This is a genomic window from Corallococcus sp. Z5C101001 (assembly GCF_007352635.1).
GTDB classification, from domain to species: domain Bacteria; phylum Myxococcota; class Myxococcia; order Myxococcales; family Myxococcaceae; genus Corallococcus; species Corallococcus silvisoli.
In genome coordinates this window covers 575,041-626,328 of the sequence record NZ_VKLU01000003.1, presented here as the reverse complement: position 1 = coordinate 626,328, position 51,288 = coordinate 575,041, and the positions used below count along the sequence as shown (strand labels likewise).

The 51,288-nt window shown below is 70.9% G+C and carries 43 protein-coding genes; 27 read left to right on the top strand and 16 right to left on the bottom strand.

The genetic code is table 11. The features are described 5' to 3' along the window. Positions 1-35 precede the first annotated feature (35 nt). Complete coding sequence (locus tag FOF48_RS08575) at positions 36-5,873, top strand: Ig-like domain-containing protein (RefSeq protein WP_255442010.1); 5,838 nt, start codon at positions 36-38, stop codon at positions 5,871-5,873. Positions 5,874-6,214: 341 nt separating this feature from the next. Then, complete coding sequence (gene ftsZ / locus FOF48_RS08570; protein WP_143899757.1) at positions 6,215-7,450, top strand: cell division protein FtsZ; 1,236 nt, start codon at positions 6,215-6,217, stop codon at positions 7,448-7,450. Positions 7,451-7,462: 12 nt separating this feature from the next. Here the strand turns inward: ftsZ and FOF48_RS08565 are convergent, their stop codons facing one another. After that, a complete protein-coding gene (locus FOF48_RS08565) occupies positions 7,463-7,807 on the bottom strand; it encodes a hypothetical protein (protein WP_255442009.1) in 345 nt (114 codons plus the stop codon). A 173-nt stretch (positions 7,808-7,980) separates the two neighbouring features. Between FOF48_RS08565 and FOF48_RS08560 the strand changes: the two genes are divergently transcribed. The 3 genes from FOF48_RS08560 to FOF48_RS08550 are packed head-to-tail and all read left to right on the top strand — an operon-like array spanning position 7,981 to position 10,395. Beyond that, positions 7,981-9,330 (top strand): acetyl/propionyl/methylcrotonyl-CoA carboxylase subunit alpha, encoded by a 1,350-nt coding sequence (locus FOF48_RS08560; RefSeq protein ID WP_143899753.1) that lies wholly within the window; start codon positions 7,981-7,983, stop codon positions 9,328-9,330. A gap of 50 nt (positions 9,331-9,380) precedes the next feature. After that, on the top strand, positions 9,381-9,593 hold the full coding sequence (locus FOF48_RS08555; RefSeq protein ID WP_143899751.1) for a biotin/lipoyl-binding carrier protein: 213 nt from the start codon (positions 9,381-9,383) through the stop codon (positions 9,591-9,593). 37 nt (positions 9,594-9,630) lie between these two features. Continuing rightward, the gene (locus tag FOF48_RS08550) at positions 9,631-10,395 is read left to right on the top strand and encodes an enoyl-CoA hydratase/isomerase family protein (protein WP_143899748.1); all 765 of its coding nucleotides are present in this window, start codon (positions 9,631-9,633) and stop codon (positions 10,393-10,395) included. On the opposite strand, the gene FOF48_RS08545 is transcribed toward FOF48_RS08550, so the two are convergent. Continuing rightward, the gene (locus FOF48_RS08545) at positions 10,392-10,985 is read right to left on the bottom strand and encodes a response regulator (protein WP_014398871.1); all 594 of its coding nucleotides are present in this window, start codon (positions 10,983-10,985) and stop codon (positions 10,392-10,394) included. The genes FOF48_RS08550 and FOF48_RS08545 overlap by 4 nt on opposite strands. Before the next feature lie 42 nt (positions 10,986-11,027). Further along, positions 11,028-12,836, bottom strand: coding sequence for an FHA domain-containing protein (locus tag FOF48_RS08540; RefSeq protein WP_143899746.1), 1,809 nt, complete (start codon positions 12,834-12,836; stop codon positions 11,028-11,030). 228 nt (positions 12,837-13,064) lie between these two features. Here FOF48_RS08540 and FOF48_RS08535 point away from each other — a divergent pair, with 228 nt between their 5' ends. After that, the gene (locus FOF48_RS08535; protein ID WP_304503203.1) at positions 13,065-14,498 is read left to right on the top strand and encodes a rhomboid family intramembrane serine protease; all 1,434 of its coding nucleotides are present in this window, start codon (positions 13,065-13,067) and stop codon (positions 14,496-14,498) included. Between the two features lie 47 nt (positions 14,499-14,545). Here FOF48_RS08535 and FOF48_RS08530 read toward each other — a convergent pair whose 3' ends face one another. Continuing rightward, the gene (locus FOF48_RS08530; RefSeq protein ID WP_143899742.1) at positions 14,546-15,409 is read right to left on the bottom strand and encodes a hypothetical protein; all 864 of its coding nucleotides are present in this window, start codon (positions 15,407-15,409) and stop codon (positions 14,546-14,548) included. Positions 15,410-15,416: 7 nt separating this feature from the next. Further along, positions 15,417-16,763, bottom strand: coding sequence for a hypothetical protein (locus FOF48_RS08525; RefSeq protein ID WP_143899740.1), 1,347 nt, complete (start codon positions 16,761-16,763; stop codon positions 15,417-15,419). Positions 16,764-17,050: 287 nt separating this feature from the next. Between FOF48_RS08525 and FOF48_RS08520 the strand changes: the two genes are divergently transcribed. The 4 genes from FOF48_RS08520 to FOF48_RS08505 all read left to right on the top strand — a co-directional run bounded on the left by FOF48_RS08520 (position 17,051) and on the right by FOF48_RS08505 (position 22,363). Then, entirely contained in the window at positions 17,051-19,363 is a 2,313-nt protein-coding gene (locus tag FOF48_RS08520; RefSeq protein ID WP_143899738.1) for a glycosyltransferase family 39 protein, read from the top strand. 14 nt (positions 19,364-19,377) lie between these two features. Beyond that, positions 19,378-20,319, top strand: coding sequence for an ABC transporter ATP-binding protein (locus FOF48_RS08515; protein ID WP_143899834.1), 942 nt, complete (start codon positions 19,378-19,380; stop codon positions 20,317-20,319). A gap of 2 nt (positions 20,320-20,321) precedes the next feature. Continuing rightward, positions 20,322-21,122: an ABC transporter permease subunit gene (locus FOF48_RS08510; RefSeq protein WP_143899736.1), complete on the top strand. Its 801-nt coding sequence runs from the start codon at positions 20,322-20,324 to the stop codon at positions 21,120-21,122. 197 nt (positions 21,123-21,319) lie between these two features. Continuing rightward, positions 21,320-22,363 (top strand): SPFH domain-containing protein, encoded by a 1,044-nt coding sequence (locus FOF48_RS08505; RefSeq protein WP_143899735.1) that lies wholly within the window; start codon positions 21,320-21,322, stop codon positions 22,361-22,363. Between the two features lie 65 nt (positions 22,364-22,428). Here FOF48_RS08505 and FOF48_RS08500 read toward each other — a convergent pair whose 3' ends face one another. Together FOF48_RS08500 and FOF48_RS08495 are read right to left on the bottom strand one after the other, a co-directional pair. Beyond that, on the bottom strand, positions 22,429-22,968 hold the full coding sequence (locus tag FOF48_RS08500) for an FHA domain-containing protein (protein WP_143899733.1): 540 nt from the start codon (positions 22,966-22,968) through the stop codon (positions 22,429-22,431). 60 nt (positions 22,969-23,028) lie between these two features. Next, positions 23,029-24,768: a chromosome segregation protein SMC gene (locus FOF48_RS08495; RefSeq protein ID WP_143899731.1), complete on the bottom strand. Its 1,740-nt coding sequence runs from the start codon at positions 24,766-24,768 to the stop codon at positions 23,029-23,031. Positions 24,769-24,798: 30 nt separating this feature from the next. On the opposite strand from FOF48_RS08495, the gene epmA reads away from it, so the two are divergent. From epmA to FOF48_RS08480, 3 genes are read left to right on the top strand one after another with little or no spacing between them, the layout of a single operon-like run. Continuing rightward, the gene (gene epmA, locus FOF48_RS08490) at positions 24,799-25,812 is read left to right on the top strand and encodes an EF-P lysine aminoacylase EpmA (protein WP_143899730.1); all 1,014 of its coding nucleotides are present in this window, start codon (positions 24,799-24,801) and stop codon (positions 25,810-25,812) included. Further along, complete coding sequence (locus FOF48_RS08485) at positions 25,812-26,549, top strand: 1-acyl-sn-glycerol-3-phosphate acyltransferase (protein ID WP_235685486.1); 738 nt, start codon at positions 25,812-25,814, stop codon at positions 26,547-26,549. The genes epmA and FOF48_RS08485 overlap by 1 nt, the downstream gene beginning before the upstream one ends. Further along, positions 26,546-27,325 carry an inorganic pyrophosphatase gene (locus FOF48_RS08480; RefSeq protein ID WP_143899726.1) on the top strand — a complete coding sequence of 260 codons (780 nt, stop codon included), beginning with the start codon at positions 26,546-26,548 and terminating at the stop codon, positions 27,323-27,325. Before FOF48_RS08485 ends, FOF48_RS08480 begins: the two co-directional genes overlap by 4 nt. 80 nt (positions 27,326-27,405) lie before the next feature. On the opposite strand, the gene FOF48_RS08475 is transcribed toward FOF48_RS08480, so the two are convergent. Beyond that, positions 27,406-28,059, bottom strand: a complete 654-nt coding sequence (locus FOF48_RS08475) for an MmcQ/YjbR family DNA-binding protein (RefSeq protein WP_143899724.1) — start codon at positions 28,057-28,059, stop codon at positions 27,406-27,408. A 199-nt stretch (positions 28,060-28,258) separates the two neighbouring features. On the opposite strand from FOF48_RS08475, the gene FOF48_RS08470 reads away from it, so the two are divergent. Then, positions 28,259-29,704, top strand: a complete 1,446-nt coding sequence (locus tag FOF48_RS08470) for a nicotinate phosphoribosyltransferase (RefSeq protein ID WP_143899723.1) — start codon at positions 28,259-28,261, stop codon at positions 29,702-29,704. A 53-nt stretch (positions 29,705-29,757) separates the two neighbouring features. Continuing rightward, positions 29,758-30,729: a nicotinamidase gene (locus FOF48_RS08465; RefSeq protein WP_143899721.1), complete on the top strand. Its 972-nt coding sequence runs from the start codon at positions 29,758-29,760 to the stop codon at positions 30,727-30,729. Positions 30,730-30,785: 56 nt separating this feature from the next. On the opposite strand, the gene FOF48_RS08460 is transcribed toward FOF48_RS08465, so the two are convergent. From FOF48_RS08460 to FOF48_RS08450, 3 genes are all read right to left on the bottom strand, one after another. Further along, complete coding sequence (locus tag FOF48_RS08460; protein ID WP_143899719.1) at positions 30,786-31,898, bottom strand: glycerate kinase; 1,113 nt, start codon at positions 31,896-31,898, stop codon at positions 30,786-30,788. Positions 31,899-32,040: 142 nt separating this feature from the next. Beyond that, positions 32,041-32,535 carry a YkgJ family cysteine cluster protein gene (locus tag FOF48_RS08455; protein WP_143899717.1) on the bottom strand — a complete coding sequence of 165 codons (495 nt, stop codon included), beginning with the start codon at positions 32,533-32,535 and terminating at the stop codon, positions 32,041-32,043. Between the two features lie 60 nt (positions 32,536-32,595). Further along, complete coding sequence (locus tag FOF48_RS08450) at positions 32,596-33,885, bottom strand: class I SAM-dependent rRNA methyltransferase (RefSeq protein ID WP_186001832.1); 1,290 nt, start codon at positions 33,883-33,885, stop codon at positions 32,596-32,598. A 60-nt stretch (positions 33,886-33,945) separates the two neighbouring features. Between FOF48_RS08450 and FOF48_RS08445 the strand changes: the two genes are divergently transcribed. Continuing rightward, positions 33,946-34,494 (top strand): hypothetical protein, encoded by a 549-nt coding sequence (locus FOF48_RS08445; protein ID WP_143899715.1) that lies wholly within the window; start codon positions 33,946-33,948, stop codon positions 34,492-34,494. 121 nt (positions 34,495-34,615) lie between these two features. Beyond that, a complete protein-coding gene (locus FOF48_RS08440; protein WP_143899713.1) occupies positions 34,616-35,185 on the top strand; it encodes an FxsA family protein in 570 nt (189 codons plus the stop codon). Here FOF48_RS08440 and FOF48_RS08435 read toward each other — a convergent pair. Both FOF48_RS08435 and FOF48_RS08430 read right to left on the bottom strand, forming a co-directional pair. Further along, positions 35,157-37,112: a FecR domain-containing protein gene (locus FOF48_RS08435; RefSeq protein ID WP_143899711.1), complete on the bottom strand. Its 1,956-nt coding sequence runs from the start codon at positions 37,110-37,112 to the stop codon at positions 35,157-35,159. The two genes, FOF48_RS08440 and FOF48_RS08435, sit on opposite strands and share 29 nt — an antisense overlap. Further along, positions 37,099-37,767: an RNA polymerase sigma factor gene (locus FOF48_RS08430; RefSeq protein ID WP_143899709.1), complete on the bottom strand. Its 669-nt coding sequence runs from the start codon at positions 37,765-37,767 to the stop codon at positions 37,099-37,101. Before FOF48_RS08430 ends, FOF48_RS08435 begins: the two co-directional genes overlap by 14 nt. Positions 37,768-38,002: 235 nt before the next feature. On the opposite strand from FOF48_RS08430, the gene FOF48_RS08425 reads away from it, so the two are divergent. Then, positions 38,003-39,229: a hypothetical protein gene (locus FOF48_RS08425; RefSeq protein ID WP_143899708.1), complete on the top strand. Its 1,227-nt coding sequence runs from the start codon at positions 38,003-38,005 to the stop codon at positions 39,227-39,229. A 20-nt stretch (positions 39,230-39,249) separates the two neighbouring features. On the opposite strand, the gene FOF48_RS08420 is transcribed toward FOF48_RS08425, so the two are convergent. After that, entirely contained in the window at positions 39,250-40,236 is a 987-nt protein-coding gene (locus FOF48_RS08420) for a class I SAM-dependent methyltransferase (protein WP_186001831.1), read from the bottom strand. Between the two features lie 85 nt (positions 40,237-40,321). On the opposite strand from FOF48_RS08420, the gene FOF48_RS08415 reads away from it, so the two are divergent. From FOF48_RS08415 to FOF48_RS08385, 7 genes are all read left to right on the top strand, one after another. Then, positions 40,322-41,083 (top strand): crotonase/enoyl-CoA hydratase family protein, encoded by a 762-nt coding sequence (locus FOF48_RS08415; RefSeq protein WP_143899706.1) that lies wholly within the window; start codon positions 40,322-40,324, stop codon positions 41,081-41,083. Positions 41,084-41,132: 49 nt separating this feature from the next. Continuing rightward, positions 41,133-42,278, top strand: coding sequence for a cystathionine gamma-synthase (locus FOF48_RS08410; protein ID WP_143899704.1), 1,146 nt, complete (start codon positions 41,133-41,135; stop codon positions 42,276-42,278). A gap of 358 nt (positions 42,279-42,636) precedes the next feature. Next, positions 42,637-43,866 (top strand): purple acid phosphatase family protein, encoded by a 1,230-nt coding sequence (locus FOF48_RS08405; RefSeq protein WP_370456555.1) that lies wholly within the window; start codon positions 42,637-42,639, stop codon positions 43,864-43,866. A gap of 93 nt (positions 43,867-43,959) precedes the next feature. Further along, entirely contained in the window at positions 43,960-44,406 is a 447-nt protein-coding gene (locus FOF48_RS08400; protein ID WP_143899702.1) for a MaoC family dehydratase, read from the top strand. A gap of 106 nt (positions 44,407-44,512) precedes the next feature. Beyond that, entirely contained in the window at positions 44,513-44,971 is a 459-nt protein-coding gene (locus tag FOF48_RS08395) for a hypothetical protein (protein WP_143899700.1), read from the top strand. A 152-nt stretch (positions 44,972-45,123) separates the two neighbouring features. After that, positions 45,124-45,522, top strand: coding sequence for a hypothetical protein (locus FOF48_RS08390; protein WP_143899698.1), 399 nt, complete (start codon positions 45,124-45,126; stop codon positions 45,520-45,522). 3 nt (positions 45,523-45,525) lie between these two features. Further along, positions 45,526-45,921 (top strand): hypothetical protein, encoded by a 396-nt coding sequence (locus tag FOF48_RS08385; protein ID WP_143899696.1) that lies wholly within the window; start codon positions 45,526-45,528, stop codon positions 45,919-45,921. Between the two features lie 86 nt (positions 45,922-46,007). On the opposite strand, the gene FOF48_RS08380 is transcribed toward FOF48_RS08385, so the two are convergent. Beyond that, entirely contained in the window at positions 46,008-47,375 is a 1,368-nt protein-coding gene (locus FOF48_RS08380) for a pyridoxal-phosphate dependent enzyme (RefSeq protein ID WP_143899694.1), read from the bottom strand. 302 nt (positions 47,376-47,677) lie between these two features. Between FOF48_RS08380 and FOF48_RS08375 the strand changes: the two genes are divergently transcribed. Together FOF48_RS08375 and FOF48_RS08370 are read left to right on the top strand one after the other, a co-directional pair. Next, positions 47,678-48,718: an aminoglycoside phosphotransferase family protein gene (locus FOF48_RS08375; protein WP_143899692.1), complete on the top strand. Its 1,041-nt coding sequence runs from the start codon at positions 47,678-47,680 to the stop codon at positions 48,716-48,718. A 4-nt stretch (positions 48,719-48,722) separates the two neighbouring features. Continuing rightward, entirely contained in the window at positions 48,723-49,751 is a 1,029-nt protein-coding gene (locus FOF48_RS08370; protein ID WP_143899689.1) for an NDP-sugar synthase, read from the top strand. Between the two features lie 12 nt (positions 49,752-49,763). Here FOF48_RS08370 and FOF48_RS08365 read toward each other — a convergent pair whose 3' ends face one another. Then, on the bottom strand, positions 49,764-51,251 hold the full coding sequence (locus FOF48_RS08365) for a hypothetical protein (protein WP_143899687.1): 1,488 nt from the start codon (positions 51,249-51,251) through the stop codon (positions 49,764-49,766). Between the last annotated feature and the right edge of the window lie 37 nt (positions 51,252-51,288).

Sequence of the window (51,288 nt, the reverse complement as noted above, 5' to 3'; positions counted from 1 at the left end):
CGACCACGAGCACGCAGGCCTCCTCCACCTTCACGGTGGCCGGGCCGACGGTGGCCATCACCACGCCGGCCAACGGCGCGACGGTGACGAACCCGAACGTGACGGTGACGGGCACGGCGACGAACGCGACGAGCGTGACGGTGACGTTCCAGGGCACCAACTACGGCCCCATCACGGTGACGGGCGGCAACTGGAGCCAGGCGCTGCCCGGCCCGCTGGCCAACGGCACGTACACCGTGACGGCGACGTCCACGAACGGCACGACCACGAGCACGCAGGCCTCCTCCACCTTCACGGTGGCCGGGCCGACGGTGGCCATCACCACGCCGGCCAACGGCTCGACGATCAGCACCTCCTCGGTGACGGTGACGGGCACGGCCGCGAACGCGACGAGCGTGACGGTGACGTTCCAGGGGACGAACTACGGCCCCATCACGGTGACGGGTGGCAACTGGACCTACTCGCTGCCGGGCAACCTGACCAATGGCACGTACACCGTGACCGCGGTCTCCTCGAACGGCACCACCAGCAGCACCACGGCCTCCTCCACCTTCACGGTGAACGTGGCGGCGCCGACGGTGGCCATCAGCACCCCGGCCAACGGCTCGCTGCTCAACACCCCCAACGTGACGGTGACGGGTACCTCCACGAACGCGACGTCCGTGACGGTCACCTTCCAGGGGACGAACTACGGCCCCATCACGGTGAATGGCGCGGGTAACTGGAGCCAGGCGCTGCCGGGTCCCCTGGCCGACGGCACGTACACCGTGACCGCCGTGTCCTCCAACAGCGCGGGCACCAACAGTACCCCCGCGAGCACCACCTTCACGGTGGACCAGACGCCTCCGACGGTGGCCATCAGCACGCCGGTCAACGGCTCCACCATCAACACCCCCAATGTGACGGTGACGGGCACCTCCTCCGGCGCGTCGTACGTGACGCTGACCTTCGAGGGCGCCAGCTACGGCCCCATCTCCGTGGATGCCTCCGGCAACTGGAGCTACGCGCTGCCCGGCCCGCTGGCCGAGGGCGACTACACGGTGACCGCGGTGGCGGTGGACGCGGCGGGCAACACCAGCACGCCCGCGACCTCCACCTTCACGGTGGACGTGACGGCGCCGACCGTGGCCATCAGCTCGCCGGCCAACGGCTCCGTCGTTGGCACCAACACGGTGACGGTGACGGGCACCTCCTCCGGCGCGACGTCCGTCACGCTGACCTACAACGGGACGAACTACGGCCCCATCCCGGTGGATGCCTCCGGCAACTGGACCTACGCGCTGCCCGTCACCCTGGCGGAAGGCACGTACACCGTGACCGCGACGGCCACGGATGCGGCGGGCAACATCAGCACGCCCGCGACCACCACCTTCGACGTGGACCTCACGGTCCCCACCGTGGCCATCAGCACGCCGGCCAACGGCACGTCGGTGAACACGAGCACCGTGACGGTCACCGGCACGACCACGAACGCGACGTCCGTGACGCTCACCTTCGATGGCGCCAGCTACGGCCCCATCGCGGTGGATGGCTCCGGCCACTGGAGCTACGCGCTGCCCGGCCCCCTGGCCGAGGGCTCGTACACCGTGACCGCCGTGTCCATGAACGGCGCGGGCACGAACAGCGCCACGGCGAGCTCCACCTTCACGGTGGACCTGACCCCGCCGACGGTGGCCATCACCACGCCGGGTGACGGCTCCACGATTGGCACCGACACGGTGACGATCACGGGTACGTCCACGGGCGCCACGTCCGTGACCGTGACCTACAACGGGACCACCTATGGCCCCATCCCGGTGGATGGCTCCGGCAACTGGAGCTACACGCTGCCGGTGTCCCTGACCGACGGCACGTACACCGTGACCGCGACGGCCACGGACGCGGCGGGCAACACCAGCACCACGGATGACACCACCTTCACCGTGGACCTCACGGATCCGGAGGTCGGCATCACCACGCCGGCCAACGGCGCCACGCTTGGCACCGACACGGTGACCGTCACCGGTACCTCCGTGGGCGCGACGTTCGTCACGCTCACCTTCGAGGGCACCAGCTACGGCCCCATCTCCGTGGATGGCAACGGCCACTGGAGCTACACGCTGCCCGGCCCGCTGGCGGAAGGCTCGTACACGGTGACGGCGGTGGCCACGGACGCGGCGGGCAACACCAGCACGCCCGCGACCTCCACCTTCACGGTGGATCTCACCGCGCCGACGGTGGCCATCACCGCTCCGGCCAACGGCTCCACGGTGCTCACCAACACGGTGACCGTGACGGGCACGTCCACGGGGGCGACGTCCGTGTCGCTCGTCTTCGACGGGACGAGCTACGGCCCCATCTCCGTGGATGGCTCCGGCAACTGGAGCTTCACGCCGCCGGTCACCCTGACCCAGCGCGCGTACACGGTGACGGCGGTGTCCTCGGACGCGGCGGGCAACACCAGCGCGACCGCGACCTCCACCTTCAACGTGAACCTGACCGTGCTGGCGGTGGCCATCAACGCGCCGGCCAACGGCTCCACGGTCACCACCCCCAACGTGACGGTCTCCGGTTCGACCGCGGGCGGCGCCACGTCCGTGACGCTGACCTTCCAGGGCACCAACTACGGCCCCATCGCCGTGGATGGCTCTGGCAACTGGACCTTCGCGCTGCCGGGCCCGCTGGCGGAAGGCGCGTACTCGGTGACGGCGGTGGCCTCCAACGGCACCAGCACCAGCGCTCCTGCCTCCACCAGCTTCACGGTGGACCTGCCGGCGCCCACGGTGGCCATCACCACGCCGGTCAACGGCTCGACGATTGGCACCTCTCCGGTGACGGTGTCCGGTACGTCCACGAACGCCACGTCCGTGACGCTGACGCTCGACGGGACGAACTACGGCCCCATCGCCGTGAATGGCTCCGGCAACTGGAGCTACGTGCTGCCCATCACCCTGACCCAGCGCGCGTACACGGTGACGGCGGTGTCCTCGGATGGCTCGGGCAGCACCAGCGCCCCCGCGAGCACCACCTTCAACTGGACGGCGGCGCTGGACTCGGATGGCGACGGCCTGACGGACGCGGAGGAGCTCGCGCTCGGCACGGATCCGTTCAACCCGGACACCGATGGCGACGGCATCCCCGACGGCATCGAGGTCAAGGTCGGCGGCACTGACCCGCTCAACCCGGACACGGACGGTGACGGTCTGCCCGACGGCATCGAGGACGCCAACCACAACGGCATCCTGGACCCCGGTGAGACGAACCCCCTGGATGACGACTCGGATGACGACGGTCTGCTCGACGGCAACGAGGACGCCAACCACAACGGGGTCGTGGACCCCGGTGAGACCGACCCGCGCAACCCGGACACGGACGGCGACGGCCTGACGGACGGCCTGGAGCTGGGCCTCACCCAGCCGCAGGGCTCGGACACCGACCCGACGAAGTTCGTCGCGGATCAGGACCCGAACACGAAGACGGACCCGACCAAGAAGGACACCGACGGCGGCGGCGTGTTCGACGGCATCGAGGACGCGAACCACAACGGCCGCGTGGACGTGCTGGAGACCGACCCGAACAACCCCGCGGACGACAAGGACGCGGACGGTGACGGCATCGACAACGCCACCGAGCTGGAGCTGGGCCTGGATCCGTTCGACAACGACACCGACGATGACGGCGTGCCGGACGGCCTGGACGGCATCAAGGACACGGACGGCGATGGCATCATCGACGCGCTCGACCCCGACAGCGACAACGACGGCATCCTCGACGGCACCGAGATGGGTGTCACCGCGGAGACCGCGCCGTCCGGGACGGACAAGTCGTCGCCGAACTTCAAGCCGGACGCGGACCCGACGACGAAGACGGATCCGAAGAACCCGGACACGGACGGCGATAGCCTGAAGGATGGCGAGGAAGACGCCAACCACGACGGCCGCCGCGACGCGACCGAGACGGACCCGAACATGCGGGACACCGACCTGGGCGGCATCGACGACGGCACGGAGGTGCGCGGTGGCACCGACCCGCTGGACGCCAACGATGACTTCCTGGTCGTGGGCCACGGCTGCAGCACGGGGGAGGGGACCGGCTCGCTGGCGCCCTTCGCGCTCCTGCTGCTGGCCCTGCCCCTGGTGGGCCGCCGCTTCCGCCGCGCCGGGGCGTTCCTGGCGCGAGCGGGTGGGGCGCTGGCCGTGTTCGTGACCGCGCTGTTCGTGGGCACGGACGCCCGCGCGCAGGCCACCGCGGTGTCGCAGGCCATCGACGTGCAGCAGTACAAGCCGGGCCCGGGCATCTCGGACGTGCTCGCCGTGCAGGGCGCCAAGGTGCAGCGGCACCTGGGGTGGAACGTGGGGATGTCGGTCAACTACGCCGACAAGCCGCTCAACTTCTTCGACCCCCGCTCGGACACGTACGTCACCTCCCTGGTGAAGAGCCAGGTGGGCGTGGACCTGATGGGCGCCGTCGGCCTCTTCGACCGCTTCGAAATCGGCGTCGTGCTGCCCATCACCGTCCAGGGTTCGGAGGCTTCGCCGGCCGTGGACTCCTCCTTCGCCAACGGGGTGAGTGGCGGCGGCATCGGGGACCTGCGGCTCATCCCGAAGGCGCGGCTGCTGGACGGTGACAACTACGGCCTGTCGGTGGCGGTGCCCGTGTCGCTGCCCACGGGCGGCGCCTCGAACTTCCTCGGCGGGTCCGGCGTCTCCGTCAACCCGCGCCTGGTGGCGGAGTACGGCACGCGCTTCCGCGTGCTGGCCAACCTGGGCGTGGACATCCGCAAGGCGCAGCAGCTGCGCAACCTGAACGTCGGCAGCGCGCTGGCGTACGGGCTGGGCGCGGAGCTGCCCTTCAAGGTCGGGGATGTGCCCCTCGCGGCGGAGGCTTCGCTCGTCGGCGCGCTGGGCTTCAAGCAGCAGGACGCGGAGGAGCGTCCGCTGGAGCTGCTCGCGGCGCTGAAGTACCGCGCGCAGAGCGGGCTGGGCGTCCACCTGGGCGCGGGCCCGGGGCTGACGCACGGCTACGGCACGCCCACCTTCCGCGTGCTCGCGGGGCTCGCCTACAGCACCCCCGAGCGCGCCCCGGCGCCGCCCCGGCCGGTGTGCCCGGAGGGCCCGGAGGACTACGACGGGTTCCAGGACGAGGATGGCTGCGCGGACCTGGACAACGACAACGACGGCATCCCCGACACGGCGGACAAGTGCCCCAACGAGCCGGAGACGTTCAACGGCTTCGAGGACACGGACGGCTGCCCGGACACCGCGCCCCCGCCGCCCCCGCCCGCGCCGGTGGACTCCGACGGCGACGGCATCATGGATCCGGACGACAAGTGCCCCAACGCGCCCGAGGACTTCGACGGCTTCGAGGACACCGACGGCTGCCCGGACCCGGACAACGACAAGGACGGCATCCCCGACACGCTGGACAAGTGCCCCAACGAGCCGGAGACCATCAACGGCGTGGATGACGAGGACGGCTGCCCGGACAAGGGCAAGGTCAAGGTGCTCGTCGAGGGCGAGCGCATCCTCATCCTGGAGAAGGTCTACTTCGCCACGAACAAGGACGTCATCCTGCCGCGCTCGTTCCCCATCCTGAAGCAGGTGGCCGCCGTGCTGCGCGCCAACCCGCAGGTGGAGCTGCTGCGCATCGAGGGGCACACGGACAGTCAGGGCAACGACGCCGCCAACCTGGACCTGTCCAAGCGCCGCGCCGCCAACGTGCGCGTGTTCCTCATCAACGCGGGCATCGCGGGCGAGCGCCTCGAGTCCGAGGGCTACGGCGAGACGAAGCCGGTGGACTCGAACAAGACGGCCGCGGGCCGGGAGAACAACCGCCGCGTGGAGTTCAACATCGCGAGGATGGCCAAGGTCGAGGTGGAGAAGCCCGCCCCGTAACGCGCCATCGCCGTGAGTGAAGTGGAGAGGCCCGGTCCCCCCAAGGGGGAGCCGGGCCTCTTCGTTCCCGGCGTCCGTCCTGTCACGTCACGCACGCTGAAACGGGGCGTGTGACCGACCACGGCGAGTCACCCGGCGCGAGTCAAGAGGGGGGGGGCGCGGGGGCGCTGTCCGCATGCCCGCTGACGCCAGGCCACGTAAGTGGGCGTCAGGACTCGGTCGCGCAGCAGGGCGCTACAGGCAGGTAGCGGAATACTTGCCAAAGGGCCCGACTTCCTGATGATTGTCGAGGGTGGGTGTTTCCGCGGACGGCGCCGCGGTGCTTCCGCCACGAGGACGACATGGACCAGTTCGAGCAGAACAAGCAGGCCGCGAAGATTCGTGTCGTGGGCGCGGGCGGGGCGGGCTGCAACGCGGTCAACACGATGATTCTGTCGAAGCTCGACCGCGTCGATTTCATCGCCGCCAACACCGATGTCCAGGCGCTCGCCGCGAGCAAGGCGCCCACCCGGTTGCAGCTGGGCCAGGCGCTCACCAAGGGCCTGGGCGCGGGCGCCAACCCGGAGATGGGCCGCGAGGCCGCGCTGGAGTCGCGAGATCAGATCGCCGCGGTGCTGGAAGGCGCCGACATGGTCTTCGTCACCGCGGGCATGGGCGGCGGCACCGGCACGGGCGCCGCGCCCATCATCGCGGACATCGCCAAGAGCCTGGGCTGCCTCACGGTGGGTGTCGTCACCAAGCCGTTCCTCTTCGAAGGCAACAAGCGCCGCAAGCAGGCCGAGCAGGGCATCGTGGAGCTCAAGGCCGCGGTGGACACGCTCATCACCATCCCCAACCAGCGGCTGCTGTCGCTCTCCAATGAGCCCATGCCGCTGCTGGAGACCTTCAAGCGCGCGGACGAAGTCCTGCTCAACGCCGTGCAGGGCATCAGCGACCTCATCCAGTACCACGGCTACATCAACGTGGACTTCGCGGATGTGAAGACCATCATGAGCGACAAGGGCCTGGCGCTGATGGGCACGGGCCACGCCTGCGGCGACCGGCGCGCCATCACCGCCATGCAGCAGGCCATCTCCAGCCCGCTGCTGGAGGACGTCTCCATCGACGGCGCCACCGGCCTGCTCATCAACATCACCGGCGGCCGCGACATGACCCTCCAGGAGGTCAACGAGGCGCTGACGCTGGTGCACGACGCGGCGGACGGCGAGGCGGAGATCATCTTCGGGTCGCTCATCGACGAGCAGATCCAGGACGAGGTGAAGATCACCATCATCGCCACGGGCTTCGTGCACCGGGACGCGCAGAAGGTGCGCCCCATGGCGCAGGTGGTCCAGGTGCCGCTGGTGGGCCGCCCCCCCGCGCCGTCGTCCGTGCTGTCCTCGACGCGCGAGGAGGTGGCGAGCCTGGTGCCCGCGAAGAGCACCCCCCGTCCGACCCTGTCCAGCGTGGAGACCCCGAAGTCCTCCATCCAGAGCGCGCGCACGGCGGTGGTGAAGGACGCGGCGCTGCCCCTGGACGAGGATCAGTTCGACATCCCCACGTTCCTGCGCCGCCAGGGCCAGACGGAGCTGCCGTAGGCCCGCGGGGCGTCAGCCGCGGGGGAGGCGGGCGACGCTCGCCGTGCCCCGGCCGGTGAGGCGGTCACAGCGGGTGAAGAGCCCGTCCACCTCGTCGTAGAGCGCGTCGATGCGCTCCGACGCGCTGGGGGCGGGGAGCAGGCCGTCGCCGGAGAGCTCCTCCAGGCGGGTGCCCGCGCGCTGCAGGAGCTGGAGGGCCTTCAGCAGGGAGCGGCCGTGCTTCGTGCCGTCGGGCGTGAAGAGGGTGCCGCCCTCGTAGAGCGTCACCAGGTTGGCGCGGGTGTCCTGCTGCCGCTGGTTGAGCCGGTTCCGGTACAAGTCCAGACGGCGGGCGCGACGGGCACCATGCAGGTCCACGACGCCTTGCGTTCCTGTCGAGGGAGGCTTCACGTCGGGCAAGGTACGCCAGGGGCTCGCAAGCCCGCAAATTTACGGGACTGTACGGACCTGTTGCGCGCCCGTCCGGACGCTTGTCAGTCAACAGGGTGGGGGTTAGTTTGGCCGCCCTTCGCAACGCCAGGGTGCCCTTCATGTTCCAGAAGCTGCTCATCGCCAACCGGGGTGAAATCGCGCGTCGCATCGGGGCGGTCGCCCGGGGCATGGGCGTCAAGACGGTGGCGGTGCACTCGGACGCGGACGTGGGGTTGCCGTTCGTGAAGGAGGCGGACGAGGCCGTGCGCATCGGCCCGGCGCCGGCGAAGGACAGCTACCTGAGCATCCCGGCCATCCTGGAGGCGGCGAAGAAGACGGGGGCGCAGGCGGTGCACCCCGGCTACGGCTTCCTGTCGGAGAACGGCGACTTCGCGCAGGCGTGCGCGGACGCGGGCCTCGTCTTCGTGGGGCCGCCGCCGGAGGCCATGGCGCGGATGAAGGACAAGAGCCAGGCGCGCAAGCTGGTGGCCGCCGCGGGCGTGCCGGTGGTGCCGGGCAGCGACGGTGTGCTGCCGGACGTTCAGAGCGCCCTGGAGGCCGCGGAGCGCATTGGCTACCCGGTCCTGTGCAAGGCGGCGAGCGGCGGTGGCGGCATCGGCATGGCGGCGGCGAGCAACCCCGCGGAGCTGGAGAAGGTGTACCGCCAGTGCACGGACCGGGCGAAGGCCGCCTTCGGCCGTGAGGGCGTGTACCTGGAGCGCTACTTCCCGGCGCCCCGCCACATCGAGGTGCAGATCCTCGGGGACACCCACGGCCACCTCATCCACGGCCTGGAGCGCGAGTGCTCCATCCAGCGCCGGCACCAGAAGGTGGTGGAGGAGGCCCCGTCGGTTCTGTTCGCCAACGGACGCAACGCGGCGCTGGCCGACACGCTGTTCACGGCGGCGGTCACCGCGGCGAAGACGTTCGGCTACGCCAACGCGGGCACGGTGGAGTTCCTGTACTCGGACGGGCAGGTGTACTTCATCGAGATGAACGCCCGGCTCCAGGTGGAGCACCCGGTGACGGAGCTGACCACGGGCCTGGACCTCATCGGCTGGCAGCTGCGCATCGCGGCGGGCGAGAAGCTGACGGTGAAGCAGGAGGACGTGAAGCGGAAGGGCGCGGCGCTGGAGTTCCGCATCTACGCGGAGGACCCGGTGAAGTACTTCCCGTCCCCCGGACCGCTGAAGGTGTTCCAGCCGCCCACGGGCGAGGGCGTGCGCCTGGACTCCGGCTACGCCGAGGGCGACGTGGTGACGCCGAACTACGACCCGATGATCGCCAAGCTCATCATCAGCGGCGCCACGCGCGACGAGGCGATCGCCCGCGCGGTGAAGGCCCTGGAGTCCTTCCGCATCGAAGGCATCAAGACGAACATCCCGCTCCACCTGCGCATCCTGAAGGCCCCTGCCTTCAGCGCCGGCGAGCTGGACACGCACTTCCTGGATCATCACGCGAAGCCTTAAGGGGCGCGGGGCACCGCGCTCGTTGTTCCCACCCGAGGAGGGACTGGTTCATGGCGGACGTTGCGGCGCACATCACGGGCACGGTGTGGAAGATCGAAGTGAAGGTGGGCGACACGGTGGAGCCCGGCACCACGCTCGTCATCCTCGAGTCGATGAAGATGGAGATGCCGGTGGAGGCCGAAGAGGGCGGCACCGTGAAGGAGATCCGCTGCAAGGAGTCGCAGGCGGTCAACGAGGGCGACGTCCTCGTGGTGCTCGGCTAGCCACGCGGTCCGAAGGGGACGGGGAGCGACGCGAAGGATGAAGCCCACGCTGGAGGTGGAGGATCGCGAGGGCGGCGTCCGGGTGCTGACCGTCTCCAACCCGTCGCGGCGCAACGCGCTGGATGACGCGTTGCTGGCCCGGCTGGACGCGGCGCTGGAGCCCGCCTCCCACGTGCGCGCGCTGCTGGTGCGCGGGCAGGGAGGGCACTTCTGCGCGGGCTATGACTTGACGCACCTGGGGCCACCGGGCGCGGACGGGCGGCTGCCGGATGACGCGCTGGTGGCGTGCCTGCTGAAGCTGGAGCGGCACCCGGCGCCGTCGGTGGCGCTGGTGCAGGGCGGCGCGGTGGGGGCGGGCTTCGACCTGGCGGCCTCCTGTGACTTCCGCGTGGGCGCGCAGGACGCGTTCTTCCTCATGCCTCCGGCCCGGCTGGGCATCGTGTACTCGCCGGAGGGCCTGGCGCGGGCGGTGCGGCTGGTGGGGCTGTCGCGGGCCAAGCAGCTGTTCCTCACGGCGCGGCGGCTGCCGGCGGCGGAGGCGCTCGCGTGGGGGCTGCTGGACGAGTGCCCCGAGGACGCGGAAGCCCGCGCGCTGGCGCTGTGCGCGACGCTGGCCGCGGGGGCGCCAAAGGCGGTGTCGGGGATGAAGGAGGCGTTCGGGCTGCTGTCGCGCTCCGGGGTGTCCCCGGAGGACGTCGCGCGGCTGCGTCAGGTGCGCGGCGAGGCGTTTGGCAGTGACGACGCCAAGGAGGGGCGCGCGGCCTTCCTGGAGAAGCGCGCGCCCCGGTTCACCGGTCGCTAGGTGTCGCCGAACAGCTCGCCCATGCGCAGCTGAAGCGCGGAGGCGATCTTGTAGAGCGACGAGATGGACGCGGAGGACTCCGCGCGTTCAATCTGGGACAGCAGCGACACGGACAGGCCGGTGCGGCGGGCGAGCTGCTTGAGCGTGAGCTCTTGCGTCTTGCGCGCGTCGCGGATGGTGCGGCCAATGGCGCGGTGCAGGTCGGCTTCCGGGTCCTGGGACAGGCCCTTCTTCTGCAACGCGTTGCGCACGGCGGCCGTGAACTGCTCCGGCTCCATGGGCTTCTTCACGTAGTCGGACGCCTGCGCCTTGAGCGACGCGACGGCCGTATCCACGGTGGGGTACGCCGTGGCGACGATGACCGCGATGTCCGTGTCGTACTTGCGGATCAGCTCCAGGACCTCGGTCCCGGACATCTGCGGCATCATCATGTCGAGGATGACGAGGTGGAAGTCGGAGCCCCGGAGGATGTCCACCGTTTGAGTGGGGTCCGTGGTGGTGACCACCTCATAGCCTTCACGGGTCAGCACCAGCTTGAGGTAGTCGCAGTTGTCCTGCTCGTCATCAACTACCAGGATGCGAATCTGCACAGCGTCTCCTCGCTGCAGGGTTGAGGGAAGTGCTGCGGGGGTCTATTCGCCATTGCTTGAGGCGGGGGGATTCTGGGTGGGGGCCGATGTCCCGTTGATCTTGGCCAATGCTTTGATCACCAGATCCCGTTTGGGATAGCCGTCTTCGGTGAGCGTGAGGAACTTCGTGTAGTGGTCCACGCTCATCTTGAAGTCCTTGAGCGTGGCGTACGTCACGCCCAGCATCAGGTGGCACTCGGGGAGATTCGGAGCCAGCGCGGCGCAATCCTTGGCGATCGCCAGCGCTCCATTGGCGTCCTCCTTGAGGACAGCCCGCACCTTGGCCTGGATGTCGCCGATGTCCCGGACGACGTCGGCGGCCTTCTTGTTCTTCATGTACTCGGACGCCAGCTGGGGCGGCTTCGCCGAGGTTGCCGCAGCCTCCGCGGCAAGCCGCTGGGCCTCGTCCGCCTGCTTCTTGACCGTCTCGTAGCGGCTGGCGAAGGCCACCGTGTTCGTCGGGAAGCCCTTGAGCGCGCTGCCGGCGTCGGTGGGCCGGTTGCCCTGGAGCGCCGCCTCCGCGGCGTCGATTTGCTGCTTGGCCTTGGTCTCCACGTCCAGCCGCCGCTGGTAGTCCTTGAGCCGGGCGCCCGGGTAGCCCTTCACCTGCTGGAGGGAGGCGATGGCCGCGCCGGCCTTGTCGAGCTCCGCGGCCGCGAGCGTCTTCTCGAACTCTTGTTCCAGCGCCTTCGGGTCGACCGCGGGTGTCTCCGGGGCGGTCTTGTCCGGGGGCGTGGGACGGGTCGCCACGGTCTCCGGCGGCTTCGGGTCCTGCGCCGGCTCCGGGGGCGTCTGTTGTTCGGCGACCACGGGCGGCGTGGCGTCCGGCGGCTTGGGCAGGAGGTCCTGTCCCTTGACCACGAAGAGCGCCGCGCCCGCGCCAATGGACACGAACGCAATCACCGCGGCCACCAGCATCTTCTTGGAGCCGGAGCGGCCCTGCGCGGCGATGTCCTCCGCCAGCGAGCCCGGACCCACGAAGCGCAGCTTCACGTGGCCCATCTCGATGATGTCGCCGTGCGCCAGCGTCGCCTGGGCGTAGCTCTCGCCGTTGACCGTCAGCCCGTTGGCCGACTGCATGTCGATGACCCGCCACTCCCCCGTCTCCTCGCGCACGATCTTCGCGTGCGTCCGGGACAGCGAGCGGTGGTCCAGCGCGACGTCGTTCTCCGACGTCCGGCCGATCCGCAGCTCCGTGCGGTTGCAGTCGTACTCCTGGCCCTTGAACTCCGTGGGGCCGAGCACGAGCAGCCGGGGCTGCTCGTCCTCCGGGACGCGCTCCACGCGGCGCGGCCGGTCGGCCTCCATCTGGTCCATGCGGATGATGGAGGTCGCGTTGCGGCGCACATCCGCCGCCGACGGGGGCGTGTGGTCGTGCTCGTCGCCGTCGTCGTCCTCCTCCTCCTCGTCCTCCCCATCCGACATGGTGGCGCGAGGGGCGTCGTCCTCCTCCGGCTCTGGCCGGCGGGAGGCGGGCACCTTGGCGGTGATGGCGCCAGCGGGGGGGCCGGCGTTGGCCGCGCCCTCGACCTGCAATGCCAGATCGTAGTCGCCGATCTGGATGAGGTCGCCCTCCTTGAGAGGGAGCTGGCCTGCGACGCGCTCGCCGTTGATCCGGGTGCCGTTGTAGCTCCCCAGGTCTTCGAGCACGACGTGTCCATTGAGGCGCACCAGCCGGGCGTGTCGACGTGACACGTTCCGCTCGGTCAGGCGGATCGTGTTGCCCTCCTGACGGCCAATGGTGATTTCGTCGCGCACGAAGGGAACAACGGTCTTGCGCCCCTCGTCGTCTTCGATGATGAGCTTCAGCACGGGTCCGGTCCGAGTACAGCTATAGCAGAATGCCCTTTGCCGAGACAAGCCATGTATCCCCCGAGAACAACAGGGTTTTTCGCCCATCCCAGGGTGAGGGAGGCACTGTTGTCCATCGGTCGAATGGCCGGAAAGGGTGGGGAAGTCAGGGTACCGTGGCTCACGATAGCGCTGATCGGGCTGCAGGCCATTCTGTACGCGGTGGTTGCGTCCGGGGGGCCACCCGGAGTGGATGCGCTGATCCACTGGGGGGCCAAGTCAGGGCCGCTGGTGACGGACGCGGGCCAGGGCTGGCGGCTCCTGTCCGCCAACCTCCTCCACCGGGACGGGCTGCACCTGGGGCTCAACCTGCTGGTGTTCGCCGGAGTGGGCACCGCGGTGGAGCGCGCGTGCCGGTGGTGGGACTTCGTGGCGCTGCTCACCGTGTCGGGTCTGGCGACGATGACGGGCTCGCTCTGGTGGTCCCCAGCGGTGAGCGTGGGCGCATCCGGGTGGGTGTTCGGCTGCGTGGGCGCGCTGCTGGTGATGGGGCGGCGCGCGCGGTCGGGACCGGGGGCGCGCTTCCGGTGGTTCTCCGGAGAGAACGCGCTTCCCACGGTGCTTGTCTTCCTGTGGCTCGGCTGGACGAGCGTGGGCGTGGACAACGCAGGGCACCTGGGGGGGCTGCTGGCGGGCTTGCTCGTGGGCGTCCTTCCCCGCTCCCGGGCGTGGGGGGCCGGACTCGCGCGGGCGGGGCTGTTGGTGGGGCTCGTGGGGCTGGGCGCGGCGGCGGTGGTGGCGGAGCGCTCGGGGTGGCGCGTGGAGCGTGACGACGGCTTCGGGTTGGCGGTGTCGCTGCCGGACGGGTGGCGCAGGGAGGAGGACGGACAGGGGCGGCGGGCCTTCTCCAACGGACTCTCGGGCCTGGGTCGGGCCTCGCTCTCCGCGGAGGCCATCGAAGCGGGTGAGCCTGGGGACGGCTCCGCGCAGGCCCGGCACTTCCGGGATGAGGCGCTGGTGCCTGGCGTGGCGGGGCCCGAGGGGCGCACGGTGTCGGTGGGCGGAGTGGAGCCCGCGTCGCTGGGCGGCCGACCCGCGCAGCGGATCCGCGCGGAGCTGGAGGGCCCCGGTGGGCGGACGCACCTGATTGCGTGGTTCGTGCCCCGGGGCGAGTGGGTGTACCGGCTGGTCTTCACCTGGCCCCAGGCCTACCCCGCGTATGGACGCGTGGTGGAGCGGATGACGGCGGAGGTGCGCTTCGAGGAGCCCGCGAGCCTGCGCTTCGCCCGGGCCCGTGCACTGCTGGTGCCGGGCGTCGCGGGGCCGCTGCGCGAGCTGGGGCACGCGCTGCGGCGATGGGGGCTGCCAGCGGATGCGGTGGAGCCCCTGGCCTCGGCGGTGCGGCTGGCCCCGGCGGACGTCGACACGCGAGTGGAGCTGGCCCGCGCGTTCTTCGAGTCCGGGCAGGTGGACGAGGGGTGTCACGCGGCGGCCGAAGCGCGGGTGTACGGGCCCTCCGATACGGGCGCGCTGGAGGCGGGGGTTCGGTGTGAGCTGGCGCGGGGGGACACCGCGGGCGCCCTGCTGCGCTTGGAGGAGGCCCGCCGCGTGGATCCTCGCGACGCGCGGCTTCGCGCGGTCGAGGGCGCTCTGAAGGCGGCGCTCGAAACGTCAGAGCCGTAGACAGAGCGTGCCGCATGGCGGAGAGCCCCTGGCGGGCGATGGCTGCTTCATCGCTCGCCGAACGGACGGACCGCGAGCCCCACGCCGAGCAGCGCTTCGTCGCGTCGGAGCAGCCCCGCATCGCTTCGCACGCCCGCGGCCGTGAGCCTCAGGAACACCGGCGCGTCGTTGACCGCGAGGACCACGTGCTCCAGCGCGACCTCCCCCCTCGCTCGGAAACGAGCCCCACCCTCGAAGTCGAAGCTCCATCCCGCGAGCCCCGTCGCGCGCAGCGCCCACCGGCCGTCCTGGGTCTCCCAGCCCGAGTCGAGGAGCAGCGACGTGAAGGGCGACACCTCATGCCGGGTGCCGTCGCGGTCGTGGCTCAGGGCATGGCTCGCGGAGGGCCCCACGGCCAGCCAGCCCCAAGGGGTGTTCGTGCGGAGTGGATCCAACAGCAGGCCCACGCGGCCCGTCTCCAGCGTCCAGCCCGGCCCCTCCCAGACGCGCCGCTCCAGGTGGGCCGCGCGCGCGGACAGCGCCACGTCGAAGGGGAAGGGGATGCGCCGTGGTCGCCCGATGGAGACGAGGAGCGAGCCTTCCTCCACGTGTCTGCGCAAGAGGCCGTCATAGCCCGTGAACGTCAGTCCAGGGCGCGCGCCTCTCCACGCCTCCGTCATGAGCAGGCGGTGTGAGTTGAGCCACAGCGAGTCGGTCTTGCTGCCGCTCGAGCGCTCCGTCCTCACGAGGAAGCCCGTGCGCAGGGCGAGGGCCGCCGCATCGTCCTGCACGCGCAGCGAGGAGCCCAGCACGAAGCCCGTGCCGGGGTCGAAGCAGGTGGGGAACGTCTCCCCGCCGGCTGTCCTGCCCTCGCAGATCACGCCGGGGGCGGGCAGGGTCCCCAGGAGCAGTGCCAACGCGAGCGCGACCATCCCGCGCCTAGCCCTTCCCGCCATGCGACGTCGGAGCGGAGCGCCGCGCTGGAGCCCACAGCGAGAAGCGCAGCCCCGCCTGCGCGGACCACTCCCAGCCCGCTGGCGCGTTCGCCAGGTCATCGCGCCAGGTCCCTCGCCCGTCCAGCGTCAGGCTCACGGGCTGGTCGTTGATGGCCAGGGCGATGACCTCGTAGCCCGCGCGCAGCCGCAGTCGTTCGGGGCTCGGAGGCCGGCCCTCCACGCGCTGCGCGAGCACGACCTTCTGGGCCTCCACGCCGAAGAGCACGTGGTGGAAGCCGTTCGGGTCCAGCGTGAAGTCCCCCTCCAGCGCCGCGCCGGGCACGAGCGTGTAGAAGGCGTTCGTCAGGTCGCGCTCCACCGAGGGCCCCGTCCTCACGCGCACGTACGACGCGAGGTCCCGCGAGTGCCACAGGTCCAGCGTCACGTGCGTCGCGACCAGGGAGAGGAAGTCCGCCTTCACGTCCTCGCGACGAACCTGCTCCGCGTGGAGCACCTCCATCCAGAAGCCCATGTTGGCGTAGACGTCGAAGCGCCGGGGTTGGCCGTAGAAGGTCGTCACCCGGAAGAGCGGCGCGTCGTGCTCGCTGCGGAAGTCGTAGCGCAGGAGCGTGGCCTCGTACGAGGCCGCGTCCCCCAGGTACAGCTCCGTGTCCAGGATCGTCATCCGGTGCAGCCGGCCGGTTTCTCCCGGCCATTCCAGGTCCACGCCGAAGTCCACCCGGGCGCGCTCGTCGACGCCCTCCGTCGCGCGCACCCACCGCGGCGCCCAGGCCCCACCCACGCGGATCCGCCGGTGCAGGTCGAAGTTGTACTGCAACACGCGGCCGCGCTCGTCGCGGAACCATCCCGGCGGCGCCTCCGCGATGGCCGGCACCAGGTGGTACTCGCGCAGCTTCTCGGCGGGCAGCGGGAGTTGGAGGCAACGGGACACCCTCTGCAGCGGTTGGTCTCCCTCGTGCCCCTCGGAGTCCAGCACCATCGCGGGAGAGACGAGGCACTCCCGCTTCGCCTCGTCACAGCGGGCGCGCCACACCCCCGACGGGACGGCGGGGGTCGGTGGCAGTTGCAGGCACAAGGCTTCTCCCTCGTCGGGCTGCCGGGGAGAGGTCGCGTCCGGGATGGCCATCTGGAAGTTCCAGGGTTCGGGCGCCACGGTCACCCCCACTTCCACCGGAGCGTCCCGGCCCACCACGGGAGCATCCCGGCCCAGCACCGGAGCGTCCCGGCCCACCACGGGAGCATCTCGCGGAGCATCTCGTCCCACCACGTCCGGCGTCTCCGCCTGCCCGAGCAGGAGGGCACACCCCAGGGTCACCGCTGAAGCCAGCATCACTGCTCCTTGATGAGCGGCCCCCCGTGTTCCGGCCATGCGGGCGGGCTTTGGGGGAGGGGCCCTTACAAGGGTCGTGCCCCTGGCGGCTGGACGGGCTTCCGCGGACTTGCCCGTGCGACTGTGCAGGCGCCTGCACAGCGCCTGTGCACGGGACCGCGCGTTGGCGCGAGAACGACGCACCCCGTGTCCGCTCCGGTCGACCGGCGGGGGTGGGGGGGATATAAGCGCCCCGGCCCCGTGCGGTGTGCGCGGGCCCGTCCCGGACGACGAAGGAGCACGCGCGCGTGGCAAGCGACGGCGAAAAGGTTTCGCAGGGGGAATCCACCTTCACCCAGGCCATCCTGGGCGAGGAAACCCTGACGACGGCATGGGCGAAGCGGTGGCAGGCCCTGCCCTTCAGCGCTCGCATGGTCCTGGCGACCGCGGGCTTCGCGGCGCTGCTCTTCGTGCCCTACCTGGGCGCGGTCGGCCTGTGGGACCCCTGGGAGACGCACTACGGCGAAGTGGGCCGGGAGATGATCCAGCGCGGCGACTACGTCTATCCCTTCTGGGAGAACGCGTGGTTCTTCTCCAAGCCGCCCCTCACCATGTGGCTGCAGGCCCTGGGGATGAACATCGTCGGCGCGCTGAAGAGCGACGGCGCCATGGGCCTCTACACGGAGTGGGGCATGCGCATGCCCTTCGCCATCCTCAGCATCACCGCCGTGGCGCTGCTGTCCCTGGCGGTGGCGCGGGTGGTGAGCGCGCGGGCGGGGTTGGCCACGGGCTTCGTGCTGTCCACCATGCCGCTGTACTTCCTGCTCACGCGGCAGACCGTCACCGACACGCCGTTCGTCACCACCTTCGTGTGCGCCATGGCGTGCGCGCTCATCGCCCAGTTGGATGACACGACGAAGCACCGCGCCGGCTGGTGGTACGCCTTCTACGTGTTCGCGGGGCTGGCCACGCTGGCCAAGGGCCTGCTGGGCGTGGGGCTGCCGGCGGTCATCCTGGTGCTGTACGCGGTCGCCGCCGTCATCCCGTGGACCCGCGAGAGCCTGGAGGCGCACCTGAGCTGGCTCTTCAGCGGGGAGGCCCGCGCCCAGGTGCGCGCGGGCACCCGGGCGATGCCGGTGCTGTGGGCGCAGATGTACCGGATGAAGCTGGGCACGGGCATCCTCACCTTCGCGGCCGTGGCGGTGCCCTGGTACCTGACGCTGTGCCTCTTCAACGGCGTGGACGACGAGGGCAAGCTGTTCTGGTACCGCTTCTTCATCCACGACCACCTGAACCGCCTCACCGCGGGCGTGTACACCACCACGCCGGGCGGGTCGTTCACCTACTTCATCGAGCAGGGCGGCTTCGCCATCTTCCCGTGGGTGGCGCTGGTGCCCGGCGCGTTCGCGGTCGTGTCGCGCCTCAAGCTGCGGTCCCGGGACAAGGCGGACCACCTGGCGCTCATCGCCGTCCTGTGGGTGGCGTTCGCGTTCTACCTGCTGGCCTCCAGCGCGACGAAGTTCCACCACTACGTGTTCCCGGTGCTGCCGGGGCTGGCCATCCTCATCGCGCTGTTCGTGGACCGGCTGTGGAAGGACGGCGTCGCCGAGCACTCGGTGAGCCTCATCTTCGGGCTGGTGCTGTTCATCCTGGTGGGCAAGGACCTGGCGGAGAACCCCAAGGACTTCACCGACCTGTTCGTCTTCAACTACGACCGGCCCTATCCGCAGGACCTGGTCACCAAGCCCATCGCGTTCTTCTCCTCGCGCGCCCTGTGGATGGGCGACCTGGTGACGCTGGTGCTGCTGGCGTTCGGCGTGTACCTGGCCTTCGAGGCCTTCTCCTCCAAGAGCAAGGCGGAGCGCCCGGCCGCCGCGCGCGCGGTGGCGCTGGGGCTGCTGCTCACCGGCGTGGCCTCGCTGGTCGCGGTGGCCACGCAGGGGCAGGTGTCCGCGATGGGGCTGTGGGGCGTGGCGCTGGCGCTGCTCGCGGGCTTCCTCTTCTGGCAGGCGTCGCGGCCGGAGGAGGCGCCGGGGCGCACGGTGCTCCAGACGGTGGGCTTCGGCCTCGCGCTCGTGGGCGTGATGCTGGCGGTGCGCGGCTTCAAGGGCCCGCCCGCGTCGGACGCGCTCTTCAAGGCTTTCTCCGGCACCGTCAACGTGAAGGTGGGCCTGGGCTTCGCGTTCGGCGTGGCCGGCATGCTGGCGGTGGTGGCCGCGCTGCAGCGCTCGCGCGTGCTGCTGTTCAGCACGTTCTGGGGGCTGGCCGCGGGCCTGGCGCTCTGGTTCAACTGGGGCCACTGGGTGGACCTGTCCCACCACTGGACGCAGCGCGACCTGTTCTGGCGCTACTACGCCCAGCGGCAGCCGGGGGAGCCCATCGCCGCGTACATGATGAACTGGCGCGGAGAGACGTTCTACTCGCGCAACACGGTGGAGCAGTTCCGCGCGGGTGACGCCAACACGCGCATGCGCCAGTTCGCGTCGCGGCCCGGCCGTGAGTGGGCGCTGGTGGAGCACAACCGTTTGTCGCTGCTGCGCAACGCGGTGGGCTCCGACAAGACCGTCACCCTCATCGACCGGGACATCAACAACAAGTTCGTCCTGGTGACCATCGAGTGAGCATCGTCATCCCGATGCCGCGCGTGGACGCCCCCGTGGAGGGGGGCCTGCGCGTGCGCGGACTGGCGAAGCGCTTCGGCGATCGCACCGCCGTGGAGGACCTCACCTTCGACGTGCGGCCCGGGGAGGTGTTCGGCCTCCTGGGCCCCAACGGCGCGGGCAAGACGACGACGGTGCGCATGCTGACGGGGCTGCTCAAGCCCTCCAGCGGCGACGCGGAGGTGTGGGGCCACTCCGTCACGTACGACGGTGAAGCCCTGCGCAAGGTGGTGGGCCTGCTGACCGAACAGCCCGGGCTCTACGACCGCCTCACCGCCCGGGAGAACCTGCGCTTCTTCATCAAGCTGCACGAGCTGGACGAAGCCACCGCGTGGCCCCGGGCGCAGCACTACCTGGAGCGGTTCGGGCTGGGGGGCCGCGAGGACGACCCGTGCGGGGGCTTCAGCAAGGGCATGCGCCAGAAGCTGGCCATCGTGCGCACGCTGGTGCACGACCCGCGCGTCATCTTCCTGGACGAGCCCACGAGCGGCCTGGATCCGGAGTCCGCGCGCACCGTGCGCGACGCGGTGGCGGAGCTGGCCTCCGAGGGGCGCACCATCGTCCTGTGCTCGCACAACCTGGCGGAGGTGGAGCGGCTGTGCGAGCGCGTGGCCGTGGTGCGCCGCCGGCTGCTCGCGCTGGGGCCGGTGCGCGAGCTGCGCCGCTCGGGACAGGCGCTGGACGTGCGCGTGGAGGGGGACGCGGAGTCGTTCCGGCCCGCGCTGGCGAGGCTGCCCTTCGCGCCCAACGTGCTGCTGGAGGGCGGGCGCCTGCGGGTGATGCTGGCGGATGAAGCGCATGCGCCGGACGTGGTGGCGTGCCTGGTGGCGGCGGGCGCGCGCGTGCACAGCGTGGTGCCCGCGCAGCGGCCGCTGGAAGAGGTGTACCTGGACCTGCTGCGCGCAGGGGAGGGGTGACCATGGCCTTCCGGCCGCGACGGGCGCTGGCGGTGTTCTGGAAGGACTCGCTGGACCTGCGCAAGAACGTGGGCCTGCTCCTGTCCATGGCGGTGCTGCCGCTGGTGATGGTGACGGTGCCCATTGGCGTGGTGTGGTCGTACGTGCGGCAGCCGGACCACTCCGACCTGCGCACGGTGGCGCTCTTCTACGACCCCACGCTGCCCCTGGGCGCGAGCGCGGCGCGCTTCCTCATCGACAAGTCGCTCACCGACTGGTTCGGCATGTTCCTGGTGATGCCCGTCTTCATCCCCATCCTCATCGCGTCCCAGAGCGTGGCGGGGGAGAAGGAGCGCCGCACGCTGGAGCCGCTGCTCTCGTCGCCGGTGTCCGCGTCGGAGCTGGTGGCGGGCAAGAGCCTGGCGGCGCTGGTGCCCGCGGTGGTGATGACCTGGATCGCGTTCGCCTTGTTCTGCGTGGGCGTGGACTGGGTGGCGTGGCCGCTGGTGGGGGCGCCGCTGATGCCCAACGCGCTGTGGGGCTTTGGCGTGTTCGTGCTGGCGCCGCTGTTCGCCTTCTTCGGCAACGGCGTCGCGGTGCTCATCTCCGCCCGCGTGAGCGAGGCGCGCATGGCGCAGCAGCTGTCCGCACTGGTGGTGCTGCCGCTGGTGGGGCTGGTGGGCGGCCAGGTCGCGGGCGTGCTCAAGGCCGGCCTGGGGTACTACGCCATCCAGGGCGCGGTGGTGCTGGTGCTGGACTTCGTCCTCTTGTGGGCCAGCATTCGCCTCCTCGACCGGGAACGTCTGGTCAGCCGCTGGGGTTGAGTCACTGGCGGGTGGGAGACGGGGCCGCCAGGGGGCCGGGCGGGCGGGCAGTGGCCCGTGAAGCTGTTATGTTCCGGGAAGGACGCCGGGGCGGAAGCGGTCGCGCTTTCGCGCCGGAGACCCTGCATTTAAGGGCTGGGGTTACGGAAGCTTTGAAGACCTGCCGCCCAGGCGGCCACGGAGGCGCTGAAACAGACATGGGGATCTTCGACAGCATCAAGGGCGAGGCGCAGCGGAACTTCATCGCCCGCGCGGACAGCGCGAAGGGTGAAATCGTCTACAAGTATCCGGAGAAGAACGTCCGGATGAAGACGCAGCTCACCGTGGACGCGGATGAGGTGGCGCTGTTCGTCAAGGACGGCAAGGTGGAGGGGAAGCTGGGCCCCGGTCGCCACACGCTGGACACGAACAACATCCCGTTCCTGTCGCGGCTCCTGGAGGGCTTCACCGGCGGCAACATGTTCATGGCGGAGATCTTCTTCGTCTCCAACCGCGAGCACACGGGCGTGAAGTTCGGCGGCCCCATTGGCGACGTGCGCGACCCGGAGACGGGCCTGGGCATCGGCACCATGGTGTACGGCGACTTCTCCATCCGCGTGACGGAGCCGGAGAAGCTGGTGGTCGGCCTGGTGGGCATGGGCCGCGCCTCCAACGAGGAGTTCCTGGGCTGGTTCAAGGGCCAGGTGCTCAAGGTGACGCGCGACCGCACCGCCGAGCTGCTGGTGAAGAAGAAGTGGCCGCTGCTGGACGTGACGAGCGGCGCCTACGTGGAGGAGATGGAGCAGGAGATCCTCGCCGGCCTCAAGCCGCACGTGGACGGCTACGGCCTCACCATCGTCCGCATGGGCAACTTCGTCGTCAGCATCAAGCCGGAGGACGAGGTCACGCTGAAGAAGCTGTCCAAGGACGTCGCGTACTCGCGGCTGGCCGGCGGCTTCCAGCAGTACGCCCAGGGCCAGGCGATGCTCGGCGCCTCCGAGGGCATGGCCAAGGGCGGTGGCGGCTCCGACGGCGCCATGCAGGGCATGGGCATGGGCATGGGGTTCGGCATGGCGCAGATGTTCGCCAACCAGCAGGGCCACGCGCAGCAGCGTCCCGCGGAGCCCGCCCAGGCGGCGCCCCCGGCGGACACGCGCAGCCCGGCGCAGCGGCTCAAGGAGATCAAGGAGCTGAAGGACGCGGGCGTGCTCTCCGACGAGGAGTACAACGCCAAGCGCGCGGAGCTGATGAAGCTGCTGTAGTCCCGCCGCTCCCGCGATGAGCCGCGAGGCCCTGTCTCCCCGGTGGGAGGCGGGGCCTTCGTGCTTCAGGGGGCTGGCGTGCCCGGCACGGCGAGCCGCAGGTGTTCGTGCAGCGTCTCCGCGCGCAGGTAGAGAAACTGCACGTCGCCGAAGGCCAGCGTGGCGCCGTCGTGGAGCATCACCTGGGCCTTGAAGGCCAGGGGGGCGCCGTTGATGAACGTGCCGTTCATGGACTGGGCGTCGCGCACGGAGAAGTCCCCGGAGGCCGCGTTCCAGCGCAGGGTGGCGTGGTGCTGGGACACGGACGGCTCCGGCACCATGAGGTCGCACGCGTCGGTGCGGCCCACGGTGAACTCCTCGCCGTCCTGGTTCGGCTGGAGGAAGTGCACCTCCAGGTTGTCGAAGTCGCGCAGCATCGCGAGCAGGCGCTCGCCCATGCGCGAGCGGTGCGCCATGCCCACCGTGCGCGCGCCAATCATGGCGGGGGCCACGTCGCGGAAGACGGCCTCCACGGGCTGCTGGATGAGGGCCACGGAGCCGGACGCGGCCCGGAAGGCTTCCAGCGAAGCGCCCGCGAAGGGGCGGAGCTGTTTCACGGACACCATGTCCCCGACCCTACGTGCAACCGGCGGGGACGGAAAGGGGACGCGAAGGCAGGATGGCCGCTAGGAGGCGGGCGGTGTGGGGACGGTCGGCTTCGTGTCGGGAACCGGGGCCGGTGGGGGCGGCGCCGGGGCCGGCGGCGCGGCGGGCGCCGGGGTGTCGTCCAGCCGGCGCAGGTCCAGCTTCATGGGCACCTGGAGCGTGGTGCTCAGGCGCAGCAGCAGCACGTCCGGTGCGAGTCCGTTCTCGCCAATCGCCTGCGTCACCTCGCGCGCGGACGGCGCGCTGCCCCGCGCCCAGAGCTCCTTGAGGAACGCGCCCGCCTCCGGTGCGTGCCACCACGCCGGACCGAAGCGCGCCTTCAGCTGCCCCTGGAGCTGCCCCGCCAGGAACCACGCCCGGAAGCTGTCCGCGGATTGGTAGAAGTCCTCCTGGTCCACGAGGTAGCGCTCCACGTCGTCCTCGGTCATGGGCATGGCGCCGGTGCGCGCCATCAGCGCGCGGTACAGCTCGCGCGGATCCACGGCCGCGCGCCGGTGCAGCTCCAACTGGTAGAGCAGCCGGCCCGCCGCGTGGCGGATGAGGTACAGCTTGTGCGCGCTGGAGGCCGCCAGGAACTGCGCGCGCTTGTCGTTGTCCCCCAGCACGCCCGCGTGCTCCTCCAGCCACACCGGGTCCTCCAGCAGGTCCTCGAAGAGCGCCGAGTACGCCTCGCCCACCGTGGGGTTGCCCAGCCGCGCCAGCTCGAAGCGCGGCTCCTGGGTGAAGGCCGTGTGCAAGAGGTGCCCCATCTCATGCAGCACGCGGCCCTGGTGCAGCACGCCCGTGCCGGGCTTGAACGACAGCCGCACGTCGGCGGGCACCTTCACCGCCAGGGCCAGCGGGCGCGGGTTCTTCTGGGGCAGGTCGCGCGCGTCCACCTTCACGTTGGGCAGCGCGGCCACGTCGATGCCCAGGCCCGCCACGGTGGCCTGCGCCTTCGCGAGCGACTCGCCCTTGGGGAACGCGTCCTCCACCTCTCGCGAGCGGAACAGGCGGGGGATGTCCGCGCGGGTGATCTGCGCGAAGGGCAGCCCCAGCTCGCGCTGGCTCAGCCGCTCCATCACCAGCCGGTACGGCTCCTGCGTGGCCTGGAGCACCTCCTCCGCCAGCTGGGCCAGCCGCTCCAGGTCCGCCTGCCGGAGCTCGCTGCCGAAGGCCTCGTAGGACTCGAAGCCCATCTGCTTCACCAGCTCCTCCGTGCGCGCCTCGCGTCGGAGCAGCGTCTGGTTGAGGCGCGTGAGCGCGGGCGTGGCGGCCGCGTAGAGGGCCTTGCGCTTCAAGGCGCTCTTCTCGTTGGCGAGCAGCCGCTCCAGGTCGTGGTAGCGCACCTCGCGCCCGTCCACGCTCAGCTTGAGCGACGCCTCCAGGTTGGCGGACGCGTCGTTGTACTCCGCCAGCTCGCGCGCCAGGAACTCACCGGCGAAGTGACCGTGGAGCGCGGTGAGCGCGCGCAGCTCGCGCGGCTCCTTCGTCAGGTGCCGGAGCCGGTCGATGCGGCGCAGGTTCTCCAGGCTGAAGAGCGGCTCCTTGCCGGTGTACGTCGCCGCGATGTCCACCGCCTTGCCCTCCGTCCAGTAGTCCCAGACGAGCCGGTGCTGTTCCTCCAGGAGGAGGGCCGCCTCCGTGGAGAGGGCGTTCACCTCGCCGGTCAGGAGCTGCTCCTCGCTGGGAGGGGGAGCCACGACCGCGGGGGGCGCCTTATGACAGGCGCTCAGCAAACACACGGCGGCGGCGAGGAGGGACGGAATCCTTGGGGACATGAGGCCGCCCATGTTACTTCCGACCTGCCGATGCCCAACGTAAACCCATGGCGGGCGGCCCGCGGACGCCAGGGCCTGTACTCCGCCCTGCGCCACTTCTTCGCCGGCCAGGGATACCTGGAAGTGGAGACGCCGCTGCTCGTGCCCACCCCCGGCATGGAGCCGTACATCTCCGCCTTCGAGACGCCCTTCGTCCCAGAGACGGACCTGGGCAGGGCCCGCACGCTCTACCTGCACACCAGCCCCGAGTACGCGATGAAGCGCCTGCTCGCGCGGGGGGCCGGTCCGCTGTTCCAGATATGCAAGGTGTTCCGGAACGGCGAGGTGTCCCAGACGCACAATCCGGAGTTCACGCTGCTGGAGTTCTACCGGCCGCACGCGGACTACCACGCCATCATGGACGACCTGGAGGGCGCGCTCGCCCAGGCGGGCCGGGCGGCGGCGGACGCGAAGGAGGGCGAGCCTGGCGCGGACCCCGCGTTCTTCACGCGCACGCCCTATGAGCGGGTGACGGTGCGGGACGCCGTGCTGCGCGCCACGGGCGTGGACCTCCACCAGCACGCGGAGGGCGCGTCGCTCAAGCGGGCGGCGGAGGCGGTGGGCGTGCGCACGGGGGACGCGACGTCGTTCGACGACGTCTTCTTCCACCTGTTCCTGCAGAAGGTGGAGACGGGGCTGGGGCACGAGCGGCCGACGTTCCTCATCGAATACCCGGCGTCCATGGCGGCGCTGTCCCGGCTGAAGCCCGGGGACGGCCGCGTGGCGGAGCGGGTGGAGCTGTACGCGAAGGGGTTGGAGCTGGCGAACGGCTTCTCCGAGCTGACGGACGCGGTGGAGCAGCGCGCGCGGCTGGTGGAGGAGCAGGACTTGCGGCGCAGGCTGGGCCGCTCCGTGTATCCCCTGGACGAGCGCTTCCTGGAGGCGGTGGGCCGCATGCCGCCCTCGGCGGGCATCGCCGTGGGGCTCGACCGAATCCTGATGCTGCTGCTCGGGGTCCAGCGCATCGAGGACGTCCTCCTGTTCCCCGCGCACGGGTTCGTCTGATGCTCAAGGTGCTCCAGACGGTGTTCGCTGGCACGGCCGCGGTGGGTCTCACGGGCGCGGCGTCCGCGGCGGTGTCGGTGCTGTCCGGGTTCGACAACCACCAGGCGGCGGACAAGGTGCTGGGCCTCTGGGCCCGCTCGGGGCTGGCGTCGGCGGGCGTCCGGCATGAAGCCTTCGGGGTGGAGAACATCCCGAAGGAAGGCCATGTCGTCTTCGTGTGCAACCACCAGTCGCACTTCGACGCGATGGTGAACTTCGCGCACATCGACAAGCACACCCGCTACGTGGCCAAGGCGGAGCTCTTCAAGGTGCCGGTGTTCGGCCGGGCCATGCGCCGGGCGGGCAACATCCCCGTGCAGCGCACCGGCGGCGCGGATGACAAGGCGCGGCTGGCGGAGGCCGTGACGGCCCTGCGCGAACGGGTGAGCGTGCTGTTCTACGCCGAGGGCACCCGAAGCCCGGACGGCGAGCTGAAGCCCTTCAAGCGCGGCGCGGCGACGCTGGCCATCCAGGCGCAGGTTCCGGTGGTCCCCATGGCCGTCTCCGGCACCCGGCTCATCCTCCCCAAGGGCGGGCGGGCCATCCAGTGGGGCCAGCGGGTCGCGTTGGTCGTGGGCGAACCGGTGCCTACGCAGGGGCTCACCCTGGACGACCGGGACACCCTCACGCACCGCCTGGAAGAGGCGGTGGCCAGGCTCTACGCCGAGGCGCGACAGCGCTCGGGAGACATTCCATGAAGAAGACGAACCAGACCACGTTCCAGTCCCATCCCTGGCATGGCATCTCGCCCGGGCCGGAGTCCCCCGAAGTCGTCAACGCGTACATCGAGATCGTCCCCACGGACGCGGTGAAGTACGAGTTGGACAAGGAGTCCGGCATCCTCAAGCTGGACCGTCCCCAGCGCTTCAGCAGCCAGTGCCCCACGCTCTACGGCTTCATCCCGCGCACGTACTGCGGCGATCAGGTCGCGAAGCGCTGCGCGGAGCGCACCGGCCTCAAGGACATCCACGGCGACGGGGACCCCATGGACATCTGCGTGCTGACGGAGAAGGTCGTCTCCAACGGCAACCTGCTGGTGCACGCGGTGCCCATTGGCGGCTTCCGGATGGTCGACGGCAACGAGGCCGACGACAAGATCATCGCGGTGCTGGAGTCGGACCTGGTCTACGGCGAGCTCCAGTACATCGCGCAGCTGCCGCGCCCGCTGCTGGACCGCCTGAAGCACTACTTCCTCACCTACAAGCAGATTCCGGGTGAGGGAAAGCGCAGCGTGGAGATCGCGGAGGTCTACGACCGGCCGGAGGCGATGGAGGTCATCCGGCGCAGCATCCGTGACTACGACAAGCTCTTCGTGGAGCCGGAGCCGAAGTCGGCCCGGAAGGCAGCGCCCCGCCGCAAGGCCCCGGCGTCCAAGGCCCCGGCGGTGTCCAAGGCTCCGGCGTCCAGCGCCCCCAGGTTTCCGGCGTCCAGGACCTCCGGGGCCAAGGGCGCTTCCTCTCGCGGCGGGAAGTAGTCCCTGCCCCACGGTGCCCCGAGCGCGGAGGGGAGCGGCTGCTGGCCCCCCTTCCCGCGCGGGTGCCCGCGCTCGCCTTGCTAGGAGCGGCGGGCGCGCTTGGGCGCGGGGGCGGCGCGCTTGCCACGGGCGGGCTTCGCGGCCTTGCGCGCCGGCTTCTTGGCGGACGGGGCCGGCTTCGCGGCCTTCTTCGCGGTGGCCTTCTTGGCCACGGACTTCACCCGCGCGGCGGCCTTCTTGGCCACGGACTTCACCCGGGCCACGACCTTCTTCGCGGCCTTCTTCACCGGGGCCGCGGCCTTGGGCGAGGCGGGCTTCTTGCCCGTGGACCGGGACGGCTTCGAGGCGGGGCCGGGGACGGCGGTGCCGCGCGCGGGGAGCTGATCCACGAACTTGCGGGGCGCGATGGCGCGGTAGCTCTCGTCGATCCACGCCTTGATGACGGGCACCGGCACCTGCGAGGCCTCGTCGAAGTGGGCCGTCACCCAGCCGCTCTTTCCCAGGCCGTACTCGGTGGGCTCGGTGAAGGGCAGCGTGAGGGCGGCGTCCTTGGAGTCGGGCAGCTTGGCGGAGAGGTTCAGCTTCTCGCCGTCCACGGTCATGAAGAGGAAGGTCTTGTCATTGACCTTCATCGCGCGGTGGCCCCAGGGGAAGTCCTCGTGGGCGCCGGGGTAGCTCATCGCATGTTCGCGCAGTACCGCTTCGACCTTCTGCGTCTCGTTCTCTGCGGGCATGGGCACCTTGCTTCGTTGTGTGTCGTGACAGCTTAACCGGACCTGTCGCATCCGGCGTATTCCCCAATGTGTCAGTCCAACTTGCGACGGCGGGTGACAGCCACCCCGTGGCTTCCCGCATCCTCCCGGACCCTTGTCCCTAGGTCCCGGCGCGGCCCCGCGCATAGTCTCTGGGTCAACGATAAGGAGTCGTCTCCCGATGCCCCAGTCGCTGCTCGCCACGGATGGCTACAAGTTCAGCATGGCGGAGGCCGGCTGGCCCCTGCGGAAGGAGACCTTCTACTATTCGCACCGCAAGGGCGGCCCCCAGGTGATGCCGTTGGACCTGGAGGCGTGGGTTCGCCAGCTTCTGCCGGTGCCCCAGCCAGAGGACTACGCGTTCCTCGCCCAGCACGACTACGAGATGGGCGTCGGCTTCAAGGCGTCCATCCTGCGCACGGAGCGGCTCTCCGTGCGCGCCATTCCCCGGGGCGCGGTGTTCCTGCCGCGCGAGCCCATCCTCACGCTCACGGGGCCCTCCTCGCTGGTGTCGTGGTTGGAGCCGCTGCTGTTGCAGCTCAACTACCGCATCCAGGTGGCCACCCAGGCGCTCCAGGACCGCGACGCCCTGGCCCGGGCCCTCGCCACGGTGACGTGCGAGGAGGAGAAGCGCATCGCCCTGGAGACGTTGGACCAGGTGGGCGTGCGGGCGGTGCCCATCCGGGTGGACTCGGAGGGCTACCAGCAGCGCGTGCGGGCGCAGGTGAAGGAGCTGGTGGACATCGTCGAAGACCCCGCCCGCATCTTCGAGGTGGGCCTGCGCGCGGCGACCTGCCTGGAGCAGCACACGCTGGCGCTCCGCGCCTGCCAGGATGTGGGCGTGCAGCGCACGAGCAACGTGGAGGGCGCGCGGGCGCTGGGGATGATCCCCGTGGGCACGATGGGCCACGAGCACGTGCAGCGCTACGGCTCCGACGACGCGGCCTACCGCGCGATGCACGAGCGCCGGCCGCAGCGCTCCAGCTACCTGCTGGACACCTTCGACACGCTCACCTCCGGCATTCCGGCGGCCTTCAAGCTCATCTCCGAGGAGCCGCAGGGCGGGGACTCCATCCGGTTCGATTCCGGCAACAAGCGGCTCCAGTACCTGTACGCGGTGACGCGCGCGAAGGACCTGGACATCCGGCCGGTCATCATCCTGGAGGACGGCCTGGACGCGCAGATGACGCGCGACTTCGAGGAGCTGCGCAAGCAGGTGGGCTGGGAGCCGACCGCGCAGTTCTACGGCTACGGGGGCCACATCGTGGCGCGGACCCTGTCCCACGCGCTGACGCGTGACCGGGTGGCGGCCATCTACAAGCTGTCGTGTTCAGGGGCGACGCCTGTGATGAAGTTCGGCAACGAGCTGGCGGAGGGCAAGCAGAGCGTGCCGGGCACGCCGGTCCTCTTCCGCCGCCGCACCGGCTCCGGGCCGCTGGGGCTGGTGGGGCAGGCAGGGGAGGCGACGCCCCAGGGCTACTTCCCCCTGATGGAGGCGGCCGCCGCGGCGCCGTCGCTGATGGGCGCCGAAGGCCTCACGGCGGAGGAGCAGCGCATCGGCTACACTTCGGCCACGACGGCGCTGGTGGAGTCGATTACCCGGCGCCACTTCCCGCAGGGCCGCTGACGCTTCCCGGGGTCCGGGGGTGGGCGGCTCCAGGCGGTCCTGGAGAGGACGTCATGTCGCTGCCCCCACCCCGGTTCCACGACGACGCGCGAGCGGGCCAGCTCTACCTGGAGCGCGTGGCCGAGGTCTCCGAGGAGGCCCTGCGCTACGCCGCCGAGCACCGCGTCCGTCCGGCCCGAGAGGACGGCCTGCGCATCGCGGCGTTCGGCATCGACGCGCAGGTGGCCTTCTGCACGCCCGGCGCGAGCCTCTTCGTGCCGGGCGCGGTGGAGGACACGCAGCGCACGCTGCGCTGGCTGTACGCGAACCTGGACCGGCTCACGGGGCTGGTGTTCTCGCTGGACACGCACCGGGCCTTCCAGATCTTCCATCCGGCGTGGTGGCGGGACGCGCGGGGACGCCCGCCCCCGCCCATGACGGTCATCACCGCGCGGGACGTGCGGGACGGCCGCTGGACGGCGACGCGCTTCCCGGAGGAGAGCCTGGCGTACTGCGAGGCGCTGGAGGCGAGTGGACGGTACGTGCTGACCATCTGGCCGTACCACGCGCTGCTGGGCGGACAGAGCCACGCGCTGGTGCCGGCGATGTACGAGGCGAGCCTCTTCCACGCGCTCGTGCGGGACACGCCCACGCACTTCGAGCTGAAGGGCGAGCACCCGCTGACCGAGAACTACTCCGTGATGGCGCCGGAGGTGACGGAGGTGAAGGGCCAGCGCGTGGGCGAGTTCAACGCGCGGCTGCTGGAGCACCTGCTGTCGTTCGACCGCGTGTATGTCTTCGGGCAGGCCAGCTCCCACTGCGTGCTGTCCACGCTGCGGGACCTGCAGCAGTCCCTGGAGCGCACGGATCCGTCGAAGCTCCAGCGCATCCACATCCTGGAGGACGCGATGAGCCCCGTGCCCGCGCCGCCGTTGGAGCCGCTGCCCGCGGGCCTGGACTTCCCCCGCGTGGCGAAGGAGGCGCTGGAGGGCTTCCGGGCCGCCGGGATGCGCGTGGTGCGGACGACGGATCCCCTGGCGCCGTAGCGCGAGCGCGGCGTCCATCGGATGGGGCTGGAGGGGCGCCCCTGTCCGACGCGCCGCTACCGGCCCAGCCGCGCGAGCGCCCAGCGCGCGGTGGCCTCGCGCAGCGTCTCCCGCGCGTCGGCGCCAGGGCGGGCCTGTCCGCTCAGCTCCACCACCTCCTGGAACAGGGACAGCTCCGGACCGTTGTCGCGCTGCACGGTGCCCGCGAAGAGCACCACGTGGGTGCCCTGCGCGCGCGCCAGCCTCGCGAGCGCCACGGGGCCCTTGCCCAGCGCGGTCTGCCGGTCGAACCGGCCTTCCCCGGTGAGCACCAGGTCCGCGAGCAGCACCCGCCGCTCCAGCCCCAGCGCCCGCGCCACCAGGTCGTAGCCGGACGTCAGCTTCCCGCCCGCGAGCGCCGCCAGCCCATACCCCAGCCCGCCCGCCGCGCCCGCGCCAGGGAGGGCCGCGGCGCCTTCGTCCACGAGACGGCAGAACGTCGCCAGCGCCGCCTCCAGCTCCTGCACCGCCGCGGCATCCGCGCCCTTCTGCGGACCGAAGAGGCGCGCGGCGCCGTCCTCGCCCAGCAGGGGCGTCGTGACGTCCGTGGCCACCAGGAACTCCACCTGCCCCAGGCGCGGGTGCTTCCCGTCCGCCTCCACGCGCGCGAGCCGGGCGAGGCTCGCTCCTCCCGGCGGAAGGGGCGCCCCGTCCGCGTCCAGGAAGCGGAAGCCCAGGGCCTCCAGCGCGCCCTTGCCTCCATCCGTGGTGGCGCTGCCGCCCAGGCCGACGATGAGCCGCTCGCAGCCCGCGTCCAGCGCCGCGCGCATCAGCTCCCCGGTGCCGTGGGTGCACGCGGCCCGCGCGTCCCGCTGCTCCGGCGGCACCAGGGCGAGGCCCGACGCCTGCGCCATCTCCACCACCGCCGTGCGCCCGTCGTCCAGCCGCGCCCAGCAGGCCTCCACCGGCGCGCCCAGGGGACCGCGCACCGTGAGCCGCCGCCGCTCACCCCGAGCCCCCGCGAGCAGCGCATCCAGCGTCCCCGGACCTCCGTCCGCCAGCGGCGCCACGTCCAGCACCACGTCCAGGGAGGCCTCACGCAGCCCCTCCGCCATGGCGTCCGCGGCCTCGGCCGCGCTCAGGGTGCCCTTGAACTCCTGGGGCGCGAGGAGCCAGCGTGGGCGGATCACGTTCGGACACCCACGGGCTCGGACCGCGTGGAGCAGGCCTGCCGCGAACACGGCGCCGCGGGCGCGCGACGGGCGCGGTACGTCCTCGCGGACACGGGGGGACTGAGGTGGGCGTTCCGCCACCGCGTCAGCAGCATGGACTTCATGGTTCCTCCCGGGCCGGGGCGGTGTTGACCCCCGCATACCATTCCAGGAGGGGCCGTGGGCCCTGGAGCGACGGCATGACGCGTTGCGAGATCCGCTCCAGCCGCAGGAGCAGCCGCGTCACCTCATCGGAGGGCTGACGGGCGGGGCCCTGGATGCGCGAACAGAAGAACGTCCGGCAGCCGAAGGGCCGGTCCGCGTACACCGTGCAGCGCTTGCCCGCGGCGTCCAGGAATGGACAGCCGCCGTCGGCGCGGAGCGGCGGGAGGGGGCGTCCCCGCGTGAGCACCTCCCACTCCGGGAGCCACAACCAGGGCTGTCGCTTCGTCACGGCCAGCTGGCAGCACTCGCCGCTCGCCGCGCACGAGTACGGGGCGTAGGCCGCGTCCGCCTGACGGTAGACGGTGCGCGTCTCCTGCATGGCACGCTCCAGCGCCCGCGTACCGGTCGCGGGGGCCTCGTCGTCTGCGTCGTCCCATTCCCCGCGTGCCATGCCTGAACCATTCTCGCACGTCGGGGCCCGGTGGGCGGACCCCATGGGTCGTACCCTAACTCACAGCATGCGCAGCACGAAACATTTGAGGTACCGCGTCTCGCGCAGGTTGAGGAGGACGGGGTGGTCGCGGCCCGCGCCCCGGCGCTCGATGATCTGCACCCGGCGCTTCGCGTCCGACGCCGCGGAGGCGAGCATCTCCTCGAAGGACTGCTCGTCCACGTGGTACGTGCAGCTCGCGGTCACCAGGATGCCGCCGGGGCGCAGGAGCTGGAAGGCGCGCAGGTTGAGTTCCTTGTAGCCGCGCACCGCCGCCGGGATGGCGTCCTTGTTCTTCGCGAACGAGGGCGGATCCAACACGATGGTGTCGTAGCGCTTGCCCTCGTCCACCGCGTCGCGCAGGAAGTCGAACGCGTTGGCCGTCACCACGTCCAGGTTGGTGAGCTTGTTGGCCTGGGCGTTGTCGCGAAGCTGCGCGGAGGCCGCGTCCGAGATCTCCACCGCCGTGACGTGCCTGGCGCGAGTGGCCAGCTGGAGCGCGAACCCGCCCACGTAGCTGAAGCAATCCAGCGCGTCGCCGAAGGCGTAGTGCGCCGCCATCACGTGGTTCTCGCGCTGGTCCAGGAAGGCGCCCGTCTTCTGGCCCTCGAGGAGGTCGGCGCGCATGCGCACCAGGCCCTCGTCGAAGGAGACGGGGCCCGGGGGCAGGGCGCCTCGCAGCAGGCCCTTCTCCGGCGTGAGGCCCTCCAGGTGGCGCACGCTCACGTCGGAGCGGTTGACGATGCCCTTGGGGTGGAACTGCTCCTCCAGCAGGTCCGCGATGAGCGCCTTGCGCTGCTCCATCGCGGGGACCAGGAACTGCACGCTCAGGTAGTCGCCGTAGCGGTCCACCACGAGCCCGGGCAGGCCGTCCGCCTCGCCGTGCACCAGCCGGTACGTCGTCTCACCGGGCAGCGCCAGCTTGCGCAGCCGCTCCGCGGACTGGAGGCGCTGGCGGAAGAAGTCCTCGTCCACCGCGACGTCGTCGTTGGTGAGCCAGCGCAGGGAGATCTTCGACTGCTTCGAATAGAAGGCCTTGCCCATGAACCAGCCGCGGCCGTCCACCACGCGCACGACCTCGCCGCCCTGGAGGCCGGGGTCGCCGTTGAGGTCCGCGCGGTAGATCCACGGCGGGCCCGCGAGCCACCGGTCCGACCCGCGGCGCAGCAGCATCACCTGGGGCGTGCCGTCCGGCCCCAGCTCGGGCGAGGTGCGGTCCGCGCGCATCTTCTCCGGGCGCTGACCGGGCTTCCCGCGTCCGGGGGGAGGGGCACCGGGGCGGCCGGAGCGAGGGGGAGGGGAGGGCTTCATCGAGGCGTTCTCTGAGGAAAAGGGCGGGGAGGGACCGCGCGGCGTATACTCGCAACCCGCGTGAGATACGAGTTGGTCCTTCAGGCGGGGGCGCCAGGCGCCCCCTTCGACGCGGGACGGGTGGATGCCCTGCTGGCGGCGCGCCCAGGGGCCGTCCGCCCGGAGGGCGTGCGCGAGTGGCTCCTGGCGCATGGCGGCGTCGAGGTGCTCCCGCTGCGCGATGGAAAGCGCGTGGTGGGCACGGAGCTGCGCGTGCCGTTGGAGGCCCGGCCGGACCTCCTCCGCGAGGTCCTGGAGGAGGCCGCCATCCTGGCCCGCGAGGCGGGGGCGCGCCTGTTTGATCCACAGCTGGGACAGGTCCTGACGGCCGCGGACACCGAGCAGGTCGTGGCGCAGTACCTGCGCACGGAAGCGTACGCGCGCACCGCGAAGCCCATGGAGACCACCCCCGGCCTGGCGGAGGCGATGGCCCGGGCGGAGCGGTTGGACCGGCGCCTGTCGTCCGAGGGCATGGCGATGCCGACGCGGCTGGTGCTCTTCGCGGTGGGCGGCTTCGCCATCCTCTTCTTCGTGATGCGGTACCTGATGGACAAGCTCAACGGGGAGTGAGTCCGGGGGGCCTGGCCCTGGAGGGGGCGGCGAGGACCCTGGTGGGCGCTCGGGGACGCGGGAGCACGGAGTGTCCGTCTGACAATGGGCGCGGGAGTGAATCTGGCGTTAACGTGCCAGCGTGCTCAAGGTCCTCGTCATCGGTTGCATCCTGTTGCCCCTGGCGGAGCTGTATCTGCTCATCACGCTCGGGCATCACATCGGGCTGGGGTCCACGCTCGCGCTGCTGGCGGCCTCCGCCGTGCTGGGGAGCCTCATCGCCCGGAGGCAGGGCGAGCGGGTGTTCCGCAACTGGCGTGAAGCCATGGCCGGAGGCGGCGTGCCCGAGGAGGGGTTGCTCAACGGCGTGCTGGTGATGGTGGGCGGTGCGCTGCTCATCGCGCCGGGGTTCATCTCGGACGTGATGGGGCTGGCGCTGATGGTGCCGCCGGTGCGCCGGTGGGTGACGGCGCGGGTGCGGCGCTCCCTGGAGAAGACCCTCTTGTCGGGCTCCGTGCGCTTCACCCAGGTCGGTGGCGTCGGGCCGGTTCCGGGCGAGGACCCCTTCCAGGACGGGCGGCGCTTCGAGACGCAGGAGACGCCCGCCAAGGTGGAGCCCGCCGCGGAGGGCCCCGACACCTTCCGCCGCCCCCGGAGTGAGGGGGGCGAGGTGGACGCGGAGTTCACCAGCGACGAGGAACCCCGGGGCTGACGGGCACCTGCTGGGGCGCGCCCGTTCCTCCGTTCCACCGGGGCGGGGTGGGCGTGGGCGCCGGGAGCGGCGCGGGGGGCTGCGGGGGCGTGGAAGGCGGAGCCTCGGCGGACATCCCCAGGGCGGTGCGCGCCTCGGTGGCGTAGCGGCCGGTGGGGAACTCGCGAAGGTATTGGCGGAACTCGTCCTCGGCGTCCGAGGGCTGGTGGAGTCTCGTGAAGCATCGGCCGCGCAGGACGCGGGCCTGTTCCCGGTGGCTCATGCGTGGGCTGGCCTGGGCAATCTCCCCGAGTCCGACGAGGAAACGGCCGCAGGTCGAGCCGGACGACTGCACCTTGGCGTATCCGAGGAAGCGCTCATCCGAGTCCTCCGACAGGAGGCCCCCTGGAACGAGCGCGCCCAACGTCTTGCGCTTGCGCGGCTCCACGGGAGTGGAGGGGGCGATCGACGGAGCCCGCACGTCACCCGGCGTCGGCAGGGGCGAGGAGGCCGCGAGCGCGGCACCTGTCGAGCCGGGGTAGGGCACGAAGTCATCGGCCGGGGACGGGGCGCTCGGAGGCGCGGCCACGGTGCGGTCCGGTGGCGGCGCGGGCTTCGGGCTGCTGGCGATGGCCTGGGGAGTCTCGGAGGGGGCCACCGTGTCCCGCTGTTCCGGGGCGGAGGCCGCATCCTCCGCGCCGGGCGCGGGCGTTGAGCCATCCTGAGTGGGGGACCTGGTGGCGACGGACGGGTGAAGTGCCGCGTCGCTTGCCGGCGCGTGGGACGGCGCCTCCATGGGATTGGCACCCGTACCAACGGATTGGCGTGGCGCGGTGCTCGTGCCCACCCGGGACGGAGCCTTCGGCAGGGGCGCGAGGCTCGCGACCACGGGGCCCGGCTCGGCGGCCCGCAGGTCGCGGAACGCCTGCCGGTCCTCGGCGGAGAGCGTGCGAGGCTTCATCACTCCCTGCGCGCCGGAGAGCTCCACGCGCTCGCCCGCGTCCACGAAGCGCGGCGGCTGCCCATCCGCATCCACGCGCACGCGCCCTTCGAGCACCGCCACCGCGGCGCCACGCACGGTGCGCTCCACCGAGAAGACCGTCCCCACGACGGAGACGCGCAGGCCCGCGGACTCCACGAGGAACTCTTCCCGCTTCACGTGCGAAGCGCTGACGGAGAGTCGTCCCTGGTGGACGGTCAGGTGCACCGCGTTCGACTCCGCGCGGGCGAACACGACGTCCGACCCCGCGGACAGCCGCACCCGGCTTTCGTCCGGAAGCCGCAGCACCGCCGACGCCTTCGGCTGCGTCCGCACCGCCATGCCCGAGCGCAGGCGCATGCCCGGCGTCAGCACGTGTTCAGCGCCCGTGGCCTCTCGCAGCACCGCGCCGGTGGCGCGCTCCGCCTCCGTGGTGGAGGCGGTTCCCGCCTGCTCCGCGCTCGCCACCTGCTGTTCGCCACGGGCCTCCGTCCGGGCCGCGACCGCCTCCTCCTGTCCGCCGACCGCAGGCCGCGCCGGTCCGCCCGGGGCCGCGCCCTCTGGGGGCGTGGGGGCGGTGTGGGGCCTGGAGGTCGGCCCGTTCGCGACGGCCTCCGGAGCCCCCGCCTCACGCGGAGGCCGATTCGCGAGCGAAACGCCCAGCCACAGCACCAGCACGGCGGCGCAGGCCCCCGCGAACGTGAGCGCCCAGGGCGACAGGAACCGCCGCTCGGGCGAGGCCATCCGCTTCGCCGCCGCCGCCTTCAGCCGCGCGCCCGTCTCGTCCCACCGCACGGCGGGCTCCACCTCGCGCGCCGCGTGCAACAGCGCCCGGGCCTCCACCACCCGCCCCAACTCCGCCGCGCAGGCGCCACAGGCCGCCACGTGCGCCTCGACCCGGGCCTTCCCGGCCGCGTCCAGCTCGCCCGCGGCCAGGGCCCACAGGGCCTGGGTCTCATGGCTGGCCATGGGGACCCCCCACGGGCCGGGCGACGACCAGACGCTGCATGGCTTCGGTGAACTCCAATCTCGCGTGGTGCAGCCGGCTGCGCACGGTGTTGGCCGAGCTTCCCACGGCGAGGGCGATCTCGTCCGGGCTCATGCCGCACAGCTCGTGGTAGACGAAGACGATGCGCTTCTTGGGCTTGAGCTTCTCCAGCGCCGCCTCCACCAACCGGGCGGCCTGACGGCGCTCCGCGGCGCGCTCCGGGTCCTCGCCCGGGGCCACGACCTCTGGCGGGTCCGCGAACGGGTCCTCCGGCCGGCGCCGCTTCCACCTCAAGTGGCTGAGCGCCACGTTGGCGCAGACCCGGTAGAGGAACGTCTTGAAGCGCGACTCGCCCCGGAAGCCCTTCACCGCCGTGAGCAGCCGCAGGTACGTCTCCTGGAGCAGGTCCTCCACCTCCACGCGGTTGCCGACCAGGTGGCGCAGGGTTCGCGCCGCGTCCAGCCGCGTGGCCTCGTAGAGCTGCTCGAAGGCGGCCAGGTCCCCGTCCTGGAGCCGGCGGACCAGGAGCCGCAGGTGGGCCTCGTCCGAAGCGGAGGGAATGCGCGCGCCCGCCACGTCCACGCCGGACTCCGGCGGGGCCGTGGACGCCCACGTGCGTGCTCCTCGGCTGGACACCAGCGCTTCTCCTTCGCGGGGACGCAGGACGCCCCCACCCTCCAGGAACGCCCTCCAGTCTGTGTCGGTGGTCCAGACGAGCACACTGCCTCCGTGCCCCTGGGTCTCCGGACAGACGAAAAAAGATCAAAATTATTTGATCATTCCGGACCCGTCTTGCGTCGAAGGCTCTCGAAATCGGATGACCCCCCGGTGGCCGGTCCGGACACATCCCATTCTTTTGGAGCCCCCACTCATGAGGAACACCACGCTTCGCGGCATGCTGGTCGTGCCGTTCCTTGCGCTGTTAGGCCTGTTGTCGGGTTGCATCCTCGAGACGAACGGCAACGGCTGGCCCGACGAGGACTATAACCCCAGCTACGGGTGCTCCTCCTCGTCCGACTGCGGCTCGAACCAGTACTGTCGCTCCGGCAATTGCTGGAACCTGGATTCCAACTCCCAGCAGTGCGTGTTCTCCTCCGAGTGTCCCGGCGCGCAGACGTGCATCAATGGCTGGTGCGCCCAGTCCTGCTACCGCGACTCGGAATGCGGCGTGGGCAACCGCTGCAAGGACAACTTCTGCACCTCCAGCACCGGAACCCAGATGGATGCCGGCACCAAGGCGGACGGCGGCACGAAGCCGGACGCGGGCACCGACGGCGGCACCAAGCCGGACGCGGGCACCGACGGCGGCACCAAGCCGGACGCGGGCTCTGACGGCGGCACGAAGCCGGACGCGGGCATCGACGGTGGCTCCGCCCCGGTCTGCCGGGTCAATTCCGACTGCGGCGCGGACAGCTACTGCATCAACGGCACCTGCCGCACCGGTTGCGACACGGATGCCAAGTGCGGCCCGAGCGGCGTCTGCGTCCAGGGCCTGTGCCAGCCGCGCCAGCAGGACCCGAACGCTTGCACCACGGAGGCCCAGTGCCCGGCGGGCCGCGACTGCGTGGATGGCCAGTGCCGCGCGCAGTGCACCTCCACGACGGAGTGCTCGGCGGACACCAAGTGTGAGATTGGCTACTGCCTGCCCATTCCTTCCGGTGGCACGTGCAAGGCCAACTGCGAGTGCCCGGCGGGCCAGGTCTGCACCAGCGGCCAGTGCAAGTCGCCGCAGCCGGATCCGGGCCAGGCGTGCCAGGCCAACTGTGATTGCCCGTCCGGTCAGGTCTGCAATGGCGGTCATTGCAAGTCGCCCACGCCGGACGCGGGGTCGGGCAGCAACATCTCCTGCACGGTGAACTGCGAGTGCCCGTCCGGCGAGGTCTGCACCAGCGGCAAGTGCAAGCTGCCCCCGACGCAGCCGGCGGTGGACGCGGGTACCTCCGGCACGGTGTGCCGCGCCAACTGCGAGTGCCCGGCGGGCCAGGTCTGCGCCAGCGGCCAGTGCAAGCCGGTGAACCAGGGCTCCGGCAAGCCCTGCCAGGCCAACTGCGAGTGCCCGTCCGGCGAGCGCTGCCAGGAGAACGTCTGCTGGCTGTAGCCGCTAAAGGCTGACGCCGCTCATCGCGAGGGGGCCACCATGCGCCAGCAGCGGTGGATCTCCTTGCGGTGGAAGTCCTCGGGGATGGAGCGGGGGGTGAGCTCCTCCACCTGCTCCATGCCCCGGGTCGCGGAGTCCTTCAGCTCGAAGCCCAGGAAGTTGGTGGAGAAGTAGAGGACGCCTCCGGGGGCCATGAGCGCTCGGAGGTGTTCCAGCATCCGCACGTGGTCGCGCTGCACGTCGAACGTGCCCGACATCTTCTTCGACGTGGAGAACGACGGCGGGTCGCAGACGATGAGATCGAACTGCGTGTCTCCGTGCCGGGCCTGCTCCTCCAGCCACGCCTTCGCGTCCGCGCGGATGAGCACGTGGCGCGGATCCGCCAGCCCGTTGAGGACCAGGTTGTCCTCCGCCCAGTCCAGGTACGTGTTGGACAGGTCCACGCTCACGCTGCCCGCCGCGCCGCCTGCCGCCGCGTACACCGTGAACGCGCCCGTGTAGGCGAAGAGGTTGAGGAAGTGCTTGCCCTTCGCCTCGGTGCGCACGCGTGCCCGGGTGTTGCGGTGGTCCATGAAGAGGCCGGTGTCCAGGTAGTCACCCAGGTTCACCCAGAACTTGAGGCCCTGTTCTTCCACCACCAGCCGTTCGCTGCCCTCACCCACGCGGCCGTACTGCGAGCGGCCCCAGGGCTGGGGGGTGTGGGTCTTCACGGAGGTGCGCTCCGGCGGCACGCCCAGCACGCTGGTGACGGCGGCCAGGACCTCCGCGCGGTCCGCGTCCGCGTTCGCGCCCTTCGCGTGGGCCTTGCGGCGCGGGAACTCCACGACGTGGGCGTGGTCGCCGTAGAGGTCCACGGCGTAGGAGTACTCGGGGATGTCCCGGTCGTAGACGCGGAAGGCGGTGAGCCCCTGCGCGCGAGCCCACTTGCGCAGGCGCTTCGCGTTCTTGCGCAGGCGGTTCTCGAACATGCCCGTGCCCTGCGTCCGCTGATTGCCTTCGTCGGCCATGCCCCGTCGGTCCTTCCTGTTTCGCACCCGCGCGCCGTCCCTCATATTGCAGGCGGGCCGGGGGGCGGGGGAAAACACGGGGGCCATGAGCGTGCGCGTCGAGAAGAGCGGCCCCGTCACCACCGTCATCCTCCACCGGCCGGAGGTCCGCAACGCCGTGGACGCCGACACGGCCCGCGAGCTGGCGGACGCCTTCCGAGCCTTCGACGCGGACCCGGACGCGCGCGTGGGCGTCCTCTTCGGCGACGCGGGCACGTTCTGCGCGGGCGCGGACCTGAAGGCCGTGTCGGAAGGGCGCCTGCTGCGCCTGGAGCCGGACGGCGATGGCCCCATGGGCCCCTCCCGCCTCCAGCTGTCCAAGCCCGTGGTGGCGGCCATCAGCGGCCACGCGGTGGCGGGGGGGCTGGAGCTGGCCCTGTGGTGTGACCTGCGCGTGGTGGAGGAGGACGCGGTGCTGGGCGTCTTCTGCCGCCGCTGGGGTGTGCCGCTCATCGACGGGGGCACGGTGCGGCTGCCCCGGCTGATTGGCCTGTCCCGAGCCCTGGACCTCATCCTCACGGGCCGGCCCGTGGCGGCCAGCGAGGCGCTCGGCATGGGCCTGGTCAACCGCGTGGTGCCCAAGGGCGAGGCCCGGAGCGCGGCGGAGGCGCTGGCCGCCCAGATCGCCGGCTTCCCCCAGGGGTGCATGAAGGCGGACCGGGCGTCCGCCTATGCCCAGGCGGACCGGACCTTTGAAGACGCGATGCGCCAGGAGTTCCTGGACGGGGTGAAGGTGCTCCAGACGGAGTCCATCGCTGGGGCCACCCGCTTCGCGAAGGGCGCGGGCCGGCACGGCCGCTTCGAGTAGGACCCCAGGAGCGCTGCGCCGCCCGCGGGAGTGTGTTAGTTCGCGAGCCATGCGCTTCGACACGCTCGCCATCCATGCCGGCCAGGAGCCGGACCCCACCACGGGCGCCATCATGACGCCCGTCTACCTGACCTCCACCTACGTCCAGGACGGGCCGGGGGAGCACAAGGGCTACGAGTACAGCCGCACGCAGAACCCCACGCGCAAGGCGCTGCAGGACTGCCTGGCCGCGCTGGAGGGCGCCAAGTACGGCGCCGCGTTCGCGTCCGGCCTCGCCGGCACCGACATGCTGATGCACATGCTGGAGTCCGGTGACCACGTCATCGTCTCCGACGACGTGTACGGCGGCACCTTCCGGCTCTTCGACAAGGTGTGGAAGCGCTCGGGCATCACGTACTCCTTCGTGGACCTCTCCAAGCCGGAGAACTTCGAGGCGGCCATCACCCCGAAGACGAAGATGGTCTGGGTGGAGACGCCGACGAACCCGATGCTCAAGCTCATCGACCTGGGCCGCATCGCGGAGATCGCCAAGAAGCACGGCATCCTGTCCGTCGCGGACAACACGTTCATGACGCCGTACTTCCAGAAGCCCCTGTCGCTGGGCTTCGACGTCGTCGCGCACTCCACGACCAAGTACCTCAACGGCCACAGCGACGTGGTGGGCGGCTTCGTCTGCACCAGCCGCGACGACATCGCGGAGCGGATGTACTTCCTGCAGAACGCGGTGGGCGGCGTGTCCGGCGCCTTCGACAGCTTCCTCGTGCTGCGCGGCGTGAAGACGCTGCACGTGCGCATGGACCGCCACGCGCACAACGCGATGAAGGTCGCCCAGTACCTGTCCACGCACAAGCAGGTGAAGAAGGTCACCTACCCGGGCCTGGAGACGCACCCGCAGCACGCCCTGGCGCGCCAGCAGATGACCGGCTTCGGCGGCATGCTGACGTTCGACATCCACGGCGGCCTGGAGGCGGCGCGCACCTTCCTCAAGACGGTCAAGGTCTTCGCCTGCGCCGAGTCCCTGGGGGGTGTCGAGTCCCTCATCGAGCACCCCGCCATCATGACCCACGCCTCCGTCCCCAAGGAGACGCGGGAGAAGCTGGGCATCGCGGACGGCTTCATCCGCCTGTCCGTCGGCATCGAGGACGCCCAGGACCTCATCGACGACCTCGCGCAGGCGCTCGACCGCGTGAAGTAGTCCCCACGCGCAGTGGCCGCTTCATGACAGGGCCTTCCCGCTCCGCATCCCGGGGGCGTGGAGGCCCTGGTCATTTCCGGCCCCAGGATGTGAAACCTGCCTGTTCACGCTCGGGCGGCCCGGGAGGCCCCCCATGCAGGAGGGATGTGGAGTGGTGCACAACGTTCATGGCGCGATGCGGATTCGACGGCGTGTCTCCACCTGCCTCGTGGGCGCGTGGCTCCTGGGTGCTTGCGCGTCGCCGGCCTCCACGCCCGACTGCAACAGCCCCGCCTCCGCCGACTCCCGGGGGTGCGCCGTATCGCCGTCCTTGACGGACTCCGGCCCCGCGCTGCCGCGTTGGCCGTATCTGCAGAGCGTGCATCAAACGTCCGCCATCGTGGCCTTCCGCACCGAGAGCGACTGTCTGCCCACGGTGCGCTACGGCGAGGGCAACACCCTCACGTCCTCCGTCAGCGCGGGCCTGTCCGGCACGCACCACGCGGTGACGCTGACCGGCCTGTCCGCGGGCCACACGTATGGCTACGTGGTGGACGCATGCGGCAGCACCACGGGCCTGCGCAGCTTCCAGACGGCCACGGGCACCTCGTCCCTGCAGACGCACTTCACCGCCATGGGCGACTTCGGCACGGGCGGTGCCATGCAGAAGAAGGTGCTGGAGGTGATGGCCATGCCCCAGTGGCGCTCGGAGCTGCTGCTGACCCTGGGCGACAACGCCTACCCGTCTGGCACGGAAGCGGAGCTCCAGGCGCACCTCTTCACGCCCATGGCCCCGCTGCTGCGCGAGGTGCCCATGTTCGCCACGCCCGGCAACCACGAGTACGTGACGGCCCAGGCGCAGCCCTACCTGGACAACATGTACCTGCCCACCAACAACCCGCAGGGCTCCGAGCGCTACTACTCCTTCGACTGGGGGCCGGTGCACTTCCTCGCGCTGGACTCCAACTGCGCGGTGGGGCTGGCTTCGCCGGACCGGTGCACGCTCGCGGCGCAGAAGGCCTGGGCGGAGGCCGACCTGATCGCGAGCTCCCGCTTGTGGAAGGTGGCCTTCTTCCACCACCCGTCCTGGTCCAGTGGCGTGCACGGCTCGCAGCTCACCATGCGCCGCCAGTTCGGCCCGCTGTTCGAGAAGTACGGCGTGGACCTGGTCCTCACCGGCCATGACCATGACTACGAGCGCAGCAAGCCCATGCATGGCGACGCCGAGGCGTCCTACGGCCAGCGCGGCATCCCGTACCTCGTGGTGGGCAGCGGCGGCGCCACGCTGCGCCCCTTCTCCTCCCCCCAGCCCGCCTGGACCGAGGTGCGCGACGCCGCGGCCTATGGCTTCCTGGACGTGCTGGTTGACGGCAGCACGCTCACGGCGCGGTTCATCACCTCCAACAACACCGTGCGCGACACGCTGATCCTGAAGAAGCCGGTGGTCGCCGTCGTTCCTGGCGTCCAGGAGGCGGCCCTGGACGCGGGGACCGAGTCGCGGCCGGGACCCATGGACGGCCGCGTCGCACCGGAGCTCCAGGGCCCCGTGCCGCCCGCGGACACGCCGGAGTCCGTGGCCGACCCCGAGGAGCCGCTTCCGCCGCGTTAGCCCCCGATGCGCGCCGGACGGTGGTAGGGAAGGGCGGCGACGCCGCTCCACGCTTCTTGAACCGCCGGCGGGCCCGGCACCGGAAGGGACACCATGCGCTACTTCGAGGACTTCCCCATCGGCGAGGTGATGGAGCGGGGGCCGTACGTGGTGACGCGCGAGGAGATCCTCGCGTTCGCGCGCCAGTTCGACCCCCAGCCCTTCCACGTCGACGAGGACGCCGCCCGGCAGAGCATCTATGGCGGCATCATCGCCAGCGGCTGGCACACCGCCGCCATCTGCCACAAGCTCCTGGTGGAGGGACTGCTCGGTCAGGCCGCCAGCATGGGCTCCCCGGGCCTGGACGAGCTGCGCTGGAAGAAGCCGGTGCGCCCCGGGGACGCGCTCTCCGTGCGCATCGAGACGCTGGAGGCCCGGCCCTCCGCCAGCAAGCCGGACCGGGGCGCGCTCAAGTTCCGCTTCGAGGTCGTCAATCAGCACGGCGACGTGGTGATGACGGAGATCGCCAACGCGCTCTTCGCCCGCCGCCCGGCCCCTTGACGCCCACGGGGGCCTGGGGAGCGGGCCGCGCCGTGGCCCTTCCAGGGGCCCCCACTTTGAGTTCCGGGGCTGACCTGGGTTAGCAATAGGCCCAAAGGAGAAGCCCATGTCCAACCCCAACGAGGTGGTTCCTCCCCCGGCGCCCAGCCGGCTGAAGCGTCCCGTGGAAGTGGTGCGCGCGGAGCTGCTGGCCGACACGGACGTGCAGCAGCAGGCGGAGATGCTGAAGATCCCCGTCGCGCAGTACGTGGAGAAGATCCTCGACTACGCCATCCACCCCGACAAGCCGCCCCAGCTGGAGATCATCCCGGATGAGGAGCTGAAGGCGCGCGACCCGAAGATCGCCACGGTGGCGGAGATCGAAACCCACCTGCAGAAGATCATCGACGGGGAGATCGCCATCAGCCCGGCGCAGCAGCGCGACGGCTTCAGCAGCGACAAGAGCCACGAGCAGCGCTACAGCGCCGCGCTGGGGGCAACCAACAAGGGCGGCCAGACGGTGGCCCCCAAGACGGGCGCCGCCGTGGATCCGGCGGAGGCGAAGAAGGGCCCCATCCGGGGCTAAATCCCTTCGCCAAGGCCCCGGAACTCCGGGGCTTTTTCCGGCGGGCGGCGGATAATCCCGACACCGGAAACTTCTTCGCCGACCTTCCGACAATCCTACTGTCAGTCTCACTTCGGGGGCCCAGGCGGCTCCCCACGAAAAGGATCACGACCATGGGTGGCATCGGCAAGGCTCTCGGCAAGGTGATGGACATCGTCAAGCCGTTCGTGACGATGGTGAACCCGCTTCTGGGCGCGGCGATGAGCTTCGCCAGCGGCCTGATGCAGGGCAAGAACCCCATCCAGTCGCTCCTGGGCGCGGCCACCGACCTCATCCCGGGCGGCGGCGTGTTCAAGAACGCGCTAGGGGCCTTCGCCAACTCCGGCCTGATGGACGGCGCGGGCGGCAACAGCCTGCTGTCCGGCGCGCTGAACCTGGCCAAGGGCAAGAGCAAGGTCACCGACATCGTCGGCGACCTGTTCAAGTCCACCAAGGCCAACCCGCTCACCAACCTGGGTCTGGGCAACGCGACCGAGCTGGCCGCGCAGCGCATGTCGACGTTCCTCTCCTAGTTCATGAAGCCCGTCCGCTTCGACCCCAAGCTCCACCACGGGTTGCTCGAGCTGTGGCGCAAGCCCTGGAACGAGACCATGACCCCGGAGGCCCTGCCCGAGGTGGGGTACGTGGTGCCGGACAAGGCGGCGGGGTTCCTGTATCGCACGGACAGTTCGGTGGCGTTGATTGAAGGCATCATCGCCGCCCCCGGATTGTCCAAGGAAGTCCGCAACGAGGCCGTCAACGCCATCGTCGCGGCCATCCGGGACGAGGCCCGGCGGCAGGGGTTCAAGCTGCTCCTCGGGTACTCGCAGCTGGACGCCATCGTGGACCGGGCGAAGCGCTTTGGCTTCGTGCACGTGGACAAGGGCTTCCACATGGTGGCCCTGGACCTGACCCGGCCGGATCCGCAGTAGCCGCGCACACCGCTGGAACGCACGACGGGCCCGAAGGGAGGATTCGCTCCTCCTTCCGGGCCCGCGGTGTTTTCAGCGCCAGCCGCTCAGGCGGCGGTGCGGTGCAGGTGGTCGATGAGGTCGATCTTCGTGACGATGGCGATGACCGTCTCGCCGTCCTTCACCACCGCCACGTTGTCGCGCGCGAAGATCTCGCGCAGCCGGTCGATGCTGGCCTCGGCGGAGACGGCGCCCTGGAGCGGGGCGACGATGGGGTCGATGGCGTCCTGGAACTTCACCTTGCTGGCCACCAGGGCGTTGAGCAGGTCGTACTCGTGCACCATGCCCACGGCGCGCCCGTCGTCGGACACCACGGGCATCTGGCTGATGCCGTGGCTGCGCATCGTCTCCACCACGTGGTCCACGCGGTCCCCGCGCTTCGCCGTCTTCAGGTCGCGCGGCTTCGCCCCGATGATGTCGCGCACGGTGCCGGCGCCCTTCTCCTGCATGAAGCCGTTGTCACGCATCCACTCGTCGGAGTGGAACTTGCTGATGTAGCTGCTGCCGGAGTCGGGCAGGACGACGACGATGGTCTTCCCCTTGCCCACTTCCTTGGCCAGCTCCACCGCCACGTGCACCGCGGCGCCGGAGGAGCCGCCCGCGAAGATGCCCTCCTCGCGCGCGAGGCGGCGCGCGGCGTTGAAGCACATGCGGTCATCCACCTGGCGGACGTCGTCCACGACGGAGAAGTCCATCGCGCCGCAGAGCATGTCCTCGCCGATGCCCTCGACCTTGTAGACGTGCGGCTCGGTGAGCTTGCCCGTCTTGAAGTAGCCCTCGTAGACGGAGCCCTCCGGATCCACGCCCACGTTCTTCAGGCCGGGGATCTTCTCCTTCAGGAACTTGCCGGCGCCGCTCATGGTGCCGCCGGTGCCCAGGCCGGACACGAAGTAGTCGAACTTGCCTTCGGTCTGCTGGAAGATCTCCGGACCCGTCGTGTGGTAGTGCGCCTCGATGTTGTCCGGGTTGTGGTACTGGTTCAGCATGAAGGCGCCGGGCGTCTCACGGGCCAGCCGCTTGGAGGTCTCGTAGTAGCTGCGCGGATCCTCGGCGGGGACGTTGGTCGGCGTGACGACGACCTGGGCGCCCATGGCCTTCAGGCGGTTGATCTTCTCCAGGGACATCTTGTCCGGCATGGTGAAGATGCACTTGTAGCCCTTCACCGCCGCCGCCAGCGCCACGCCCATGCCGGTGTTGCCGGACGTGTTCTCCACGATGGTGCCGCCGGGCTTGAGCTTCCCCTCCCGTTCGGCCTTTTCGATGATGTAGAGCGCCATGCGGTCCTTGATGGACGCGCCGGGATTCATGAACTCGCACTTCACGAGGACGGTGGCGTCGTTCGGACCGACGAGCTTGTTGAGCTTCACCAGCGGCGTGTGGCCAATGGCGGTGAGGATGTTCTTTTGGATGTCCATCGTGCGTGGCTTCCCGAAAAGGGGGGTATCGGGGCCTTATACGTGCTCCGCCCCGTCAGGGGGAACATGCCCGGAGGCACGGCCCTTCCTGACGCAGGATGACGGAACGGCCCCGGCGTTCCTCGGGACACGGACTTGGGACGGCGGAGGGGGGCGGGTCAGGGGGCCAGGGCCCCCCGTCGCGTAGGCGACAGGCCGAGCGTCCGCCGGGCGTGCGGCCCACGCGGGCTTTGACCCGCCGCGCCGTGCCTCCGATACTCGCGAGCGCTGTCCCTTCCCCCCGTCTGGAGCACCCGCCCCCCATGGAACTTGAGGCCGCCCTTCGCGACCAGGTGGGACAGGCCATTGGCCGTCCCGTCCCCGATGCCCCCATCAAGAAGCTCAAGGGCGACGCGAGCAACCGCTCCTACTACCGCGTCGGCGCGGCCCCGGAGAGCTGGGTGCTGATGGTGATGCCGCCGGACGCGACGAAGAAGAGCGAGGAGGCCACCAAGGGCGAGCCCCCGAAGGAGCTGCCCTTCATCAACGTGCACCGCTACCTGGACCGGCTGGGCGTGCGCGTGCCGCGCATCCTCCGCTACGACGAGCCCGCCGGCATCATGGTGCTGGAGGACCTGAGCGACATCACCTTCGAGTCCGCGCTGGAGGGGGGCCGTCACAACGAGGCGCTCTACACGCGCGCGGTGGACCTGCTGGCGAAGCTGCGCGTGCAGGCGGAGAAGCAGCGCGACCCGGAGTGCCTGGCCTTCACGCGCGCCTTCGACGAGGACCTGTACGACTGGGAGCTGCACCACTTCCGCGAGTGGGGCCTGGAGGCCTGGAGCGGCAAGCAGCCCACGGACGCGGAGCGCGCGCAGCTGGACGCCACGTTCCGGGACATCGCGAAGCAGCTGGCCGCCGCGCCGCGGGGCTTCACCCACCGCGACTACCAGAGCCGCAACATCATGGTGAAGGAGGGCGAGCTGGTCGTCATCGACTTCCAGGACGCGCTCCAGGGCCCGCGCCAGTACGACCTGGTGGCGCTCCTGCGCGACAGCTACGTGGAGCTGGACCGCGACTTCGTGGACACGATGTTGGACCGCTACATCGCCACGTTCGAGCAGGAGAGCGGGGAGAAGATCGACGCGAAGCAGTTCAAGGCGTTCTTCGACCTGCTCACCATCCAGCGCAAGCTGAAGGACGCGGGGCGCTTCGAGTTCATCCACCGCGTGAAGGGCAACCCGGGCTTCCTCGTGTCCATCCCCGCGTCGCTGCGCTACGTGAAGGCCGCGTTCGCGCGCCGGCCGGAGCTGGCGCCGCTGCAGGCGCTGGTGGCGAAATACGTGCCCGAGCTGGCGGCCTGAGCCCATGAAGGCGATGGTCCTCTGCGCGGGCCTGGGCACGCGCCTGCGCCCGCTCACCGAGCGCTGGCCCAAGCCGGCCATGCCGTTCCTCGGCCAACCGCTGCTGCGCTACCACCTGGCGGTGCTGAAGGCCGCGGGCGTGACGGCGGTGGGCATCAACACGCACCACCTGCCGGACACGATGGCGGCGGTGGCCCGCGCGGAGTGCGAGCGCGCGGGGCTGCCGCTGCACGTCGTGCACGAGCCCGTCATCCAGGGCACGGGCGGCGGCATCCGGGGCCTGCGCGACTTTCTCTCCGGCGAGGACTTCCTCGTGTTCAACGGGGACATCCTCTTCCCCGTGGACCTCCAGCCGGTGGTCGCGGCGCACCGGGCATCCGGCTCGGTGGCGACGATGGTGCTCCTGCCCATGCCGCGAGGGGAGAAGTACGCGGCGGTGGAGGCGGACGCGGGCGGGCAGGTGCGCCGCATCGCGGGCCATGGGCCGGGCGGGGACGGGCTCACGCCCTGGCACTTCACGGGCGTGCACGTGATGTCCCCCAGCGTGTTCGACTTCATGACGGCCGAGGGCCCCGAGGACATCAACCGCGAGGTCTACGTGCGGGTGATGCAGGCGGGGCTCGCGGTGCGAGGGCACGCGGTGGACGCGTACTGGTCCGACCTGGGCATGCCTTCGCGTTATCTGGCCACGGTGCGGGACGTGCTGGAGGGGCGCGTGCCGCTGGCCGCGCTGGGGAAGGACTCGCCGCTCGCGGGGCTGAAGGCCGGGGCGGACGGGGCGTGGGTGCATCCTGAAGCCCGCGTCGCGGGCACGGTGCGGGGGCCTGCGTACGTGGGCGCGGGGAGCGCCGTGGAGCAGGGCGCGACGGTGGGCCCGGGCGTGTCGGTGGGCCCGGGGGCTCGGGTGGGGCAGGGGGCCCGGCTGGAGCGCTGCGCCGTGTTCGAGGAGACCCAGGTGGCTCCGGGCGAAGCGCTCACCGAGGTGCTCGCGTGGGGACCGCACCGGGTGCCCGCGCCGCTCGCGGGGCGCTGAAGGGCCTGTGCTTCAGGGCGTGGGGACCGCGGCGGCCTTCACCCCGGAGCCGTCCGGCTTCCAGCCCACCTCCAGGACCGGGCGCGTGCCGAAGGTGATCCGCAGCTTCTGGCCCGGCGTGGCCCAGGTGTACTTCGGATACAGGCCGCCGCCATCGTCGGGCTGCTTCGCCAGGACGTGCTGCTCCCCGTCCTGGATGTCGCTGTCGCAGGTGTTCCAGGTCAGGAGGAGCGTGCGCGTGGGGCCCTGCTTCCCCAGGCGCACGAGCCGCAGCGCGATGGTGTCCGCGGCGCCGCAGGCCCCGCTGGTGTAGCGGCCCATCATGGGGCTCGTGACGGCCTCCACGAACCCGGGCGTTCCGTCCTTGAAGCGGAACGTCTCCACCGGGCCCTCGGAGAGGGCGGCGCGCGAGTCCCCCGGCGCGCGGGAGAGGAACAGCGTGGTGGGGGCGTCCCGGGTCTTCATCGGCACCTGGAGGGTGCCCTCGCCCAGGAACGCGGCGGGCGGCCCGAAGGTGGAGGTCTGGGGGCGGTGCTCGGTGACGGCGTCGAAGCGCAGGACACAGGCGCGCAGGCCGAAGGTCTCCGGGACCTCGTGAAGCACCCGCAGGCCCGTCCAGGTGTTCCCGGTGCGCAGGAAGAAGGGCGGGAGCGCGTCGAAGGCCTGCTTCGCGCCCGGGCCCAGGGGGCCGGGCCGGCCCAGCTCCGGCAAGCCCTCCACCAGCTTCACCGGGAGCGGCATGGCGAGCGTGACGGGCTTCAAGGTCTCCGCGTCCGCCCACCTCGGGGCCGGGCTCGTGGAGCGCAGCGACTCCCGGGTGCCCGCCGCGCCCGCGTCGATGGCGTCCACCCGGACGCGCAGCTTGCGCACGCCGTCCCTGGGGACGAACAGCAGCGCGCCGGGCTGGAGCACCGCGCGAATGTGGTAGCCCGTGGGCGTCTTCTGGGCTTCGTAGCGCGCGTCGCCCTCGCCCAGGGCAGGGGAGAGGCCGGCGTAGCGGTCCAGGTCGTAGCGCACGGGCGCGCGGCCATCCGGGAAGAAGCCCAGGTGGGCCAGCCCCACCATCATCCGGACGCGCTTCGCGGGCACGCGGCCCAGCGTCGCGCGCGTGGCCTGGAGGTCGTCCTCGCAGTCGTCCGAGTCGGGCTCCCCGGTCATGCCCGGATCCTGGCCCCGGATGATGGCGTCCAGCGCCTTCGGGTCGTCCTTGCCGCGCACCGTGAAGAGGCTCCCGTCGGGCGCGGTGGTGACGAGCCTCGAGGGCATCAGCGCCTCCGGGGACTCCAGTCCCAGCCACACCTCCACATGGTCCGAGTGCACCTCATCCGTCGCCTCCGACGGCGTCGTGTCCACCACGTCCACGTCCAGCACCAGCTGCTGTCCGTCCGAGCGGAGCGTCGCGACCGAGGCGGAGGTCTTCTCTCCGGCGGACAGCAGCGGGGCGGAGAAGTCGGGGGCGGCCGCCGTCACCAGCAGCCCGGTCAGCAGGTTCCAGAACATGGGATGGGGGCTCCTGCGAAAGACGAAGGCCCGTCCT

Excerpts from the sequence above, each read along its gene's own strand:
- FOF48_RS08420 (WP_186001831.1), bottom strand. The coding sequence starts at position 40,236 with ATGGCCGACGAAGGCAATCAGCGGACGCAGGGCACGGGCATGTTCGAG.
- FOF48_RS08410 (WP_143899704.1), top strand. The coding sequence starts at position 41,133 with ATGCGCTTCGACACGCTCGCCATCCATGCCGGCCAGGAGCCGGACCCC.
- FOF48_RS08500 (WP_143899733.1), bottom strand. The coding sequence starts at position 22,968 with ATGGTGTCCGTGAAACAGCTCCGCCCCTTCGCGGGCGCTTCGCTGGAA.
- FOF48_RS08465 (WP_143899721.1), top strand. The coding sequence starts at position 29,758 with ATGTCGCTGCCCCCACCCCGGTTCCACGACGACGCGCGAGCGGGCCAG.
- FOF48_RS08555 (WP_143899751.1), top strand. The coding sequence starts at position 9,381 with ATGGCGGACGTTGCGGCGCACATCACGGGCACGGTGTGGAAGATCGAA.
- FOF48_RS08425 (WP_143899708.1), top strand. The coding sequence starts at position 38,003 with ATGAGGAACACCACGCTTCGCGGCATGCTGGTCGTGCCGTTCCTTGCG.
- FOF48_RS08515 (WP_143899834.1), top strand. The coding sequence starts at position 19,378 with ATGCCGCGCGTGGACGCCCCCGTGGAGGGGGGCCTGCGCGTGCGCGGA.
- FOF48_RS08375 (WP_143899692.1), top strand. The coding sequence starts at position 47,678 with ATGGAACTTGAGGCCGCCCTTCGCGACCAGGTGGGACAGGCCATTGGC.
- epmA (WP_143899730.1), top strand. The coding sequence starts at position 24,799 with ATGCCCAACGTAAACCCATGGCGGGCGGCCCGCGGACGCCAGGGCCTG.
- FOF48_RS08450 (WP_186001832.1), bottom strand. The coding sequence starts at position 33,885 with ATGAAGCCCTCCCCTCCCCCTCGCTCCGGCCGCCCCGGTGCCCCTCCC.
- FOF48_RS08370 (WP_143899689.1), top strand. The coding sequence starts at position 48,723 with ATGAAGGCGATGGTCCTCTGCGCGGGCCTGGGCACGCGCCTGCGCCCG.
- FOF48_RS08530 (WP_143899742.1), bottom strand. The coding sequence starts at position 15,409 with ATGGTCGCGCTCGCGTTGGCACTGCTCCTGGGGACCCTGCCCGCCCCC.
- FOF48_RS08400 (WP_143899702.1), top strand. The coding sequence starts at position 43,960 with ATGCGCTACTTCGAGGACTTCCCCATCGGCGAGGTGATGGAGCGGGGG.
- FOF48_RS08435 (WP_143899711.1), bottom strand. The coding sequence starts at position 37,112 with ATGGCCAGCCATGAGACCCAGGCCCTGTGGGCCCTGGCCGCGGGCGAG.
- FOF48_RS08470 (WP_143899723.1), top strand. The coding sequence starts at position 28,259 with ATGCCCCAGTCGCTGCTCGCCACGGATGGCTACAAGTTCAGCATGGCG.
- FOF48_RS08380 (WP_143899694.1), bottom strand. The coding sequence starts at position 47,375 with ATGGACATCCAAAAGAACATCCTCACCGCCATTGGCCACACGCCGCTG.
- FOF48_RS08495 (WP_143899731.1), bottom strand. The coding sequence starts at position 24,768 with ATGTCCCCAAGGATTCCGTCCCTCCTCGCCGCCGCCGTGTGTTTGCTG.
- FOF48_RS08510 (WP_143899736.1), top strand. The coding sequence starts at position 20,322 with ATGGCCTTCCGGCCGCGACGGGCGCTGGCGGTGTTCTGGAAGGACTCG.
- FOF48_RS08560 (WP_143899753.1), top strand. The coding sequence starts at position 7,981 with ATGTTCCAGAAGCTGCTCATCGCCAACCGGGGTGAAATCGCGCGTCGC.
- FOF48_RS08390 (WP_143899698.1), top strand. The coding sequence starts at position 45,124 with ATGGGTGGCATCGGCAAGGCTCTCGGCAAGGTGATGGACATCGTCAAG.
- FOF48_RS08385 (WP_143899696.1), top strand. The coding sequence starts at position 45,526 with ATGAAGCCCGTCCGCTTCGACCCCAAGCTCCACCACGGGTTGCTCGAG.
- FOF48_RS08365 (WP_143899687.1), bottom strand. The coding sequence starts at position 51,251 with ATGTTCTGGAACCTGCTGACCGGGCTGCTGGTGACGGCGGCCGCCCCC.
- ftsZ (WP_143899757.1), top strand. The coding sequence starts at position 6,215 with ATGGACCAGTTCGAGCAGAACAAGCAGGCCGCGAAGATTCGTGTCGTG.
- FOF48_RS08475 (WP_143899724.1), bottom strand. The coding sequence starts at position 28,059 with ATGCCCGCAGAGAACGAGACGCAGAAGGTCGAAGCGGTACTGCGCGAA.
- FOF48_RS08395 (WP_143899700.1), top strand. The coding sequence starts at position 44,513 with ATGTCCAACCCCAACGAGGTGGTTCCTCCCCCGGCGCCCAGCCGGCTG.
- FOF48_RS08505 (WP_143899735.1), top strand. The coding sequence starts at position 21,320 with ATGGGGATCTTCGACAGCATCAAGGGCGAGGCGCAGCGGAACTTCATC.
- FOF48_RS08550 (WP_143899748.1), top strand. The coding sequence starts at position 9,631 with ATGAAGCCCACGCTGGAGGTGGAGGATCGCGAGGGCGGCGTCCGGGTG.
- FOF48_RS08455 (WP_143899717.1), bottom strand. The coding sequence starts at position 32,535 with ATGGCACGCGGGGAATGGGACGACGCAGACGACGAGGCCCCCGCGACC.
- FOF48_RS08480 (WP_143899726.1), top strand. The coding sequence starts at position 26,546 with ATGAAGAAGACGAACCAGACCACGTTCCAGTCCCATCCCTGGCATGGC.
- FOF48_RS08525 (WP_143899740.1), bottom strand. The coding sequence starts at position 16,763 with ATGCTGGCTTCAGCGGTGACCCTGGGGTGTGCCCTCCTGCTCGGGCAG.
- FOF48_RS08415 (WP_143899706.1), top strand. The coding sequence starts at position 40,322 with ATGAGCGTGCGCGTCGAGAAGAGCGGCCCCGTCACCACCGTCATCCTC.
- FOF48_RS08485 (WP_235685486.1), top strand. The coding sequence starts at position 25,812 with ATGCTCAAGGTGCTCCAGACGGTGTTCGCTGGCACGGCCGCGGTGGGT.